Consider the following 57,671-nt stretch of genomic DNA (forward strand, 5'->3'; position numbering starts at 1 on the left):
CCTCGATAGCTCAGTCGGTAGAGCAATCGGCTGTTAACCGATCGGTCGTAGGTTCGAGTCCTACTCGAGGAGCCATTTTTATTGGCCCGTTGGTCAAGCGGTTAAGACACCGCCCTTTCACGGCGGTATCCCGGGTTCGATTCCCGGACGGGTCACCACATGGACGATTAGCTCAGCTGGGAGAGCGCCTGCCTTACAAGCAGGATGTCGGCAGTTCGATCCTGTCATCGTCCACCAAAGCAAACGGTTATCTTCGGATGACCGTTTTTTAGTATGTAAAAAGTACATATGGGTATAAAAATACATATGGTCATGTAGATAAATAAAGGAGTACAACTATTATAGTTGTACTCCTTTTGTTGTAATGTTTATATAGTTTTATGTAAAAAAATATATAGTTGCTATGGTTGTACTTTCAAAATATATAGTTAGTTCTTGTTATATCTAAAAAATATAAATTTTATTATAGGCACATCTGGAAACTACATATTTAACGTGGTGCATACATGATGATATATACACCTACGAGGCATACAAGGCCGCCGATGATATCGTACATATCTGGTCGTAAGCCGTCCACAAGCCAGCCCCATAGAATAGAGAGGGCAATGAATACGCCGCCGTATGCTGCGTATACTTTGCCGAAGCTTGCTTCTGGCTGGAAGGTGGGGATGATGCCGTATAAGAATAAAATAAAAGCACCTGCGATTAGGTAAATAGGTCCTTTGTCGTCACGCATATAGAGCCATACGAGATATCCGCCACCGATTTCCGCAAGTCCTGCTAGTATAAAGAATAGAATAGATAAGAGCATAATAACCTCACTGTATTCTTGCTGTATTAATTGAAATCTATTCTCTATTGTACAACTTAGGACAAGAGAGGGCAATTGTTTTGTATAGATAGGTCATTTGTTGTTTATAGTAAAACCCCGTATACCAAAAGGTATACGGGGTCTATTCGTTATTATAAACGTGGTGGTGATTCGCTGTGCACATAATCCATGAAGGTATGCATGGTTTCTGTTTTAGAATTATTCTTCTTAAATGCGAAGCACACTTGTAGTTTGAATGGTTTTTCTAAAGGTACAAAGCCATCATTGATGTTTAAAGACGTTAAAATTTGGCGTGCTACGATGCAACCAGATTTATTCTTTTGACAGTAGTCGATCATTGTATATGGATTGGATAGACGGCTACCGCGGATGTGTAGGTTTTGTTGACCGTTCCCAACATAGTTTTTTAATGTGCGATACATAAAGTATTTAGGTGGATACATGAGCAGTGGTTGTTGCTGGATAGCTTTTAAACTGGCTGTTTCCATACCGTTCACTAAGTTTGGTGCATAGTATACAAATTCGTCTTCTCTAAGCGCGGTGGATTCGTATGCGGACATATCCTTATTATTAGGTAAATAGAGTAATGCAATATCGATGCGGTTTTCTCGTAAGTCGAGCATCAATTCTTCTTCTTCCATATCGTAAATACTAACAGAGAATTCAGGATGGTTTTGGAAGAAGTGGGAAACGTAACCGTTTAGACGGATATCCCCAAGACTACGTAATACACCAATGTTTAGAATTGGGCGTTCAACCTTGCTAGCCAAACGAATAGATTGGATAGCGCGTTCCAATGTGTCGAGAACTTGTTCTGCTTCTGGTAGGAATAACTCACCTTCTGGTGTTAAACGGCTACCTCTTGTAGAACGGGAGATTAATTTCACACCAACTAAACGCTCTAATTTTTTCATTTGAGCGCTGAAAGCTGATTGTGTAATATTCATAGATTGTGCAGCTAATGTAAAGCTTCCTGTTTTATTATAGGTAATAAAACTTTGTAGCTCTTGCATTGTAGGTAACTCTTTCATGTTATTCCCCCAACTTAGACATAAGACTCCAATGATACCTATTACCTTACTTATTCATATTGTAGCATACTATAATTGATTTTTCATCTAAATCTATAAAATATGATGAAACATGCACAACCGATATAGTACGTTGTATTATCGTAAAAAAGTGTAATTAAAAATTGTGATTATGCACTTATTTCAATGACTTTCACAAGTATCGATAATTGACATAACTAGATGAAAATGATATTATACTTGGGTACCATTATGTATAGGTACAGGTTTATTTTAATCTTATGAGGTGATAATCACATGGCAACGAGAAGAGAGGCTCGATTCAAACTTTGTCGTCGCTTTGGTGTGAACGTATTCGGTCACGCAAAAGCCTTGAATCGCGTCAAAAAAGACCAACGTCAGAAGAAAATGTCTGAGTATGGCACACAATTATTAGAAAAACAAAAAGTTAAAGCTTACTACAACTTGCTAGAACGCCAGTTCGTACGCTATTATGATAAAGCGAAAAAAATGCAAGGTGTTACAGGTCAAAACATGTTGATCCTTTTGGAACAACGTCTTGATAACCTTGTATATCGCATCGGCTTCGGTAACTCCATTCGTCAAGCTCGTCAAATGGTAAACCATGGCCACATCTTGGTAAACGGTCGTCGCGTAGACATTCCTTCCTTCTCCTGCAAACCAGGCGATGTAATCGAATTGCGCGAAGCATCTCGTGATAACGAATTGTTCAAAACTAACTTCCAAGAACTTCGTTCTTTCGAACTTCCTTACATTGAAAAAGACTTGGAAGGCTTCAAAGCTACATTCACTCGTCTTCCTCAACGTGAAGAACTTCCTATCGAAGTTAACGAAACACTTATCGTCGAATTGTACTCCAAATAATTTGGCGTCATTTCCCGCAGTGCTTTGCACTGCGGGTTTTTGTATGTTGTGGGTATTGTTTATAAAAGTAGAGCTATCATAAAAAATTAAATTTTAGAGTTTAATCGAGTATAACCTATTATAATAGCAGTGCTTATAATTATCCCCAGTCCACATATAAAAAATATATCATGTAGCGGTAATATATTTGCTAAGTTTGTAAATATAGTTATTGATAATATTGATCCAATAGAGAAGCCTGTACTTACAGAACCGCTAGCTAATGTTAACTCTTCCTGTGAAAAAATAGATTGTATATATGCATGAACTAAAACAACGGCTGTAAATAATAATATTTCAGATATACTATATAGAATATAAAGTTGTTCTATTGTTTCTATATAGCCTATGCAAAAAATACTTCCTCCATATAGTATAAAAAGAGGGAACAAAACTTTTTTAAAACTCGTTGCTAAGTTAATAGTAAAATATTTAGCAAGAAGTCCAAAAATAATGAATGATGCCAATCTAGAGATTGTTTGTGTATATCCATACTGACTATCAGTTAAATGTAAGATATCTTTAATAAATATTAATAGTAGAATTGGAATACACATATAAAATATTCTAGCTAATATACCCAAATAAACTATAAAATTAATTTTTTTATTTAGGAATAATAATTTATATCCTTTTATTAAAAGTTGAATGCGGTCATATATGCTTTGTCTAATAGTTTTTTGGGAGATAGTTGAGTGTGATTGTATTCTCACATTTCTATTTAATCGATAAAGTAGGTAGGCTGAAATAATATAAGTAATTGCATCAATAACAAACACCATCGTTAAAGAGTAATTAATTATAACGCTAAATAATAAGGAACCACTTATCAATGCAAAACGATTAATAGACCGGAGCAGTGCATTAAATTTGACTAGATCATTTGTTATATTAGGTATAAAAGAAAGTCTAGCGATTCCTAAAATTTTATTATTAAAACCTATAAGAAAAGCTATGATATATACTAAATAAAGGTTATCTATGAAAACAAAAATTAATAATATAAAACCCGAAACTATTTCAGGAACTACCATAGACCACATTAAGCCTTTTTCTTTTACCAGTATCCCTAAAAATGGGCCTAATAACATTCCAACTAATAATGTTGCTATCGTAACTGCCCCTGTATTAAAGGGACTGTGGGTGGTATTAAATATATATGTTATAAAGCCTAGTGTTGTTGCTGTGCTTCCCATTGTCGAAAAAAATAGAGCACTATTTAAGAAAAATGAGTTCTTATTTTCTAGATTCATATTATCATCTCCTAGATTATAGAAGTACAGATATAATATGTATTGTTTTACAAAATCTAAACTAAACTTTTATCAATTTCTGATATTATATATTCATAATTCTATATAAATATATAAATTTCCTGCACAATATAAAGTAATATGTAATATAAGTAGGTTTCTGCTAATGAAAGATAATAAAGGGAACTATTCATTTTTATTATTTAGAGGAGATACTAATGGATTTTATACGTGTTGAGTTAGAAGAAAAATATTTTGCAGATGTTGAGCCTTGGGAAGAGTATATAGCTTTTAGTGTATATATCAAAAGTGGAGACTTTTCTGGTTGAGGTACATTTGTTTATACTGTAAATGAATTTAGAGAATTAATCAGTCAACTCAAATTAATATATATAACATTAGATGGAGACATTCGTATTGCTTATGATGATTCGGATGATTATGTCCATATTATATGTAAATCATATGGACAGATAAAAGTAGAAGCTCAATTAGGAGGCAGTTGGCGTGATAATTGGGTTAAACTTCTTCTTAATACTGATCAGACCGTATTGAATAAGGTAATACAGCAATGTAATTCTATATTAAAAAATTAATTTGATGACAGCATATAACCACTAAATTTTAATTGACACAAACCCATAAAATCTGTATACTATTTTGAGTAAGCTTTAGTCGTGTTTCCATTAGCCCCGGAAGCAAAGGACAAGCTGATTTTGGTAGAATTATGACGTTATTAGGAGGATATGCAGCATGAAAACTACATATATGGCCAATCCGAACACAATCGAACGGAAATGGTATGTTGTTGACGCTGAAGGTAAAACTTTAGGACGCCTTGCTGCCGAAGTTGCAAAAGTTCTTCGGGGCAAAAATAAACCAACTTTCACACCACACGTAGACACTGGTGACCATGTGATCGTTGTAAACGCTGAAAAAATTCGCGTAACTGGTAAAAAATTGGAACAAAAGGAATACTTCCGTCACTCTGGTTACCCAGGTGGTTCCCGTTTCACTAAATTGTCCATGATGCTTGAAAAACAACCTGAACGTGTTGTTGAAATGGCAGTTCGTGGTATGCTTCCAAAAAATAAATTGGGTGCACAACAATACCGCAAATTAAACGTATACGCTGGTCCTGAGCATCCACATGCAGCTCAAAAACCAGAAGTGTTAGAAATTTCCGTACGATAATCTAGAGGGAGGAATATATAATGGCAGTAGCACAATATTACGGCACTGGTCGTAGAAAATCTTCCGTTGCTAGAGTTCGTCTGGTACCGGGAACAGGTAAAATCACTGTTAATAAACGTGAACTTAATGATTATTTCGGTCGCCAAACTTTGGAATTGATCGTAAAACAACCTTTGAATTTGACTAACACAGTTGAACAATATGATGTTATCGCAACTGTAGCTGGTGGCGGTCCTTCCGGTCAAGCTGGTGCAATTCGTCACGGTATTTCCCGTGCGTTATTGGACGTAGATGGTGAACTTCGTCAATCTTTGAAAAAAGCTGGCTTCTTGACTCGTGACCCACGTATGAAAGAACGTAAAAAATACGGTCTTAAAAAAGCCCGCAAAGCAAGCCAATTCTCCAAACGTTAATATTTGGAATACAGGGTATTACACCTGCAGACAATGTCTGCAGGTGTTTTTGCATTATTAGATAATTTTTAATACTCAAGTCAGTTTAATTTTCATTCTTTCATTTACATCTATATTTAATTCTCCTATAATAGATATATAATAATCGAATTTTTTCGAAAATAGATTTTTATATAGGAGAAATCATATGATTTATAATACAATTCAGTACGTAGTGGACAACGGTATTGGTACGTTGACCTTTAATCGGCCAACCGTAGCCAATGGTTTTAATATCGAGATGTGCAAGGAGATCCTTGAGGTCTTAGATAAAGCTCATAATGATGAAAGCGTGCGTGCATTGCTCATTAATGCAGAGGGTAAGGTATTCTCTGCGGGTGGCGATTTAACAGAGATGGAGCGCGCTGTAAACGAAGGGGATACTGAGTCTTTATTTGAAATTGTTGAGCTGGTAGCTGAGATTTCTATGGCTATGAAGAAATTACCAAAACCTGTTATCATGAGCCTTCAAGGTGCTGCAGCAGGTGCTGCCTTCAATATGGCTTTGGCAGCGGACTTTGTTGTGGCTGCTAATAACGTACGCTTTATTCAAGCCTTCGTAAATGTAGGTCTTGCTCCTGATGCGGGCGGGTTATTCTTGTTAACTCGCTCTATTGGTATGAATCGTGCTATGCATATTGTCATGACCGGTGAAGCCGTATCTGCTGAAAAGGGTAAGGAACTTGGCTTTGTGTATAAGGTTTGTGAATTAGAAGATTTAGAGACTGCTACAAGACGCCTCGTTGAGAAATTGGCAAAAGGGCCTGCACAATCTTACCGCGTTATGAAGGAAATGATGTGGAATAGCTTCTTAGCGGGTTGGGAAGAGTACAAGAAGTTTGAAGTAGAAAACCAATGTGCATTAGGTCTTTCAGAGGACTTCAAAGAAGGAGTCCGTGCTTTCACAGAGCGTCGCCGTCCTAAATTTGGTCAACAATAATATTGATTTATGAATATACGGAATGGAATTTCCTGTAATTCATAGGTAAATACAAATATAATTAGAACCGATGTGGCTCCAACTATTGAGTTACATCGGTTTTGCTTTCATTACACAGAAAAAGTGTATATAATAGAACTATTGAAATAGTTTTAGGAGGTCATTATTACATGGCTCAAGATACAATTAAATGTTATGACAGCCCTAGCGATGTAGTTCAAGCATTGGCAGAGGATTTTATTGCTTTCACCAACGAGGAAATCAATCGCACTGAAACGTGTGTTGTTGGTATTACGGGCGGGACTGTTATTAATGGTTTATTAGAATTGCTTAATTCCCCAGAATATATAGAGCGCCTCAATTGGGAACGCATATTCTTTGTGTGGACTGATGAGCGATTCTTACCGCAATCTCATGAGGATAATTACTTCAATCGCGTGAAACCTTATTTGTTGTGTAAGGCGAAAGGGGCGGCTCATTTCTTGCCAATCAATACAGATTCTAAAACTGTAATAGAAGCGGCAGCGGAATACGAGAAAGAGGTTAAGAATGTTCTCAAGGCTTGTAAAAAAAGTGGCCTAGATTTGGCATTGCTCGATCTTGGCGAAGATGGTCATACAGCCGGTCTATTTGCAGGTTCTCATGCATTGCGTGTCACAGATCAAGACGTGGTAGCTGTTGAGGATGGAAAGGTGTGGGAACGTATTTCTATGACCTTTTCGTTCTTAGCAAAATCTGATGCGGTTTGGTTTACCGTAACTGGTGAAAGTAAGCGAACTGCTTTGACAAAGGTATTGTATCAACGCGAAGATTACGAGGATTTACCTTGGGAAAAACGCATTGGTCGTGTATTGCCTGGAGCGGTGCTTTCACAAGAAGCTATGACCTGGTATGTGGACAAGGCAGCCTATGATGATGTACACTAAAGAGTATAAGTAGTAGTAAAAATAAAGGAGATACATATGGGGTCTATAGGAACACCTGAATTAATAGTTATATTAGTGATTGCTCTAGTTATCTTCGGACCTGGTAAATTGCCTGAAGTCGGTAAAGCTATTGGTAAAGGCATCAATGAGTTTAAAGATGCTATTTCGGGGCCTAAAAAGGCTGTTGATGAAACGAAAGAAGCCGTTAAGAAAGCGACTACTATCGATGTGACAGCAGGGGCTAAGAACGACGATAAACATAAAGAAGCTAAGGATTAATAGGAGGTAACACTATGTGCAAAGATTGTGGTTGTGGCGAAGATAATGGCGTTGTAACAAAGGTATTTACTGTACCGGGGATGATGTGCAACAACTGTAAAGAAACAGTTGAAGGTGCATCTCTAGGTTTGCCTGGCGTATTAAGTGCAGAAGTAGATTTGCCAGAAAAGACAGCTACCGTTTCTTTTGATCCAACAAAAGTATCTGTAGAAGTTATTACAAAAGCCATTGAACGAACTGGCTTTGAAGTGACAGGCGTTGCAGACGGTGTACAAAAACATAGTCATGGATTACTAGGCACTTTGAAACGTCTCTTCAAATAATCGAACCGATGGAGCTGTATTGAAACCTTGTTTCGATGCAGCCCTTTTTTGTTTAAAGAGGTAATACGATGATACGTAAGTTTGATGCTAAAAATTTTAAGTGGGATGGTATTGAAACCTTGGTATATAAACAAGATGGTAGTCCTTTTAAAGATGTAACACGTCAAGTATTATATGATGGTGCTTATGATATTCCGTGTCAATTCCGCTATTTTGAATGTTTGCCAGGGGGATATTCTACCTTGGAGTATCACGATCATACGCATATGGTTATGATATTTCGCGGCAAGGGGCAAGTCTTATTGGGCGATGAAATCCACGATGTAGAAACTGGTGATTTTATCGAAATTCCAGGCAAAACAATTCATCAGTTCCGTGCTAATAAGGGCGATTATATTGGTTTTCTTTGCTTGGTAAATCAAGATCGAGATAAGGTAAAATTATTATCCCCTGAAGAGATGGAAATGTTACGAGCAAATCCTAAAATCAAAGAATTCTTGGAAAGTTGTTAAGCCTGATGGAGGTTCTATGAATACTTTTACACGAGCGGCCCTTACCGTTTTAGTGGGCCTCGTTATTTGGTTTTTACCTCATACAGAGGCAATCAAGCCTGAAGGTTGGCATTTATTAGCTATCTTTACGGCTACTATTGTGGGCTTTATCTTACGTCCCTGGCCAACGGGTATTATGGCGCTTTTTGGTATTGTTGTAGCCGTAGCCACTAATTCCATCACTATGGTACAGGCTCTAGGTGGCTATGCAGAGGCGAATGTGTGGCTTATCGTAGCGGCCGTATTCTTTTCACGAGGTATTATTAATTCTGGCCTTGGTAAGCGTATTGCGTACACCTTGATTTGCTCTTTTGGCACAAGCTCATTAAAGCTTGCCTATGCGTTGGCTTGTACGGACTTGATTATTTCTCCAGCTACACCATCTAATACGGCGCGTGGAGGTGGTATTGTATTCCCCATTGTACAAAATATTTCCTTAGCTTTTGGTTCTGAACCTTATGGTAATACGGCCCGCCGCATTGGGGCGTACTTGATGACGACGGCACATACTATTAACACTATTACTGTGACGATCTTCTTGACCGCATGTAGCGGTAATTTGCTTATTACGTCTTTAGGTGCTAAACTGTTTGGCTATGATATATCTTGGTGGGAATGGTTCCAAGCAGGTGTCATTCCTGGTGTGATTTGTATGATTTTGATGCCTTGGTTTATCTATAAAATCTATCCACCAGAAATCAAGGAAACACCAGAGGCTGCTGTAATGGCTCAAAAAGAACTAGATGCTCTTGGACCTATTACGAAGGCTGAAATTTCTGTTGCTATTATCTTTGTACTTTGCATCTTGCTTTGGGCTACAGCAATTTGGACTAAGCTTCATCCTACAGTAGTAGCGATGATGGGGGTTCTGGCGTGTGTTGTGACTGGCTCTCTTACTTGGGAGGATATTTTGGGTGAACGTACCGGTTGGGATATCCTTATCTGGATGGGTACGCTTGTGGGCATGGCTGGGCTGCTTGGTAAACTCGGTGTAGTAGCTGTGTTTGCAGACTTTGTAAGTCAACATTTAGCTGGCTTTGACTGGTTCTGGGCATCCTTTATCATTTCCGCTACCTTTGTGTACTCTCAGTATTTCTTTGCCAGTGGTACGGCGCGTATTACAGCTTTATTCTCCGCCTTTGCAGCCATTTTAGTGGCGATGGGGGCTCCTATTCCGTTTACGATATTGCTCTTTGGTTTGATGAACAGTCCTGGCTGTACATTGACTCATTATAGTTCAGGTGTAACACCAATCTTCTTCGGTGCTGGCTATGTGCCACAAGGTACATGGTGGCGCGTAGGTCTTGCCATTTCCGTGGTGAGCTTCCTCATTCATTTCTGGGGCGGCACTTTTGGCATGTGGCTCTTTGGTATTTTATAATATATTCAATCCCTCACTACGGTGAGGGATTTTTCTTGTTATATCTATATTTTTTATACCTTACTAGGTTTGCTATAGTTTTTGGGTATGGTGAACTTCATAAAAAAACTATGATGAATCTATAGAATTTATTGTGAATTATCTTGCGCGGGATAATATAACGTGTTATTATTATTCCGTGATTATTATTACAGAATATTTTAGGAGGAAACATGTTAGGTTTAGTCATTAGCTTATTGATTATTGCGCTAGTCGTGATTATTAATGACATTCGAATTATGAACAACAACTTAACACGTTTTTGTCTTAGAAGTTCCGCGAATGGTTTAATATACAATCAATAAGATTTGACTATATGGTTTGTTTCTTATGTGTATATTTTCCAAGGGGTACATAGGATTATTTATGTATATAGGAATTCTGTAAACAAAAGGAATATCATTTGTAAACTTTTAAGACGATTCATTGGAATCGTCTTTTTTTATGCGTCGTGAAAGCTGTCCAAGTGGATGCTTTCAAAAGTGAGGAGATTAACATGAGTTGTAGAAGTGACAATTTGAAAACAGGCGTAGCACGTGCACCACACAGATCTTTATTAAAAGCTCTGGGTTTTGTTGATGAAGAAATGGGTAGACCAGTCATCGGTATTGCCAACTCTTTCAATGAAATCATCCCTGGTCACGTAGGCCTGAAAAATATTGTACAAGCCGTAAAAGACGGTATTCGCAACGCAGGTGGTGTGCCAATCGAGTTCAATACTATCGGTATTTGCGATGGTTTGGCAATGAACCATATCGGCATGAAATACTCCTTAGTTACACGTAATATCATTGCAGATTCTATCGAAGCTACTGCTATGGCTACACCATTCGATGCGATGGTATTCATTCCAAATTGCGATAAGGTAGTGCCAGGCATGTTGATTGCAGCTGCTCGCCTTAATATCCCATCTGTATTCGTATCTGGTGGGGCCATGCTCGCTGGTGTACATAAAGGTAAAAAAATTGGTTTGTCCGACGTATTCGAAGCCGTAGGCAAACATCAAACTGGTGAAATGGATGATGCTGAGTTAGCTGATATCGAAAATACGGCATGTCCTACATGTGGTTCTTGCTCTGGTATGTATACGGCAAATACAATGAACTGCTTAACAGAAGCTCTCGGTATGGGCCTTCCTGGCAATGGTACAATCCCAGCGGTATATTCTGAACGTTTGCGTTTAGCTAAGTTAGCTGGTATGCAAGCGGTAGAGATATTAAAAGCAAACCTTCGCCCTAAAGATATTATGACTCGTGAAGCCTTTGAAAATGCGGTAGCTCTTGATATGGCTTTGGGCGGTTCCTCTAATACGGCGCTTCATTTACCGGCTATTGCTCACGAAGCAGGTGTACCATTATCCTTAGACGATTTTGATCGCATCGCTCAAAATACACCTCAATTATCTAAATTATCTCCATCTGGCGTATACTTCATTGAAGACTTGTACGCTGCAGGTGGTGTATCTGCCGTGTTGAAACGTTTAGCAGAAAATGGTCGCCTTCATACAGATTGCAAAACTGTTGCTCTTAAAACACAAGGTGAAATTGCAGCGGCAGCTCATGTTGTGGATGAAGATGTTATTCACCCATGGGATAATCCAGTACATGAAACTGGTGGTATCGCGGTTCTTAAAGGTAACCTTGCTGTAGATGGTTCCGTTGTAAAAGCCGGTGCCGTAGATGCAGATATGCTTGTTCACTCTGGTCCAGCAAAGGTATTCAACAGTGAAGAAGAAGCGGTTGAAGCTATTACAGGCGGTAAAATCGTGAAAGGTGATGTTGTAGTTATCCGTTACGAAGGCCCTAAAGGCGGTCCTGGTATGCGTGAAATGTTGACTCCAACATCTATGATTGCCGGTATGGGTCTAGATAAAGATGTAGCATTGTTGACAGATGGACGCTTCTCCGGTGCTACTCGTGGTGCATCCATCGGACATGTATCTCCAGAAGCAGCTGCAGGCGGTACCATTGCTATCGTTGAAAATGGTGATATTATCAACATCGATATTCCAAACGGTAAATTGGAACTAGCTGTATCTGATGATGAAATCACTCGTCGTAAAGCTGCATTGAAACCGTTCAAATCCAATGTAACTGGATATCTTAAAAAATACGCTCTTCACGTATCCTCTGCTGCACAAGGTGCTATCGAAGTATTTGAAGACTAATACTAGACTTTCATTTAATACTAACTAGAGGAGATAGTGTACATGCACAAATTATATGATTTTATGGAGGCTCGAGAGCGATTAAGCACAATCACGGTGAAAACGAAATTGCTTCACAGCGATGTGTTTTCTGACGAGTGCGAAAATGATGTATATATCAAGCCAGAAAACTTGCAAATAACAGGCTCTTTTAAGGTTCGTGGAGCTTATAATAAAATTGCAAAGCTGACAGAAGAGGAAAAGGCGCGCGGTGTTATCGCTGCGTCTGCTGGTAATCATGCACAAGGCGTGGCCCTTGCCGCGAAACGCCTTGGCATTAAAGCGACTATTGTTATGCCGAAACACACGCCTCTTATAAAGGTTAATGCAACAAAACAGTACGGCGCAGATGTCGTATTACATGGTGAAATCTATGATGAAGCTTGCCAAAAAGCGATGGAACTCCAACAAGAACATGGTTATGTGTTCGTCCATCCCTTCGATGATGAAGATGTAATTGAAGGGCAAGGGACAATTGCTCTCGAGGTTCTCGATGAACTTCCTGATGCAGATGTATTGCTTGTTCCTGTTGGGGGCGGTGGTATCGTATCTGGTATTGCGGCAGCGGCAAAATTAAAAAATCCGCGCGTTAAGATTATCGGTGTAGAGCCTGAAGGTGCCGCAAGTGCAATCGCTGCATTAAAGGCTGATCATCCGGTACCACTCGATGAAGTAGCGACGATTGCAGATGGTACGGCAGTACGCCAAATTGGTGAAACTACATTAGAATATATCAAGCAATATGTAGATGACATTATTACTGTTTCAGACTACGAATTGATGGAAGCATTCCTGTTGCTTGTTGAAAAACATAAATTAGTAGCAGAAAATTCCGGTATTTTACCATTGGCAGGTCTTAGAAAATTGAACTGCACAGGTAAAAAGGTTGTAGCCATTGTCAGTGGAGGTAATATCGACGTACTTACCATTTCCTCTATGATTAATAAAGGTCTTGTCGTACGTGGTCGTATCTTTACTTTCTCCGTTAACCTTCCTGATAAACCAGGCCAGTTAGTGGCTGTATCTCAAATGTTAGCCGATGCAGATGCAAATGTTATTAAACTTGACCATAATCAGTTCAAAAACCTTGACCGTTTCCATGAAGTGGAATTGCAAGTAACGGTAGAAACAAATGGTGAAGAGCACATCCAACACATTATTGATACTTTCAAACATAATGGCTACATTATTAAACGTTTAAATTCCAGCGAAATATTGTCTGAATAGCTGGGTGAAAGGGTTCCTATGAGCGCAGAAACAATCAATGGGGCACGCATTGTCCTTGAAACATTGCATCGCCTTGGTGTAACCGATATGTTCGGCTATCCAGGTGGCGCGGTAATTCCAATTTATGATGAAATATATAGCTTCCCTGAAATTAAACATTACTTCGTCCGTCATGAACAAGGTGCTGCACATGCGGCAGATGGCTATGCTCGCGTATCTGGTCGCGTAGGTGTATGTCTTGCTACCTCTGGCCCTGGCGCAACGAATCTTGTAACAGGTATTATGACTGCGTACATGGATTCCGTACCTATGGTGGCCATTACAGGTCAGGTTGGTCGCCCTTTTATCGGTAAGGACTCCTTTCAAGAGGCGGATATCCAAGGCATTACGATGCCTATAACCAAGCATAACTATCTTGTTCAAGATATTCATGATTTGCCTCGCATCATTAAAGAGGCGTACTTTATTGCTGGCACAGGTCGTCCAGGCCCTGTACTCATCGATATTCCTAAGGATATTCAAACCGAAAAAATATCCATGGCGGAATACAACAAATTGTACGAAGTACCTATTCATCTTGAAGGCTATGATCCAACCTATAAAGGTCATCAAGGTCAAATCAAAAAAGCAGCTACTCTCATCAAAAATGCAAAGCGCCCACTTATCATTGCTGGGGCAGGCGTATTGAAGTCTGGTGCTATGGATGAGCTTAAAGAATTAGCTGAAAAGGCTCAAATTCCGGTGACGAATACATTAGTTGGTCTTGGTGGCTTCCCAGGAGATCACGAATTGGCTCTTGGCATGGTTGGTATGCATGGTTCTGTAGCCGCTAATAATAGTACAGATGAGGCAGATCTCGTGATTGCTGCAGGGATTCGTTTCCATGACCGCATTACAGGCCATCCAGATTTCTTCTGTAAAAAAGCTAAAATCATCCATATTGATATCGATCCAGCTGAAATTGATAAGAATGTTACAATCAACGTGCCTATCGTAGGGGATTTAAAACAGGTATTAACGGAGCTTAATGCTCTTGTAGAACCTACAACTCATGAAGCGTGGCTTGAGCAAATCCGAGAATGGCAAGCGGAATACCCTATGGTAATCCCTGAGTCTAAAAATGGTGTATTGCATGCACAATATGTGTTATCTGAGCTTAATAAGATTGCCAAGGAAGATGCCATAATCGTAAGTGACGTCGGTCAACATCAAATGTGGGCGGCTCAATTCTTAACTCATAAAAAACCTCATACTATCGTTACCTCTGGCGGTGCGGGTACCATGGGGTATGGTTTGCCGGCGGCTATTGGGGCTCAAGTAGGGGCGCCTAAGAAGCAAGTTATCCTTGTTGTCGGTGATGGCGGGTTCCAAATGACTTGTGAAGAGCTCATGATGGTTCGCCAATATAATTTGCCAATCAAGATTGTTATTATTAACAACGGCTATCTTGGTATGGTTCGTCAATGGCAAGAAATCTTCAATGATAGACGCTACTCCTATGTAGATTTGGAAGTGAGTCCGAACTTCGTGAAACTCGCAGATGCATTTGACTTGAAAGCAGCGCGTCTAGATAATGTTGAAACTTTCAACAAAGAATTTAAATCATACATTACATCGGATGAAAGCATTGTCTTGGACTGTCGCGTTGAACGAGAGGATAATGTATTGCCAATGATCCCAGCAGGCGGCACGATAAGCGGTATGATGGGTAAGAAAGGGGTGCTATAATGGCGAAAGAACATCAAGTCTTAATCATTGCAAAAAATGCACCAGGTATTGGTACACGTATTTTGGCACTCTTTAACCGTCGTGGCTTTAACGTTACAAAAATGACATCTGGCATTACAAATCAGCCAGGTTATGCACGTATTACTATTACTGTAGAGGCCGATGATCGAATTCTCGATCAAGTACAAAAACAAATCTACAAGCTCATCGATGTTGTTAAGGTTAAAGTGTTTGAAGATCATGATGTGGTATGCCGTGAGTTAATGCTTATTAAGGTAAAAGCATCTGCTTCTACAAGATCACAAATTGTACAGATTGCCGATGTATATCGTGGTAATGTGTTAGATATTTCTCCTACATCTATGATCATTGAAGTCATTGGCAGTGTAGAAAAATTACGTGGCTTCATTCAAATTATGGAAACCTATGGTATTCTTGAAATTGCCAAAACAGGTATCACCGCTATGAGTCGCGGAGAAAAAATGTAGGAGCTGATAACGTGGGGCGTGAATTACTCCATTATGAAAATGTCTGCTTTCGCCGTGATGGTAGACCTATTTTAGATAATGTAAATTGGCATATAGAGAACGGTGAACATTGGGCCTTATTAGGGCTTAATGGGGCTGGTAAATCAACGCTACTCAGCATGATACCTGCTTATCAAATTCCCACAACGGGTACTTTACGTGTGTTTGGCAAGGAATTTGGTAAATATGCGTGGCCCAAAATCAAGGCTAGACTAGGATTTGTTAGCTCTGCGCTTGGACAATTTCAGTCAACCTTAGATAAACAAGTCGTTGAAGATATCGTTATTTCTGGTGCATTTAGTAGCATTGGTATATACCAAGAGGTAGCACCTGAGGTGCGCCAACGAGGTATGCAATTATTATCTGAATTTGGACTAGACTATTTGGAAGGTCATCGTTTTCGCACCTTATCTGCTGGCGAACAGCGCCGGGTATTGTTAGCGAGGTCTATTATGGCAAATCCAGAATTATTGATTTTGGATGAGCCTTGCTCTGGTTTGGACTTACCAGCGAGGGAGCAGTTTTTACGCACCGTATCCACTTTGGTAGCTGAGCAGCAGACACCGATTATCTATGTGTCACATCAAATTGAAGAGATACTACCATTTATTACTCATGTAGCTATCTTGCGAGAGGGTAAGATGATTCATGCAGGTCCTAAATATAAGGTACTAACTGATGATATTTTATCTGATGTCTTTGGACTTTCCGTACAAGTTGTATGGAAAGATGATCGTCCATGGGTGATGGTTCGGTAGTTATCAAATTTTTTTATCAGAGGCTTAAAACTTGGCTTACTGATACTAAATTAATGTACGCCACATCTTGCAAAAATTTGTTAGATTGTGTACAGTATATATAATCTATATTCTATTGAATATGTTTGGAGGTTGTCTAATATGGCAGGTAAAATTTTAGGTACTACAGTTTATTATGATGCAGATTGTAATTTAAGCAAATTGGAAGGCAAAAAAATTACAGTTTTAGGTTACGGCTCTCAAGGTCATGCTCATGCATTGAACTTGAAAGAAAATGGTATGGACGTAACAATTGGTCTTCGCGGTGGTTCTTCTAGCTGGAAAGCGGCTGAAGAAGCAGGTCTTACAGTAAAAGAAACTGCAGAAGCCGTTAAAGGCGCTGATATCGTTATGGTATTGATTCCAGACGAATTGCAAGCAGACGTATATGCACAAGATATTGCTCCAAACTTGAAACAAGGTGCGTACTTGGCATTTGCTCATGGCTTTAACATTCACTTTGGTAAAATCGTACCTCGTGAAGACATCAATGTATTCATGGTAGCTCCTAAAGGTCCTGGTCATTTAGTACGTCGTACATACCAAGAAGGTTCTGGCGTTCCTTGCTTATACGCTGTAGAAAAAGATCCATCTGGTGATACTGAAGAAGTTGCATTAGCATGGGCTTCTGGTATCGGTGGTGGCCGTTCCGGTATCTTGGAAACTAACTTCAAATCTGAAACTGAAACTGACCTCTTCGGTGAACAAGCTGTATTGTGCGGCGGTGTTACTGAATTGATCAAAACTGGTTTCGAAGTATTAACAGAAGCTGGTTATGAACCTGTAAACGCTTACTTTGAATGCTTGCATGAAATGAAATTGATCGTAGACCTTATCTACGAAGGTGGCTTCCAAAAAATGCGCCACTCCATCTCCAACACTGCTGAATACGGCGATTACCATGCAGGTCCTCGCGTAATCACTGCAGATACTAAAAAAGCTATGGAACAAATCTTGGCGGATATTCAATCTGGTAAATTTGCTGATGAATTCTTAGCAGATTCCAAAAATGGTCAAAAATTCCTTAAAGAACATCGCGAAGCAGCTGCTAATCATCCAATTGAACCAGTTGGCGCAGAACTTCGCAACTTGATGAGCTGGTTAAAATAAGAGTATTACTTAGGTAATCTTTTGTGAGATTATATGCTTATTAAAAGCGACCCCGTAAGGGGTCGCTATTTTTTATCTTTTCTTACATTATTTTGGGCCATCTTGACGATTACATCGAAAATATTGGAATCAAATATGGTATAATAAAAAGTAATATTTGAAAGGAGTGTGGCATGGATTTTTACACATTAGCCTATGTTGAAAGTCAGGCTGTAATAGGTCAAACTTGGGGCTTTATTATAATTGTAGCTGTTCTATTAGCATTGCTCATTTTGGGAGTACAAGTATTGCGAAATGGTTTTACTAGTCGCTATCGTGACTTGATGATTATATTGTCTTTAATCGTAGTGTTCTTCTTAGGGCTTGAATACCAAGAGTATAATCGAATGAAAACCTATTCTGAGGACTCCTCTCGTATGGCTCAATTTTTACATTCTTTTAGTTCAGATCGTTCCGTACCGAGTGACCAATTGGCGGTTAACTCCTTAAAGATTCGTAATGGTATGATTTTAAAAGTAAGTGACGCTTACTATGAGGTTCAATTTAATCCAGAATTTTCAACCTATACGATTACACGTGTTTATAAGGTAAGCCCTATAGATCGAATTCACGATAAAGAGGATGCATTACAATAAGGAGGACCACATATGACAGAAGCTATGGCCGTCTATGGGATGGTCTTTGCAAAACTCGCCATCGGTCTCTTGGCGATTATTCTACAAATCAATTTAATGGGTAAGGGCAATTTAGCCCCAACCTCTGCTTTAGACCAATTGCAAAACTACGTACTTGGTGGTATTATCGGTGCCATTATTTACAATGATCAAATTGGCATTTTACAGTTTATGTTAGTTCTTATTTTATGGACTATCCTCGTAATGACTCTTAAGTTTTTAAAAGGGAATCTTCGTATTTTTAAAGCAATTCTTGATGGTCATCCAGTTATAGTAATCGAAAAAGGTCATATTCTAACAGAAGAATGTATGCGTTATGGTATACAAGCGGCTGAACTTAAATTAAAACTTCGTGCTGCCGGTGTTCAATATGTTACGGATGTTAAGCGTGCCGTATTGGAGCAAAACGGTCAGCTCAACGTGGTTCAATTCGGTGAAGATAATATTCGATTTGACCTTATCGATGATGGTCAAATTAATCAGTTTACCCTCGATGTAATTGAAAAAGATAGAGATTGGCTTGAACAAGAAATCCAAGCTCAAGGATACTCTGTTAAGGACATATATATTGCAGAATATAAAGATGAAAAAGTTGTTGTATATCCTTATGAAAGAAAACATCGCCCACAAATTGTAAGCACTCTTAAAAGTAAGACCGCTCATACTAAGGATAAATTGAAATCTAAATTGTAATATCTATTGGTTTTTTATTATAGGCGAAATTAGTATTATGTAATTTTATAGATGTACAAATGATATGTAAAGTGTTATTAAGCCCACTATTCGTAGTGGGCTTATATAGAAAGGAAATTAGTGAATCGTAAAGATTTAATTGATCGATTACAAGAATTATATAAAGATGAAGACAGTCGGGTAACAGTAAATCCTCATGCAGGGCAAAAAGTAGCTATCGTTTATCCGAATACATACTTTGTGGGCATGAGTAATCTTGGACTTCATATCATTTATGAGGAAATCAATTTACGAAATGATAGCGTCTGCGAACGAATCTTCTTGCCTGAGAAAAAGGAATTAGAAGCTTACGATAAGACTAAGACTCCGCTTATGAGCGTTGAAACACAAAGGCCTATGCATCAATTTGATGTAGTTGCTTTTGATGTCACCTTCGAAATGGATTATTTCCATATTCCTTTGATGTTGCGCCATGGCCGTGTACCTATCATGGGAAAAGACCGTACCGAATTTGACCCTATCGTTATTGCAGGGGGCCCTTGTGCGACCTTTAACCCTGAGCCTTTTGCCGACTTTATCGATGCTTTTATCATCGGTGAAGGGGAAGGTATCGTCAGTCGCGTACTAGATATCATTCGAGATGGAAAAATGGAAGGCTTGGATCGTCACGCTATTTTACGTCAATTAGCGGATGTATCGGGTGTTTACGTACCATCCCTGTATGTGCCGATTTACAATGAAGATGGTGAATTTAAAGGCTATGATATTGCTGAGGGCGTGCCTAAAACGATCAAACGTCACTTTGAAATGCTCACTAGCGGTGGTGAAACGGTAGTAGCTACGAACTATACTGAATTTGGTGCTATGTATATCATCGAAGTAGCCCGTGGTTGTGGTCGGCACTGTCGCTTCTGTATGGCTGGATATTGCTTCCGCGTACCGCGTGTACGTCCTTTGGACATTTTGAAAGAAGGCGTAGAGCGCGCAGAAAAGCTAGGCAAAAAGGTGGGACTCATGGGTGCTGCTATTTCGGATTATCCCGAGGTAGATGAGCTAGTTAATTATATTCGCTCTAAAGATATGCGTTACTCTTGTGCATCCTTGCGTGCTGACTCGTTAACACAAGCCGTGGTGGATGGACTAGCGGATAGTGGACAAAAGACGATTACCATTGCCCCAGAAACGGGTAGTGAACGGTTGCGTCGCGTCATTAACAAGGGTATCAGTGAAGAGCATTTACAAAATGCAGCTACCTTATCTGCAAAGTCAGGTATTCAGCACATGCGCTTATATATAATGATTGGGCTGCCAACGGAAACCGATGAAGATATTGAGGCTATTGTAGGTCTTGCGGAAAGGACGCAGGCTCATATGGAAAAAGTTGGCTGTAAAGGTCGTTTGACGCTCAGTATCAATCCCTTTATTCCGAAGCCTTTTACACCGTTCCAATGGATGGCCATGGATAATCAAAAAGCGGTGGAGAAAAAGTTACAATATATAAAGAAAGCATTGCAAAAGAATCGCCGTATTGAGGTTCTCGTAGAGTCTCCTAAAGAGGCGTACATTCAAGGAGTTCTCGCTCGTGGAGATCGTCGCTTAGGCGCTGTCATTGCAGCATGTGCAGCCGATCGGGGCAGTAAATCTTTTAAGTCCGAAATGAAGGCTGCTGGCCTGGATATGGATAATATGAATTATCGTGAACGCAGTTTTGATGAATTCTTGCCATGGAGCCATTTAGATATGGGCATGCAGGAGGGCTATCTTGAAATGGAATGGAAACGATCTATCGATGAAGCATATACCCCTCCATGTGCAGCAGGTTGTAAACGCTGTGGCGTTTGTAAATAGGAGGAACAGATGAATCAATCTGTAAAACGTATAGATGTGAAAGGCCCTCATGGAACATGGTCTTATGAGGCGCCAAGCTGGGTTGATCGATTTCCCATTGTTATGGGCGATACCTATCGTCATGGTGGTGTATCTAAAGTTCCTTATGAATCATTAAACCTAGCGTTTCATGTAGGGGATGAAGCTCAAAGCGTACGAGAAAATCGAGCTATTGTTGCGAAATATTTAGGTGTTGAACCAAATCGTATTTCTTGTGGCAATCAAGTCCATGGTTTAAAGGCTGTAGAAATCACAGAAGACCTTGTTGGGGCAGGTGCTTTTGGAGAAGATACGGCCATCGATGATTGTGATGCGGTATTTACAAATCTACCGCATGTGCCATTATTTCTGTTCACAGCAGACTGCGTTGGCGTAGGTATTTACGATGCTAAACATCATGCGATTGCTACGGCGCATGCAGGTTGGCGTGGTGCCATTGGCCGCTTACCAGTACTTACTATTGAGGCCATGAAAGAGGCTTATGGGACCGAGTTCAAAGATTGCTATATATATCTTGGGCCTAGTATTGGCCCAGAGTCCTTTGAAGTAGATATAGAACTAGGTAAACGCTTTGAATTAGCATGGAGAGATATGACAGACAGAGATGCATCTGATGTTGTCAATTATCCTGGTGATAAATTAGATAAGGCTTATATCAATTTATGGAACTTTATTGGTGAGGATCTCGTTGTAAATGGAGTTCCTTCAGAGCATATCACGATTGGTGGTACCGATAGTGTAAGTGAAGTAGACTGTTATTCCTATCGTCGAGAGGCAGGCCTAACAGGTCGCATGGCCTTATTTGCGATGTTACAAGACCGATAAAATTCGGATTTCACAGGAATCATAATAAAGTATGATATTTTATATATATATACATGCTTGGATTTGTGGAAGGGATAAGCCTTAAATCATGTACATTTGACCTTAAATACTATATAATAAAATAGTCTATACAAATATATTTGATGATTATGATATATAGATTGAAGGGGGCATTCACGTGATTGAAGAATCCCTACACGCTATACAGCAGCGCATGGCCGATGCTATGGCGCGTGTTGGTCGCGTAGATACAGCATTATTAGTGGCGGTTACAAAGAACCACCCTGTGTCGGCTGTGGAAGAGGTCGCACGGCTCGGTGTCACTCATGTAGGAGAAAATCGAGTACAAGAGGCCAAAGAAAAACAGCTAACCTATAAGGGGCCACAATTAACATGGCATTTGATTGGTCATTTACAGGTCAATAAGGTGCGCCAAGCGGTTCCTATGTTTGATTTAATTCATTCTGTGGATAGCCGTAAATTATTAGATGAAATCGAAAAGGTTGCTGCAAAGCACGATAAAATACAAGATGTATTACTGCAAGTCAATGTGGCCCGCGAAGCTTCTAAAACGGGAATGACCATCGAAGAGTTTCCAGAAATACGAGATTATGCAAAAACATTGCCTCATGTACGCGTAAGGGGCTTGATGTGTATGGCGCCATTTTTCGATGATCCACAGGAAGCTCGTCCAATCTTTCGCGTAGCGAATGCCTTGTTTGAGGATATGAAACGCTACTTTGAAGAAGGGCAGATTCAATATTTATCTATGGGGATGACTCATGACTTTGAGGTCGCTTTGGAAGAAGGGGCTAACATCGTTCGTGTAGGCACAGCAATTTTTGGGGAACGTGTATATTATTAAGGTTCGGGTTACCTGATAATCGGAAGCGTTAATTGTATTAGGAGGAAATCCAAATGGCATTGGGAGATTATTTAGACAAAGCAAAAAACTTATTCTTAGGCAGAACTGATGATGACTATGAATATGATGATTACGAATACGAAGATGAAGAGGAATACGAAGCTGAACCTACCCCAGTAGCAACAGCGGCTCCCGTGTCCGGCGCATCTGAATTTCATCCACGCAAGGTAGGAGGCCAATCTACGATGACACAACGTCCAACAGCTATGAAAGTAGTTGTAATTGAACCAAAAGTATTTGAAGACTCTGAAAATATTACACATCAATTGCGCGACATGCGTCCTGTATTGATTAATTTTGAAAATACAGACCCTCATGAAGCAGCTCGTATTGTAGATTTCGTATCTGGTGCGACCTATGCATTGGATGGCAAATTGGAAAAAGTAGGTAAAGACATTTTCATGTGTGTACCTGTAAATATTTCGATTGATTATAATGACAATGAAAGCAACACAACTGAGCAAAACGAATACTCTTGGGAAAATAAATAATCTCTCTATAAATGGTGGTGATAACTATGTTAGGTAAAACCCTATGTATAGGCGTTGGCTCAATGGGGGGCGCTCTATTGCGCGGTGCATTACAGCATGGTATTTTGAAAGCATGTGATACACACATTCTAGTGCGTCGCGAAGAACAATGTAAGGCTCTTGCAGAGGAGCTTGGTGTAGTAGGTTTTACTACATTGCCTAATGTAAACGAGTACAACACTATTCTATTGGCTGTAAAACCACAAGTGTTACCATCTGTATTAGAGTCGTTGAAAGAAGTGCCTTATGGGACTGTTATGATTTCCGTTGCCGCTGGTATAACCTTAGATACTCTTGACGCGGCGATTCCACAAGCTAACTGGTTTAGAGCTATGCCAAATACACCGGCTTCTATCGGTGCTGGCATGACGGCACTCGCCGGGGATGATGTGAATACGGACCTAGGTCGTGCTGTACAAGCCTTGTTTGCGGCTGTAGGCGAGGTAGCAGTAGTGAGTGAAGCCGATTTAGATCGCTTAGGGGCGTTATCCGGTGCGGGCCCTGGCTATATGTTTGTCATCCTTGATGCTTTAGCTGATGCGGGCGTTCGCATTGGTTTACCACGTCAATTGGCGATAAAGGCGGCGGCTCAAACAATGTACGGCGCTGGTAAGATGGCTCTTGAAAGTGGCAATCATCCAGCGGTACTACGAGATCAAGTGACAAGCCCTGGTGGCACTACCATTGCGGGTATTGGTGCTATGGAAAAAGGTGGACTTCGCAGTGCTCTCCAAGATGGCGTAGTAGCATGTCTTGCTCGGTCGAATGAGTTGGGGAAATAATTTTGGCAGATACTAGTAAATTAATACGATATTTCGAGGCCAGTGGCAGTGGCGAGGAAGCTCGTCGCATGCTAGATTTGGCTGAGCAGGTTGTAAAAGGTCGTCCCTATCGTGTGGCGGACTTTACGAGCCCTGCAGGCCTTGTTATTGCAGATGCTATCAAGGCTAATTACCCACAGTTAACAGTTAAAACTGATGGTGGCTATGAAGGGGCGGAACGCATTCGTATCGCTTTCGTAGACAGCGACTTTAACGGTACTGTGGACATGGGCATTCGCGCCCTTAAGGTAAATTGGGACCCACGGTTCCGATTGCTTACCCATCGCGATGTGCTGGGCTCCTTGATGGGCCTTGGCATTGATCGCTCCAAATTTGGGGACGTTATCGTCCAGCAAGGGGGCGCTCAGATTATGGTGGATGAAAGCGTGGCTGATTTCGTAATTCAAAACTTTACGAAAATTGCTATGGTTTCTGTATCTGTAGAGGCTATTGAGTTATCAGATATTGCACCAAAAGAAGAAAAAATTAAAGAAGTCCGCACTACAGTCGCTTCCTTGCGCTTAGATGCGGTAGCAAGTTCTGGATTTAGTGTATCTCGCACTAAATTGGTGAGTGCTATCAATGCGGGCTTATTACAAGTAAACTGGCAACCAGCTAAGGGGGCATCCCAAGAGGTTAAAGAAGGAGATGTCATTTCCATGCGTGGTCGTGGCCGAATGAAGGTAGAAGCTATTACAGGTACCTCTCGTAAAGGGCGTATCGGCGTATATCTGAAACGATTTATGTAGGCAGTTGAAAATCGGCTTGACCATCAAGCCGATTTTTTTGTATATAGTAGGACAGCCATGGTATCCATAACATTTCAACCTACAACTGAAGATATAATCCTATTCGTAGGCGGCGGAGAAGTAGCGGAACGACGGATGCAGCTTTTTATTGAGGAGCCTTGCCAAATTGTCGTTATCGCTCCTGCTGTAACGGATACGATTAGCCAATGGACAAAGGAAAATCGCATCACTTGGTGTGATCGGGCTTTCACAATGGACGACGAAGAGCATATTATTTCGAGTAGTTTGCTGTTTATCTGCACAGATAATCATGAACTAAACGATACCTTGTATGAGCTAGGAAAAAAACATCGTGTGTGGACCAACCGCAGTGATGATCAGAGCGCGTGTAGATTTACTGTGCCGTCATCCCTTGAACTCGGCGATCTTCATATTGCTATTAGTGCCAATAATGTAGGACCTCGTATCAATCGTCTCGTACGACAAGATATGATGAATCGTTATGGTCAGTTGCAAAAGGCTATGCCTAGACTTAAAATATTTAGAGAAGAAGTAAAGTTACTACTTCCTACGCCAGAGGCTCGACAGAAATTTTGGCGAGACAATCTGACGGTAGAAACATTTGAAGCCATTCTCAAGGGAGATTGGATGATTATAGAGGAGAAACTAAACCATGCAATTAGTGGTATTAGGTCTAAATCATAGAAGTGCCGCTGTAGAGGTGCGTGAACGTTTCTCGTTTGATAAAGACGAGGTAGTTTCCGCACTAAACCGCCTCTATGAATTTGACTGTATCTCAGAATGCGTTATATTATCCACCTGTAATAGAACGGAAATTTATGCTGCTTTAGAAGGTGTAGAATTTCCAAAGGATTACATGTTGGCAGTATTAAAAGATTTAAAAGGCGCAGATCATATCGATGCAGATGCGTTCTTCTTCTACGAAGAACGGGACTGTATTGAGCATCTATTCCGTGTGTCTGCTAGCCTTGATTCCCTTGTGTTGGGGGAAGGCCAAATCTTGAGCCAATTAAAAGGGGCTTATATTCAGGCTTATAGCGCAGGCTGTACGGGAACAATTTTTAATATTTTATTCCAACGAGCTATTAGCGTTGGTAAAAAGGTGCGTACTAATACGGGCATTGCTAATACGCCTGTATCTGTTAGTTACACGGCGGTCAATCTTGCGGAGGACAGTTTAGATAAGCCATTATCCGAAGCTACAGTACTTATTTTGGGTGCTGGTAGGATGAGTGAATTGACAGCTACTCATTTACAAGCGAAGGGTGTAAAAACGATTTTCGTATCTAATAGAACCTTTGCTAAGGCTGAAATGTTAGCGGAACGCTTTAATGGTAAAGCTGTTAAGCTCGATAACTTTGTAGAGTATGCTAAGGATGCAGATATCCTAATTACATCTACAGGGGCGCCGCATTATATTATTACTGAAAAAGAAGCCAAGAAAATTACGGCTCTTCGCAAGGGTGAACCAATCGTTATGATTGATATTGCGGTACCTCGTGATATCGACCCTGCTGTGGCAGACTTGGACGGTATTTATCTATTTAATATTGATTCTCTTGAAAGTGTAGTAGAAGAAAACAAGGCACAACGAGAAGAGGAAGCTCGTCGTGCAGAACCTATTATTCACGATGCTATTGAAGAGTTATTGGATAAATTAAGCTATTTAACAGTGCGTCCGATGATGGCATTGCTTACAGAAAAAGCGGAGCGTATTCGCCGTCGTGAATTACATCGCGCATTAGCTAAATTGCCAGATATTTCCGATAAGGAACGCCGTGTTATGGACTCGATGAGTCGCATGATCATTCGCAAAATGTTGCGTGAACCGATGATTCACTTCAACGAAATTGCTGGTACAGAGGAAGAAGGCTTGTACTGGGACTTATTCAAAGATATGTTTAATCTTGAGAAAGAAGGCTAATGCCATGAGAGATCATATTCGAATCGGCACGCGAAAAAGTGCCCTTGCCCTATGGCAGGCTGAACATATTAGTGCAGAATTACAACGTCTGTACCCCAATATTACGGTAGAGCTAGTTCACTTTAATACAAAGGGTGACCGTATCCTAGAGAAACCACTGGCTCAAGTTGGTGGTAAAGGTTTATTTACTGCTGAATTAGAAGAGGCTATGCATGCAGGCAACATCGACATCGCCGTACATAGCTTAAAGGATATGCCTACAGAGTTGCCAGAAGGCCTCACTCTTGGGGCTATTTCTGCTCGTGAAGTGCCGTATGATGCACTAGTGAGTCCCGTGTATAAAACACTAGACAAATTGCCACAAGGGGCTCGCGTTGGCACTAGTAGTTTACGCCGGCAAGCACAGCTATTACATGTCCGACCTGACCTAAAGGTAGAGGTTATTCGCGGTAATGTGCAGACTCGTTTGAGCAAAATTGAAACGGAAAAGCTAGACGGTGTTATCTTGGCTCAAGCAGGCCTTAAGCGATTGGGGTTAGAAGACCAAATTACACAAGTCTTCAAGGCCGATGAAATGATTCCTGCCGTTGGACAAGGGGCACTCGCTATCGAGTGTCGTGCCGACGATACGGAAATGCTTGACATGTTGGATCCTATCAACGATGAAGCAACGCGTTATGCCGTTGAAGGGGAGCGCAGTTTCTTGCGTCAATTAAATGGTGGTTGTCAAGTGCCAATGGGCGTACATGGCACCATCAATAAAGGTCAATTGACTTTAAAGGCTATGATTGCATCCCTCGATGGAAAAACTGTGTACGAAGGGGAAATCTCTGGTCCCGCTAAAAAGGGCGAGATCCTTGGTAAAAATCTTGCAAAAGCCTTATATGAAGAAGGGGGCAAACGTATTGTGGATGCTCTCATAGAGGAAGGAATCATAAAATGACAGGTATGGTATATCTAATTGGTGCGGGCCCTGGCGATGTTAAACTCATCACTGTAAAAGGCCGTGAATGCATCGAAAAAGCAGATGTAATTGTATATGACTATTTAGCGGATGCCCATCTGTTAGAATGGGCACGTCCAGATGCTGAACTGATTTACGCTGGTAAGCAATGTAAAGATCACACAATGCATCAATGGGAAATCAATGAGCTATTAGTCCAAAAAGGTAAAGAAGGCAAAATCGTAGCACGATTAAAAGGCGGTGATCCGCTCGTATTTGGTCGTGGTGGTGAAGAAGCGATGGCTCTTGGCGAAGCCGGTGTGCCATTTGAGTTCGTGCCAGGTGTAACATCTCCTATCGCAGCGCCTGCCTATGCAGGGATTCCTGTAACACAACGCGCTATGGCCACATCCTTTGCGGTGGTAACAGGTCATGAGGATCCTACAAAAGCAGTATCCGGTATCCATTGGGAAGGCCTTGCTACGGCGGTAGATACACTTTGCTTTGTAATGGGTGTCGGTAATTTGCCTGTCATTGCCGAAAAGTTGATGGCTCATGGCCGGGCAGCCTCTACACCAGTAGCACTTGTTCGGTGGGGAACAAAAACAGTACAAGAGGTATTAGTTTCTACCCTTGAACATGTCGTTGAAGATGTAGCAAAGGCTCAATTAAAAGCGCCAGCTATCATTGTAGTAGGTGATGTAGTAAACCTTCGTGAAAAATTACAATGGTTCGATAATAAACCTTTATTCGGGAAAACTGTTGTGGTCACACGCGCTCGCTCCCAAGCAAGTGCATTCCGCGAAAAATTAGCGGCTCAAGGCGCTAATGTAGTGGAAGCCGCGGCAATTAAAACATCTCCATTGGAATTGTTTGAGGAAGATAAACGTATCATTAATAATACAAAACAATACCAATGCATCGTATTCACATCTGCTGAAGGGGTTCGCTACTTCTTCGATGCTCTATATAAAGAAGGCAAAGATACACGTGCTTTAGGTAATTCTAAAGTGGCGGCTATCGGCTGTGCTACAGCTCGTGAACTTCAAAAATATGGCATCGTACCGGATATCATTCCTGTAGACTACAAGGCTGAATCTGCTGTAGAGGCTCTTGAAGAAGAACTCAATGCAGGGGATTCTGTACTGTTGATTCAACCAAAGGTAGCACGGGATGTAATTCCACGCTGCTTGCGTCATCGTAATATGGATGTAGATATTTTGCGTTTGTATGAAACGACACAAGATACATCTCAACAAGAAACATTAGTAACAGCGTTAACAGAAGGCACAGTAGATTATATTACCTTTACAAGTTCTTCTACTGTAACAAATACAATCCAATTATTGGGCGATGATGCATTGAAACTATTAGGCAATACTAAGATTGCTTGCATTGGACCTATCACAGCTGCTACGGCTATGAGTGCAGGTCTTAAACCTGCTGTCATCAGCGATGTATATACAACAGATGGCTTAGTAAATGCTATTGTAAAGGACATTTAGGAGGATTACATGTACGATTTAACATACCGTCCTCGCCGCTTGCGTATCAATCCAGAAATGCGTGATTTGGTACGCGAAACGACACTCGACGTAACTGATTTGATTTATCCATTATTTATCGTGCCTGGTGAAGGTATTAAAAAAGAAATCGACACATTGCCAGGTCAATATCACTTGTCTGTTGACGAGGCTGTGAAAGTAGCTCAAGAGACTTATGATCTTGGTGTGCGTGGTGTAGAAATCTTTGGTATTCCTACATATAAAGATGAGCAAGGTTCCTCTGCTTGGGATATGTCCCAACCAGTACAACAAGCCATTAAAGCCATCCGCGAAGCCGTACCAAATCTTTTGGTTATTTCTGACGTATGCTTGTGCCAATATACCTCTACCGGTCACTGTGGTATGATCGATGACCATGAAATCTTGAACGACGAAACATTACCATTGCTTTGTAAAGTTGCGGTAAGCCAAGCAGAAGCTGGTGCACATATGGTGGCTCCATCCGATATGATGGACGGTCGCGTAGGTGCCATCCGTGAAGCCCTTGATGCGGCAGGTTATACCAATGTATCTATCATGAGCTATGCGGCAAAATACGCATCTGCTTACTATGGTCCGTTCCGCGGAGCTGTTAATTCTGCGCCAAAATTTGGTGACCGCAAATCTTATCAAATGGACCCGGCTAATCGTTTAGAAGCTTTCAGAGAAATTGAACTCGACATCGCTGAAGGTGCAGATATTATCATGATTAAACCGGCCTTGTCCTACTTGGACATCGTTCGTGAAACGCGTGACCGTTATGAATTGCCAGTTGCAGTATACAATGTATCTGGTGAATATGCGATGGTTAAATCTGCTGCTGCAGCTGGTCTCATCGACGAAGAACGTCTCGTTATGGAAACAATGCTGTCTATGAAGCGTGCTGGTGCTAAAATCATCATTACGTACCATGCCTTAGATATTGCTAAATGGTTACAACAATAAGGAGGAACTATGTTCCAACTCGGTAAATCTGAAAAGGCCTTTAACGAGGCTAAACGTTATATGCCAGGCGGCGTAAATAGCCCTGTTCGCTCCTACCGCAGCGTAGGATCTAACCCTCCGTTTATCAGCAGTGCCAGCGGCAGCCGTATTTATGATATCGATAACAACGAATATATCGACTATGTGTTGAGCTGGGGACCTATGATCTTGGGCCATGCGAACCCTGAAGTCATCGCGAGCCTGCAAGAGGCTATTCCTCGTGGTACTAGCTACGGTGCACCTACACTATTAGAAACAGAATTGGCTAAAAAGATACAAGCCTTCATGCCGTCTATGGAGGTTATCCGCCTCGTTAACTCTGGTACAGAGGCTACGATGAGTGCCTTGCGCGTAGCTCGGGGCTATACTGGTCGCGATCGTATCGTAAAATTTGTAGGCTGTTACCATGGTCATAGTGATGCGCTCCTGGTGAAAGCTGGCTCTGGCCTTGCTACCTTTGGCGTGCCGGATAGTCCTGGAGTTCCTCAAGGCGTAGCAGAGAATACCATAACATTGCCGTACAATGATTCTGAAGCGGTTCGTAAATTATTCGACGAGATCGGCGATACTATTGCGGCGATCATAGTTGAACCTGTAGCTGGTAACATGGGCTGCGTACCTCCAGCACCAGGTTTCCTCGAAACCTTGCGCGAAGTGACTAAGGCTCACGGCGCTGTGTTGATCTTTGACGAAGTTATGTGTGGCTTCCGTGCTAGCAGTGGGGGTGCCCAAAAGCGTTACAAGATTAAACCGGACCTTACATGCCTTGGTAAAATCGTTGGCGGTGGCATGCCACTTGCCGTGTTTGGTGGCTCTCGTGAGATTATGAACCAAATTGCACCAGCTGGTCCTATCTACCAAGCTGGTACATTGAGTGGTAACCCAATTGCCGTTACCTCTGGTTTGGCAACGCTTTCCATTCTGCAACGTGATCCAACGGTATTTAAACAAGTAGAAGATACGACGATTGCCCTTTGTGAAGGCTTTGAAAGATTGGCGGCACAATACAATGTGCCTGTTGTAGTACAGCGTGTAGGCTCTATGTTTACCATCTTCTTCACTGACAAACCAGTTAAGAACTTTGATGATGCAGCAGCTTGCAACGAAGAACAATTTAAAATGTTCTTCCACCATAACTTGAGCCATGGTATTTACTATGCGCCAAGCCCTTATGAAAGTAATTTCGTATCTATTTGTCATAAGAGCAGTGAAGTAGAACGCACATTAGCAGTTGCTGATGAAGCTTTCAAAAAAATCAGTGATACATTATTATAAAAGTATATAGTTTGTAGTTGTTTATGTATCGATACAGGTGATGAACATGCAGTTTTACAAGAACTTAAAGCGTGCTCGCGTGCGCATGGGCAAAAGCCAAATCGAAGTAGCAAAGGCCGTAGGTATCAGTAATGCGGCGCTTTCAAATTACGAAACAGGGTATCGCGAACCAGATTTAGATACACTCTGTGCCCTGTCTCGCTATTATGGATTGACCTTGGATGAGCTGTTGGATGTAAATGGAGAAGAACACGAGCCCATCTATGATCTCAGTCCTGTACTAAAAAATAAATACATCGCCTATAAAGGTGATGTATTTGAGTTAAAAGACTCGCAAAAACGTGCGCTCTTGCGCGAGCTCGATAATCTATTTACTAAATTTGAGAAATCAAAAGTAGAAGATAAGGACAGCAAGCCAAAGACGTACAAACATGGGAACCCTCATATCAATCGGGCTGGACTAGCTAGCAGTGCTGGTAGCTTAGCGGCACGACGGAATATAAAGTAGTGCTATACTACATTGTAGACCGAGTGGGACATGTTTATTTGAACAATTTAATTAAATTAATTATAAAAAGTACCATCTATTTGGGGAGCTAAACGACACATAAGTCGTCCCTTGATAGATGGTACTTTTTTGCCGCAACATAACAAAATATTCGTTGGTGGTATACGCTAGTTTAACATATAATTGAATTATAGAAGGGGAATAAATATTTATTGATTAGATATGATATTTGATATTATTAAAAGATGTTGGTGTTTTGTATGAAGCTATTTGATTATATAGCTTAGGTAGTTTGGTATGAAAAAAATTTGTTCTTTAATACTGATTGTTATAGCAATTATTAGTACCACTATTTATCAGTATTATTATCACGATGGTTCTCCTAATAATATAGTTATTATGGATGAGTCTCATGAGCTAGTAGATACTTTAATTAATGAATCGATTTCTAATCGTATTTTAGCTGTATATTTTGATGAGCCTTACTATTATTATTTAGGCTATGATGGAATCGGTCGATATGATATTAGAAATCACATGTTAGATGTTCTAGAATTTGAAATTTACGGTGATGAGACTGGCAAGCATAAAATTAATTATTCAAGATCTAAGATGATTGTTAATAAGAAATCTAAGTTAGAAGATTTTTCAAAAGAGACTTTAGATAACTTTGAAAAAATGCTGATGAACTCAGAACGTGGTGCTAAATATTATAATAAACGATGGTATCATTCAGGCTATGAAGCCACATTTCTCGACTTAGATAAGCATCTAATTATTACAAATGACGTAAGAGGAATAAAAGAGACTCCTACTAAAATCTTAATATTTAATGTTAGTGGTTTTATTATCATTGATAAAGAAACAAATAATATACAAGTATATTTTGATGAAAGTATTGCTGGTAAAAAGGTTAGAGACTCTTTAATTACTATGTTGAAATATAACTATGGCGATTATCTAACCATATTAAATAGTCTTGATGAAATTGGGAAAGACGAACGGACCATCTTGTTACAATTAAGAGATAATTATGTTAATAAAAAGTAGTAATATATTATATTTATATTCATAATATTGTGTAGTAAAAATTGAGAGTACTTTAACGAGTTGATTTGATGGAGTTGTTAGTTTTGAAAAAGATAGGAATGTAAATATTCTATTTAGTATGTATTATCTTAATTATAAGGAGATTTAGTAGATCGATGGAGTTCTTTGATTCTTTTTTGAATTTATATGATACAAATTATGAGGTTAAAGGTACAATTCAGGCTATAGGATTTTTAATTGCATTTATTTGTATTCCTGAGTTGATTGGTAATCATGATAGTATAGAATCTTTTACTTCAGCTAAGCCTATAGTGAGATGTGTAGTAAGGATTATTTTGAGTATCTTCTTATTTTTTGCAATATTTACTTTGTTGGGTTTGCTGATGGATAATGGACTATTATAATTCACTAAGTAAAACGGGTTAATGATGAACGTATAGATTTTAAGCTAGAATAAATTAGTGGATAGAGGTATAAATATGATCTATTTTAAAAGTAAAAAAAGCTTAGATACATTTTTAATGGTCTTTATATTGGGTGCTGTTAAGGCATATAGACGAAATTATATTGACTTGATCATTTTAGAATATTACATATTTAGTATGTTAATTCGATTAATGTGTAGAAAAGCACATCTGTCCGATAAACTGTTAAATATAATTGGTGATGGGATGAGTTTAGAGGATGTTGATGAGTGGATGGCTCGTAGAATCCCTATACCAGCATTAAATGATACGTTAGATGATATTGAATGCAGTAGTTGGATTGCTTTAATAGAACGGGAGTTAGAGGGTAATACTTTATCTGAAGTGTTAAAGATTTCTACACATGATGAAAAGAAGTTCGGTATCTATTTCTTTACCGATTATGTAGAGGAGATATTTTGGGCGTTGTTTTTGTTAGGATTGTATGAAGTCTTACAAAAACCTGAATTCATTTCTGAATCAATCTTAAGTTGTATTAAACAGACCTATTTGTCTGAAATATATACGTGTGAACGTATTCAGAATGAAGATCTTCAAGCATGTATTTCCAATTTACAGGAGATAGCGGATACTAATATATCCGGGCAATTAAGTAAAGATTTAATTACTATGAAAGCAAAATTAGCATCATTACAGATATTATTACCATTTTATGATGTGAGTTTTGACAAGTTAAAAACAGGCATTGATTTAAAAGCTACTAAAGGGATGTTTTGGCAGATTAAAGTTTCAGGGGAGTTTATAGACTTAGGATTATAGATTCTAGAAGATTTTTAAGTTGTATATATACTTATGATTATTATTTAAGAAAACTAAGCTAGAAGACTTTTCAAAAGAGGCTTTATATAACGTTAGAAAAATGCTAATGAACTCAGACCATGATGCTAAATACTAACAATAATCGCTGGTATTATTTAGGTTATGACCTAACATTTCTTGATTTAGATAAACATCGAATCATTACTAATGATGATGTAAGAGGAATAGAAGATTTTCTGACGAAATTCCTAATAATTAATGTGAGGATATATGGATATATATATTAATAAAATAAGAGATATACTTATTGATTGTATGCCAATACATTGGTATAAGTGTTATTTGTTTTTTGAATGTACAGAATTAGGTATGAGTTCGGCTTGTTATTATGTAAAAACCCCGGCTGGTTCAATCATTAGTTATGGAGATTTGCTATATAATTGCAGTGATGAAAAAGTAAAATCTATAAAAGCTGGAACTAGTGAGATTTTAACGTATGTACGTTTACTTCATGAAGCCTCTACAGAACAATGGACGTGGGGAACAATGTATATTTCACGCGATGATTATGAGCCACATTGTGAATTTCATAATGACCCTGTAACTGACGATTGCTGGCTCCAAAATAGATATAAGTGAGTATATAAAAACTTTGGTGTTTTGGAAAATGAAGATGAATTTGATCCGGATGTATATAAAGAAATGCTAAAAGGTCCACGAGGTGTTTTATTATTGGAAGATATGGAATCTCGTGTATTAGCAAAAAATTATACTGCCATTGATAAGGCATTTAAGTTAAAGCATAAAAGCTTAGAATCGGAACTTGAAAAACATTATAATAAAGTAGCCAAAAGTATATACAAGTTAACGCCTCTAAATTGGCATCGTGCTAAATTACACTTTGATATGAATGTTAATAATTCCTCTGTAGAGCTTTTGGTTTATAAAACTGAGGATGATTCATATATTACAAAGTATGTAGAAAATAATGATGAAGAGCCGGCTATTATTTCGGAAGTTATGTATAATTTAAAGAATGAAATTTTATCAATGATTGAGACTTTTAAATTCTATAATCAAAATCCGTTCTCTGGATTAATATTTATATTAACAGCTAATGGTGAAGTATCTTTAGAATTATCTTACTCAGATTAGTAGGTTAGTATTACATACTATTATAATGACACCTATACCACCAACAAGGGCTTGGTATAGGTGTCATTTTTATATTACAAAATGATAAAAAATCATTATTACTTAAAATCTAAGTAGTTCTATTAAAATCACCAGATTTCTAAGTTTTTATGAGTGTTTTATGATAAAATAAAAGATATGAATATCTCAACAACTAGATTTATTATTTATAATAGAGATATTATTGAGTATAAGATGACGTGAGTTTATGGAGAAATATTACTAATATACAAATATGAATAAAATAATTGTTTTTATTAAAGGTCTACTGCAGTTATCCACGATATTGGTAGGTATATTTGGTCTATTTCTCTTTATAGGTGGGGGTTGGTTATATCATGATTTACAGTATCGGTATGTAGTTGATAGCAGATACAATACAATTTTTGATAAGGCCAACAGTGTATATCTCATTAATAAAGGTATTTCGATGGATATTATTAATGATAAAATTTATGCGATGAATGATGATGTCTATGTTATTATTAATCAAGAGAGCAATACAATTATTGTATATTATTTAAATCCAGAAGATGTTGAAATTATAAATAATTTTACAAGATTACAACAATGGTATTACGGTGATAATATGATATTACAACCGATTGAAAGTTTAGGTCCATCTGAAACATTTGATATATATAAGAAATTGTCAGAAGCGCCTGGAAGGTTTCAATCACAAGGTAGCCGAATTTCTTTTTAATAGCAGTATAATTTTAGATTCCAAGTTCTAATAACGTAGTTAGGACTTGGAATCTTTTATTATTTTTTGATCAGTTTAAGCGGTAGTCATTAAATATAAAACTTCTTAATTAAAGAGGAGTATTATGTTACTTATATTAAATAAGTCCTATTAAAATTACCGGAATTTTATGATTTTATGAGTGTCTTATGATAAAATAGATGCTGCATTTGGTAATGCTAAAGCTGCATTCGGAAAATTAAAGATTGGTGTTAGAATGACAAAAATTTCTGAAGATAAAGTTCATGTGGTTGGGCAAGCAAAAGATTTATATAATTTTGAATGGCTTCCTGATTACGATAATAAAATCGGATCTATTCCTCCGGCAGAGCTTTCTACTGCGTATATAGATAAACTATGGTCTATGGTAATGAGTGCATCAAAGGAGAGTGCATTAATTGCTGCAGCTAATATTGCATATTTAGAACAGAGAGCTAGAATTATAAAGCCTTTTAAATATGGAATTCAAATTGATACTGTTATTTAAGCTGAAGTGAGAGCATAGTAGAGATGAAATATATATTAATTATTTTGGTAAGTATTTTGAGTTTAGCAGTATGCTCAATAATCTATATTGGTGAATCTAATTCATATAAATATGAACCTCGTTATTTTTTGGGATATTCCAAGGGTGAAAATTATATATTGGATAATAAAACTGGGTCCACATTAGAATATAATGGATACTCTTACGAATCACAATTAAACTATCTATATAGTTATGGAAAAACAGGTTTTCTAAAAATTGATTTAAATTTAGATCAAATATACTATTTATTTGATGAGGAAACCGATGAAAATTATAAAAAATATACTTTAAACAACTATTTGATAGAGAAAAAAGAGCTAGAAAAAGAACAGAAACCAATTCACATACATATTTTATCTAGTAAGGCAGACCTAACTTCTGAGGAACAGGATATTTATAATCGGTTGAAAGATAAGAAGATGAGATATCCTAATCGTTCTATTATTGTTAAAGTAAAATAATATGCTTAATATTTTGGTGATTTGGATGCTTCGTAAGACAAGCTTGTGATGTATTTATTAAGACTTTTCTATACTAATAAATAATTTGATATTACAGATTATTTTAATGACACCTATACCACCCATAAGGGCTTGGTATAGGTGTCATTTTTATATTACAAAATAGTAAAAAATCAGAATTACTTAAAATCTAAGTCATTCTATTAAAATCACCAGAATTTTACGATTTTATGAGTGTTTTATGATAAAATAAAAGGTATGAATACTTCAACAACTAGGTCTATTACCTATAATGGTGACACAATTGAATATGAGTTAACCATCAAGCGTGTGAAGAACATGAACATGCGCATTACAAAGGATGGTGTGATCCATGTGTCGGCGAATGGGTATGTGCCGGATTATAGGGTGGACAAGTTTGTCATCGAGAATATGTCCTTCATTGAGCGGGCTCGTTACAAGATTGATGCATTGAATGCCAAGCGCGTCGATGCGTTGCAGTATGTGAATGGTGAAAGTTTATCCATCCTCGGCATTCCAGTTACGTTGCGCTTAGTTGAGCAGGATGGAAAGCCTCACATAGGCTTTGACGGGAAAGCCATTCTTACCATGGTTGTACCTCAGGGTACGACCTTTGACGCTAAACATAAATTAATGCAAAGTTATTGGCGTAATTTAGGGGAGAAGGTCTTTGTCCATTGGGCAAAGGTCGTGTATCAGCGCTTTCACAAGCAAGGTATTGATGTGCCTATGCCAATCATAAAACAGCAGCGTATGAAGAGCCGTTGGGGTTCTTGTACGCCTGCAAAGCAGCTCGTCAAGATGAACACCCATTTGTTAGAGGGACCACAGGCGTATATTGAGTACGTTATGGTTCATGAGTTTGCTCATTTTAAATATTTAGACCATTCCAAGAACTTTCACAATCTAGTGGCACAGTTTTTGCCAGATTGGAAGGTCCGCAAGAAGTCATTGAACGTGTATTTTGCTCATCGCCCTTAAAGGAGGTGTACCATGCAGCCATTTGTACATTTACATAGTCATACAGAATTTAGTTTGCTGGACGGCATCAGTCGTTTGCCTGACATGGTACGTCGTGCGAAGGAGTTAAATCAGCCGGCCCTTGCCATTACAGACCACGGCAATATGTACGCCGCCATTTATTTCTATAAAGAGTGTATGGCCCAAGGCATTAAGCCTATCATTGGTTGTGAAGTATATGTAACGGAAAATAGCCGATTCGATCGTCCAGAAGGTCGCAGCCGTGAAAGACTAAAACATCTTATCTTGTTGGCTGAGACCATGGAAGGGTATCGTAATCTCGTTAAAATCGTATCTAAAGCATCTACAGAAGGTATGTTGTATCGTCCTCGTGCAGATCGTGATTTATTGCGCCAATACAGCAAGGGTATAATTGCCCTTAGTGCTTGTATTCAAGGAGAAATCCCTCAGTATATCTTGCAAGATAATATGGAGGGCGCGAAGCGTTCCATCGAATGGTATATTGAGACGTACGGGAAAGACAATTTCTTCTTGGAAATCCAAAATCACGGGTTACCAGAAGAAGCAAAGGCACAAGAGGAGCTCATTAAGCTCAGCAAGGAATACGGTCTTGGCATCGTAGCGTCTAATGACTTCCACTATGTCTTAAAAGAGGATGCAGACGCTCAGGATATTAAGGTTTGTATTTCTACAGGCCGCCGCCGTGCCGAAGTGGACCGCTTAAAGTTCCCTAATGATGAGTTCTATTTGAAATCCGGGGATGAGATGGCGCAGTTGTTCTCTCATATTCCTGGGGCCATTGAAAACACATTAAAAATTGCAGAGCGCTGTAACGTAGAATTCAACTTCGACGAACATCACTTGCCTCACTTTGATGTGCCCGAAGGGGAAACGTCTAAAACGTATTTACGTAAGGTTTGTGAACGAGAAATTCCACGCCTTTATGGTGAAACGTCTGAAGAGTTACAAAAGCGTCTCGACTACGAGTTAGATGTTATCGGTACGATGGGGTTTGAGGATTACTTCCTCATCGTGTGGGATTATGTGCGGTATGCCCGTGAGCACGATATCTTAGTAGGACCAGGCCGTGGTTCTGCGGCAGGTTCTGTAGTAGCGTACCTTTTAGGTATTACAGGTCTTGATCCATTAAAATACGATTTGCTTTTTGAACGGTTCTTAAATCCAGAGCGGGTAAGCATGCCTGATATCGATATTGACTTCTGCTATGAAAAACGTGGTCAAGCCATTGAATATGTGACGAGAAAATACGGTCAAGCTCGCGTATCTCAGATTATTACCTTTGGTACAGAGGCAGCTCGTGCCGTTATTCGTGACGTAGGTCGCGTGCTCGACTTACCTCTGGCTGAAGTGAACCGCATCGCTAAGATGATTCCCAACGAACTGGGGATTACCTTAGATAAGGCTCTACAAGGAAAAGAGTTAAAAGCTTTATACGAAACCGATCCAAATGTAAAAGAGTTATTCGACTTTGGTAAAAAGCTAGAAGGGATAGCGCGAAATTCGTCCACGCACGCGGCGGGCGTCGTAATTTCTGCAGATCCTCTCGATGACCATGTACCTGTACAAAATGCCAACGATGAAGGCTTTGTAACGCAGTATGATAAGGATAATATCGAGGAATTGGGCCTCCTAAAAATGGACTTCTTGGGCCTCCGTACTTTGACGGTTATGGGGGATGCTTTAAAACTCATCAAGGCGAACCGTGGTATTGACCTAGACTTAGACGCCATTCCGCTCGATGATGCGGCGGCTTGTGAGCTTCTCACCAAGGGTGACACATCTGGTGTATTCCAACTTGAGTCGGAAGGTATCACTAAGCTCGTTATGGACCTTAAGCCTGAGCATTTTGAAGACTTAATTCCATTGGTAGCCTTGTATCGTCCAGGCCCATTAGGCTCTGGGATGGTGGCGGACTTTATCGACCGCCGTCATGGTAAAAAAGAGGTTACTTATTTACATCCTATTTTGGAACCTATCTTGAAAGATACCTTTGGTGTAATCTTATACCAAGAACAGGTTATGCAGATTGCGTCCGCCATGGGGGGCTTCTCCCTTGGTCAAGCGGATTTGATGCGCCGTGCCATGGGTAAGAAAAAGGAATCTGTTCTAAAGGCGCAACGGGAGTCCTTTATTCAAGGCTCCGTAGCAAACGGTATTACTGAATCCGTTGCGAATGAAGTATTCGACTTGCTCGTATACTTCGCTGGCTACGGCTTTAATAAATCACATAGTGCGGCTTATGCGTATATCGCGTACCAGACAGCGTACTTGAAAGCGCACTATTTCCCGGAATTTATGGCGGCTACCATGACGAGCTTCATGCAGAATATGCAAAAGTTAACGTATTACATTAACTCTTGCAAGAAGCATAACGTTAAGGTTCTAGGTCCAGATATTAACTATTCTGAACGCAGTTTTGCCGTACAAGACGACGCCATTCGCTTTGGCCTTGGCGGTATTAAGAACGTAGGGGACAATGCTATTGATCGCTTGATTCGCGAGCGCAATGAGCATGGTCTGTATACGGATATCGTGGACTTCTGCAAACGGGTGGATAATAGGGTTGTTAATAAACGACTTCTTGAAAGTCTCATTCGCTGCGGCGCCATGGATGGCTTCAAGGAAAATCGTAACCAATTGTTGCACATGTATGAAAGCGCACAAGCCGTTGGTGCTAAAGAGCAAAAAGATGCTGCTATGGGTACCATGAACCTCTTTGGCGATATGGAAGAATCTGTCGATTTCATTCCTGTTCCCAATGTGGAGGATTTATCGGAAGACGATAAGTTAAAGGATGAAAAAGAATATACCGGCTTTTACATTACGGGGCATCCATTGCAAGGATATGCGAAAGAATTGGAAGGTCTCTTTGAACTGGGTGCTCTCGTAGAAAATCCAGAGCAATACGATGGCCAAACCATTACCTTTGGTGGCCTCATCGAAAATAAATCGGATCGCATGACAAAGCGCAATGAGGTTATGTCCATTCTTCGCATCGAAGATTATTCTGGTGCGGCTAATGTAGTGGCATTCCCTAAGGTCTTTAGTCAAAGTCAGCAATTCCTTGCGGTCGATATGATTGTTAAGGTAAAAGGCCGGGTTGATGCGGATGAAAAGGGTGTGCAAATCATTGCAGACCGTATTACGCCATTAAAGGTAAACTATGGGCAGGCAAAACAGGTGGCAATCCACATTTATAGCCAATATGATACACCAGAAAATAGCGAAGCCTTAAAACGCGTATTGACTAGCACCGCTGGCTCTGTGCCAACGTCGTTATATTTACACCGTCAACGAAAACGCATTAATTTACCACCAAATATGTGCTTTGACCCTAGTGATGAATCTATCAGGGCTATTGAATCTATTCTAGGCGAGGGCTCCGTAGAGGTACAGTAAACATATAATGTTAACACAAGTATGTGCGACATATAATGAGCATATATAGGTGTAACATGTAATAAGCATATACTTGATACATAAGTATATAAATGGTGTAGAGAAACATATGTTGCGTGAGGTATAGATAGCTTTCACCAACATTGATATAATAAGAAATGAAAGATCCAATCTTGGAGGTGCTTTCATAGGAGGAAAGATGAAACGTACAAAGATCGTATGTACTGTAGGTCCGGGAACGGATAAATTTGGTATCTTAGAAGATATGATGCGGGCGGGCATGAACGTAGCTCGTTTTAACTTCTCCCACGGATCCCATGAAGAGCAAGCAGAACGCATGCAAATGGTGCGCGATGCGGCGATGATTGTGAATAAACCAATCGCATTAATGCTCGATACAAAAGGTCCAGAGGTACGTCTTGGTCTATTTAAAGAGGGCAAGGTATTTCTCGAAGCCGGTCAACAATTTACGTTGACTACAGATGATGTGGAAGGTACAAAAGAGCTTAGCTCCGTGAACTACAAAGGTCTTACAGGCGATGTGTCCGTAGGGGATAAAGTCCTCTTGGCTGATGGGCTTGTAACACTTGTTATCGATGCTATCGAAGGTAATAATATCGTTACAACTGTTCAAAACAGCGGGGAAATCGGTAACCGCAAGCGTGTAGCCGTACCAGGTATAGCACTAAGCTTGCCACCCGTATCTGAACAGGATGAAGCAGACTTGCGCTTTGGTTGTCAACAAGGGGTAGACTTTGTGGCCGCATCCTTCATGCAACGCGGCAAAGACATTGTGGCTATTCGTCGCATTCTTGAGTCTGAGAAAAAAGACATAAAGATTATCGCGAAAATTGAAAATGCAGAAGGCGTTAAAAATATCGATGAAATCTTGGAAGTTGCGGATGGACTCATGGTTGCTCGTGGCGATCTCGGTGTAGAAATTCCTGCAGAAGAGGTGCCAGTACTTCAAAAGATGATGATTGAAAAATGTAATGACTTGGGGAAACCCGTTATTACGGCGACACAAATGCTCGAGTCTATGATTCAAAACCCACGTCCTACACGTGCGGAAGCAAGTGACGTAGCCAACGCCATTTTGGATGGTACTGATGCGATTATGTTGTCTGGCGAAACAGCCAATGGTTCCTATCCTGTAGAAGCTGTTGCAACCATGACTCGCATTGCAGAGGTAACGGAGAAGGCTGCAATTTATGATAGCTATAGCCGCGCTCGTGAGGATGAAGAAATGACTACCACAAGCGCCGTATGTTTGGCTAGCGTGCGCGTAGCTCAAAACCTCGGGGCCACAGCTATTTTGACATGTACTGAATCTGGTCACACCGCACTTAGTGTGGCTCGTCATCGTCCAGATTGTAAAATTATCGCTGTTACACCTCATGAGGAAACTATCCGTCGCATGCAATTATGCTGGGGTGTAGAGGCTATCAAGGGACATGAAATCATCAACTCCGATGAAATGGTTAAACAAGCTATTACCGGTGCTCTTGGCACTGGCGCCATCGAGTCTGGTGACCTCGTAGTTGTTACCGCTGGGGTACCATCTGGTGCAACAGGTACGACCAATATGATTCGCGTTCATATTGCAGGTCGAGTGCTCCTGTCTGGTAATGGTATTTTACGCAAATCCGTTACAGGTAATGTGTACATTGCGGCTAATCATAAGGGCAATTATGAAAGCTTCAAAGATGGCGATATCCTAGTGGTAGGTACAATGGAGCCTGAATTGATGGCCATTGCTAAACGTGCTGGCGGTATCATCGCAGTGGAAGATGGTTATACATCGGACAGTGCTATCGCGGGCATTACGTATGGTATTCCTGTTATCTTAGGCGCTAAAAATGCCCACGAAGTGCTCCTCGAAGGTCAAGAAGTGACTATCGATGGCGAACGTGGTAAGGTGTTTGCGGGCATTGCAAATGCTCGATAATCTCTATGAGTGATAATTAAATAAGGAGGGATAGTATGAATCCATATAATGTAACAGGACCTACTGCAGCTGAGGTTGCACAGGTTGAAAGTATCGTATCCCAACGATTAAAAGGCTCTTTCTTGTGGATGGTTGTAGGCTTACTTACAACTATTGGTGTTGGCTTTGCTGCATTAGTGAATCCAAATTGGTTACGCTTTGCGTACCAAAATTTTAATATTATCTTATTAGTAGAGCTAGGTGTGGTATTCCTTTTTAGTGCTCGTGCATATTCTGCTAATGTAATGACGTTACGAGGTATGTTCTTCCTCTATAGTGCTTTGAATGGTCTCACATTGACTTTGGTATCGTTGCGATACAATGTGTTTGATGTTGTTATTCCGGCGTTAATAGGTACGCTTGCTTTCTTCGTTGGCTTTGCCGTGGTAGGGGCTATAACTAAACGTAATTTATCATCCCTTACACCATATGTGATGGCGGCATTGTTCGGCATGATCATCGTATCCTTGGTGATGATGGGGGCCCGCTTCTTTAACTGGACTGTACTCAGTGGCTTTAGTGATACTGTTAGTTTAGTTCTAGGTTATGTAGGTGTTGTAGTATTCTCTATCTTTACAGCTATCGATGTGAACCGCATTAAAAATAATGTGACACAAGTGGCGCTCATGGAGGATGAAACAATTTTAGACCGCATTGAAATCACTGGTGCTTTGAGCCTTTATTTAGATTTCATTAACTTATTCTTATCCTTATTACGCATCTTTGGTAATAAGCGATAACAAAGGAGTTTATATGGACGATAGAGAATGGCAAACCTTTGTTACTGTTGTGGATGAAGGCAATATTACAAGGGCTGCTGAAAAATTATTTTTATCGCAACCAGCGTTGAGCTATCGGTTGCGCCATATGGAAAAAGCCTTGAGCCATTCTCTGTTGTTGCGGACTGCTGAAGGGATTGCCCTCACGGCACAAGGCGAAATTTTCTATGATTACTGCAAGCGAATGATGCAAGAACAAGAGGCCTTGGAGAATGCTATGAATTCCGCTTCTGGCAAGATTCAAGGGACATTGAAAATCGCGTCATCTATTAACTTTGCAGACTATGAATTACCAGCCTTATTGAGATCTTTCCGAGAACAATATCCAGATGTTCACATTCAAGTGAAGACTGCTTTCAGCCATCAAGTGGTAAAGATGTTTAATACCGGTGACTGTATGGTCGCCTTTGCTCGTGGTGGTTATGATGTGTCTGGCAAGTCTGAATTGTTACTAGCAGAACCATATTGTTTAGTATATAAAGAATTAGTGCCACCTGAATCCTTGGTAAAAGTACCATTCATTAAATATCAAACAGATGCATCGGTGGCAAATATTATCGAAACTTGGTGTGCAGAACATTTTGATGAGCCTCCAAGTGTGGCGATGGATGTAAACTCTATGAGTACTTGTCGCCATTTTGTTCGTGCTGGCCTTGGTTGGTCTATCTTGACCTATATGGGACTTGGATCCTGTAAGGATAAAGATATCTATGTGAGTCCATTGCGTAGCAAAGATGGTGAATACATCACCCGTGATACGAATATGGTGTACACAAAAGATGCGGAAAATCTGGTTGTAGTAAAAACATTTATCGAATATGTTCGTAATTACTACAAAGAACATACCGTAGTGGATGACAGTATATTTAGAGAATATAAAGCATAGGATGCATTATAATAGAGTATATCTATGAGATTTTCTAACTGTTCATCCATGCTGTTTTAGTATTGGACTTTTTCGATATAATAACTCATAATATAGATTAAGATTAATATAGTACCATGTAAGTGCATGTATATCCTTTTGAGGAGGTATACATGCATTTTTTTCATTTGGGACTATAATTCTATGCTTAAAATGCATAAAAAGTATGATTAGTAGATATAAAAGTTTTTATAACCCCTATAAAGGTAATCTATTTTTCATATTACTTTTAAACATTTATAATGAGGGTAGACTTAATCAATGTAATCGACGTCGCGAGCGGTTATGTTGTTAAAGACTAGATGATTTTATGTATGCCTAAGTTAGTTAAGAAAGGGAAAGACACACATGAAAGACAAATTATGGCGCATTGGCCTTATGGTTGCCATCGTCGCATTTATGTGGTTCGGTGGCACACCTGAAGGCCTCAAACCAGAAGTATGGAAATTACTTGGTATTTATTTAGCTACTATCGTGGGCTTGGTATTAAAACCATTCCCAGTTCCTATTACAGTATTATTAGGTGTTGCTACATCTTCTGTTTTATTGAACAATACAAAAGACGTATTGGTTGGTTACAGTAATACAGCATTGTGGTTGATCTTCGCAGCCTTCGCTTTATCCGTTGCATTCGGTAAAACTGGCCTTGGTCACCGCATTGCGTACTACTTGGTTCGCGCTTTTGGTAGTACAACACTTCGTCTTGGTTATGTAACTGCATTCCTTGATATGATCTTATCTCCTGCAACACCATCCAACACAGCTCGTGCGGCAGGTATCGTATATCCAATCAACTTGTCCATCGCTGAAGCAGTTGGTTCTTACCCAGGTGAGACTGCTAAAAAAGCAGGTGCTTACCTCTTACAGAATGGTTACTTTGCAACTAAAGTAACATCCTTCTTCTTTGCGACAGCAATGGCGCCAAACTTATTGGCTTTAGACTTCATTACTAAATTGACTGGTGTAACTTTAAACTGGGCTCAATGGGCATTAGCTATGTTCGTACCTGGTTTCATCATGTTAATGCTTATCCCACTTATTGGCTACATGTATGAACGTCCAAGTGTAAAAGACATCGACAACAAGAAAATTGCTGCTGACGGTTTGGCGGAATTAGGACCTATGAAAGCGTCCGAAAAAGGTCTTATCGCTATCGCACTTCTTGCAATCGTAGGCTGGATTCTTCCTACTTTTGATGTTACTCTTAATGCAACAGCAGTTGCTATCGTAGCAATGCTTGCTACATTCGTATTTGGTATTATTACTTGGGATGATTTGCTCAAAACTAAAGCTGCTTGGAACACATTGATTTGGTTTGGTGGTATCTTGGGCTTATCCTCTGCATTGACTAAAGGTAAATTCTTCGAATGGTTGGCTAAATACTTAGAAACTCACATGAACTTCGGTTTAGATCCATTCATGATGCTTATCCTTATCTCCATTGTTTCCGTTGCAGTTCGTTACTTCTTCGCATCTGGTACTGCATACATCTCCGCGATGCTTCCAGTATTCTTGATTTTAGGTGTTAACGCAGGCGTGGATCCTACATTACTTGCTTTCATCTTGATCGGCACAAACTCCTATGGTGGTTCCGTAACTCACTACGGTGCTGCTCCTGGTCCAATCATCTTCTCCGCTGGTTACAACAACGTAAAAGATTGGTGGACAGTTGGTTTGATTTCCGCTTTAGTATGTTTAGTATTGAACTACGTAATCGGTATCCCTTGGTGGAAAATCACTGGTTTCATGTAATATGAAGCTTTCACTATGGAGTGTTAGAATTTAATTGTTAGTATTCAATGTCTGTACTGGGCTCTCGCGACGAGCCTGTACAGACTTGAACTTTATATATGTTTCACAACGAAAGGATGCAACATGGCACAATTAGTAAAAGCTGCGCAAGCTGGCTTCGACGAAAAAAATGATGCATTAGTAACGGTTGAACCGATTGCTAGCGGTATCGAAATTGAATTAACATCCAAAGTTATCCGCCAATACGGCGACCAAATTAAATCCGTTATCTTGAACACAGTGAAAGAAGCTGGTTATGATGGCGTAAAAGTAATCGTACAAGATAAAAATGCTTGGGATTACACAATTAAAGCTCGCGTATTAGGTGCATTGGAAAGGGGGAGCAAAGCATAATGGCTAACGATAAAACATTCCCAGAAGTTAAAACTAACCCATTAACAGAGGCTGCTAAAAAACGCTTGTCTCGTTCCATGATGTTCGTACCGGGTAATACACCTAAAATGATTAACAGTGCAGATATTCACGGTGCTGACTCCATCATGATCGATATCGAAGATTCCGTGCCAATTACAGAAAAAGACACAGCTCGTCTTTTAACTGCAGAAGCATTGAAATCCCGTAAATTCCGTGCAGAAACAGTTGTTCGTATCAACCATCCTACACAAACTCCTTATGGCTATGACGATCTTGATGTTATCGTTCCAGCTAAACCTGATATGATTCGTTTACCTAAAACTGAAGATGTTTCTGAAGTTGAAATCGTAGCGAAGAAGATTGAAGAATTGGAAAAAGCTAACGGTTGGCCGGAAGGTACAATCAACATTATCGTGGCTATTGAATCCGTCCGCGGCTTATATAATGTTCGTGAAATCTGCCATGGTCCTCGCGTAGTTGCTATCGCTCTTGGCGCTGAAGACTATCGTGCAGACCTTCGCACAGGTAAACATAAACCAGCTGTTGAATTGTTGTTCGCTCGTCAAACAATCCTTCATGCGGCGCGTGAAGCAGGTATCCGCGTAATCGATACTGTATTCTCCGACGTGAAAGACCCACAAGGCTTCCGCGAAGAAGTTGAATTCATTAAAGCTTTGGGCTATGATGGCAAATCTTGTATCCACCCAAGCCAAATCAAAATTATCCACGAAGTATTCACTCCTGACGAAAAAGAAATCGCTCATTCCGTTAAGGTATTGAACAGCTATGCAGATGCATTGCGCAACAATAAAGGCGTAATCTCCGTAGATGGTAAAATGATCGATGGTCCTATCGTAGTTCGTGCACAACGCGTAGTTGATAAAGCACGTGCAGCAGGCATTAAAGTTGAATTAGAGGAAGGAGCAGAATACGATGTTAAATAAAGTAGGTCGCGATATCCCAACAAATATCCCAGCACTAGAAGGTCGCGAAGTATATCAAGGTGAATTCGCCATTGAACCTAAAGTTCATCGTGCAGGTAAACCTGTACACATGAGCCATGTTGGCACTAATAAAGTACTTGCTTCCATCGATGAAGCAATCGAAAAAGCTGGCGTAAAAGATGGCATGACTTTGTCCTTCCATCATCACTTGCGCAATGGCGACTATGTAATGAAAATGGTTATGGAACGCGTACAAGCAAAAGGTATCAAAGATATTACTATCGCGTCTTCCTCCTTGTCCCCATGCCATGAATTCTTGGTAGAAATGATTCAAGACGGCACTGTAACAGCTATTGAAACATCTGGCTTGCGCGATCGTCTTGGTAAATTCTTGACACAAAACCCAGGCGTATTGAAACGCCCTGTAGTGATTCGTTCTCATGGTGGTCGTGCTCGTGCTATCGAATCTGGCGAAGTTCATATCGACGTAGCTTTTATGGGTGCTCCTACAGCTGATCCACGCGGTAATGCTACTGGTCGTATGGGTAAATCCGCATGTGGTGCACTTGGCTATGCTAAAGTTGACTCCCACTATGCAGACACAACTGTTATCATCACTGATAACTTGGTTGATTATGTACACAACTATGCAATTCCTCAAACTGATGTAGATTATGTTGTTGAGGTTGAAAGCATTGGTGATCCAGAAGGTATCGCTTCTGGTGCGGTAGGTTTCACTAAAAACCCTATCCAAATTAAAATTGCTGAACTAGCTGGTGAATTCCTTGACCAAGCTGGCATTATCAAAGACGGTTTCGTATTCCAATTGGGCGCTGGTGGTGCTCCATTGACTGTAGCGAAATTCATCGCTGAAAAACTTCGTAAACGCGGTGAAGTAGGTGGTTTCGCTATTGGTGGCGCTACTGGTATCTTGACTGGTATGCTTGAAGAAGGCTTGATTCGTGCTATTTACGATACTCAAACATTCGATACTACTGCAGCTGCATCTTTGGATAAAAACCCTGCACACATCGAGATGTCCGCTTCCATGTACGCTAACCCATGGACTGACTGCACTACAAACTACCTAGACGTAGTATTCCTTGGTGCTACTGAAATCGACCTTGATTTCAACGTAAACGTAATGACTGACTCTAACGGTGTATTGATGGGCGCTTCTGGCGGTCACTCCGATACAGCAGCAGGTGCTAAATGTACAGTTATTACTTGTCCATTGATCCGTGGCCGGTTGCCAATGATCCGTGACAAAGTTGCAACTGTAATTACACCAGGCTCCTCCGTTGACGTTCTCGTTACTGAATACGGTATCGCCATCAACCCAGCTCGTACTGATTTGATTGAACGCTTCAAAGATAGCAACTTGCCTATCTACACAATTGAAGAATTACAACAATTAGCATTTGACTTAGTAGGTAAACCAGTAGACATTCCTGTGTCTGACAAAGACGAAGACATCGTGGCAATCGTAGAATACCGCGATGGTTCTATCCTTGACGTGGTTCGTAAACCTCTATAATTGACTAGGGCTTGGAGTCCGGTAGAGTCCGTTTGGATTCCGCTGTCAACTCACGATCCCATGCTAGTAAGTTAATACAAAGACCCGCTATATGAGTCCGAGGACCATGGAGCGGGTCTTTTTGAATTTATGCGTTGTTTTATTATTAAATTTAAAGATAGAAATAAAGTCTAATGTGGCAAATATGGTACATGATTATAGTTATACTTTTACTATAAGAAGATTGGAGATCTTTGGGAGGTAGTTTTTATGTATCGTTGTATTTCCAATTTAGAGATTGATCTAGATGGGTTAGGTGTGTTTTATGGTGAAATAGATGAATATGAAATGCTAAATATGTACCAAATAATATCAGCTTGGTTACAGGATGATTTAGATGGGCCTAATCCAGAAAACACGGTGTTCGGTGTATCAGAGTATGCCTCAGAATGGATGTTAGTATTGCCTGGGGATATCTCTTATCGGAATTTATTTGATATGGGGAGTTGTAAGGTCGGTAATCGTTATGAAAGTATTGATTATTTATATGCAAAATTTCTACAAACATTAGAGAATAGTAAACAGCTTGAACCTGAATATGAATCCCTATGTTTAAATCATATAAACGTGATGTCACAGTATATAGAAATTACTCTAACCTGTAGTCAAAATATAGACTTTATATTATTTATAAAACGGTGGTTACGTAATTGTAGTACTTATAAACATCTGATATACTATAAGGTAAAGGATGCATTTTATCTTACGCTTTAACTATAGGAGAGAGCATATGAGCCAAGTTTTTAAACAAGATTTAACAGATACTTCAGTCCGACCAGGTGGTATCTTTTTCGTTGAGTTATTAATGCCGAAGCAGTGTGATATGCCTGACCGGGATACAATGATAGAGATATTCACGAAGCATCTAGGTCCTGTTGATTGTTTTGATCACCGCCGTGAGTCTGCTAGTTTCGCCCCTCAGAATTATAAGGTCCATTACGAGGATACTGATGCAGATATTTCACCGACATTAATGGTGACTGATTGCGAAAAAATTGATAAGCCTGTATTAGATGATTTTGAACGTAGTCAGGTGTGGGATTGTCCTAATGTGGATGAGTTGTTAGCAGAGTGCCAATACAGGGTGTTTGCTACGGATATGTTAGCCTCTGGTTTAGAGGCCAAAGAACGTGCAGATATGCTTGTAAAATATGTAGATGCATTGCTAGAATTATATCCGTCTTGTAAAGCCGTTGTATTTGGACCGTCTCATAAGTTTTTAAGTCGTGAATCGATAGAAAATCATTCAGATAAAGCAGTAACTCGGTTTATTTATTATGCTGTAAATGTGCGCTATTTTAGCATTCAAGGTACCGAAGACATGATAGTTGATTCTCTAGGTATGAGTACCTTATTTTTGCCTGATGTTCAGTATCACTTTCACGGTATGAATCCTGATGAGGTAGTGAATCATGCATATAGTGTGTTGTATTATATTTTTGAGCACGACAATCCTATCGGTGATGGGGAAACGATTGCCGGCTTAGAAAATGGAGATATGAGTCCAGACATCCAATGGAAGGTTCAATACGAGGATTCTTTAATCCAGCCCGTTCGAGAGGTTCTAGACATTAATATGGGTGAATACGCATCTGGAACTCGGTAGTTGTTAATCAATGAAAGGTGTGAGCATTATGAGTGATCAACGTGTTTTTGATATGGAACTTGTGAAAGTTGAAAGTTTGGAGAACGCTGTTAAGACGCCATTTTATCAAACTGATTCCACAGGTGGTTCAGTATGGGTTATTAAACCTGGTCAAATCTTACCAAAACATTATCATCATCACTCTGATGATATATGGGTTATATTGCAAGGCAAGGGTGTATTTTATCCAACGCCTAATACAGAGGTGCCTTTTACAAAGGGGCAAGTTATAGTATCTAAAAAGGGTGAATGTCATGGTGCAAAAAATACTGGAACGGAAGATATTGTCTTTGTGAGTATCGTTGCTCCAGTGCCTGCTGATTATGATCCTGTTAAGACTAATTAATATGAAAGCACTTTATAGTATTTTCTTCTCTTGTGATAGAGATATATTCATACTATAAAGTGCTTTTTTATTTTATACAGTCATTTCTAGCGAATATACCTTTTCTATTTTATATGTCATTATTTTGGTTTTACTATTCCTATTTGTTATTTCTATACTCTATAAAATTCCATTGACAGAGGACGTTTGTTCTTTTAAGATGGTAAAGTATGTAATATTTTAATAAGTAGAAAGGAATTATATGAACTCATCTACACTAGAGCCTCAAAGTGGGGATATCAATTTCAGAGATTTTACGAAACGTCGTATGCTTCACGTAGTCTTACCATTGTTTATTGTTTCTATTATTGCCTTCCTGGATCGCGTTAACATTGCTTATGCAGGCTTGACTATGAAGGAGAATTTACCATGGTTGACGCCAGAAGTATTTGGTATGGGGGCAGGCATTTTCTTTATTGGTTATGTTTTGTTTGAAGTGCCTGCATCTTTAATTGCAGCTCGTTGTAATGCTATGCATTGGGTGGCGCGTATCATGTTTAGTTGGGGGCTCGTATGTATTCTTATGACGACGATGACCACTGAGTTGGAATTTTATGTTTATCGATTTTTACTTGGTCTATGTGAGGCTTCTTTATATCCTGTAATTTATTCATTACTCATTCCAAATTGGTTCTTGCCAAAGGAGCGAGCGAAGGCAATCTCCTTGATGTTGACATCTTTATTGTTCTCTAACATCATTGGTGGGCCATTGGCAGGTATTTTATTGGATACAACGTTCTTTGGTCTACATGGTTGGCGTACACTCTTTATCGTTGAAGCTATTCCTGCTGTGATCTTTGCGTTCATTTTCGCATTCTGGATGAAAGAGCGTCCTGAACATGCATCTTGGGTAACTGATGTAGAAAAGGTATATATTAAAGCCGAGCTTGAAAAAGAAGAACAACAAAAGCAAGCCGCAAAGAAATATACTATTTGGCAAGCGTTAAAAGACCCAAAAGTATTGCGTTTAGCGTTAATCTATTTCTTGTGGGTTATTGGTTTCTGGGGCTTTAGTTTTTGGATGCCTCAAGTTCTTAAAAGCTTATCTGGATGGCCACCAAGCGTGGTAGCGTGGTCTATTGCTATTCCAATGACAGCAGCCTTACTTGTACAAATATACTGTGGTTACTCTTCTGAAAAGCGCAATGAAAAACGTTGGCACGTTGCTACTACATTGTTCATTGGTACTATTGGTTTCTTAGCAACACCACACAGTCCATCTCCAGAAGTTAGCTTATTCTTTATATGCTTAACTGCAGTAGGTGTTTACGGTGGTATGGGTGTATGGTGGACCATGCCAACAACCTTCTTATCTGGCGCTGCTGCAGCGGGGGCGATGGGACTCATTAACTCTTCAGGTAATATGGGGGGCTGGGTAGGTCCTTATATGCTTGGATTCATCAATGGTCACACTGGTAGCTTTGCTTATGGTTACTATGTAATGGGGGCTTGTATGTTCCTTGCTGGTCTATTAATTTTGACACTTCCAAAATCTATGGAGCATAAAGAGGATTAAGTAGAGCTATATTATAGATAACTAGATTATAGACAACTTAATAGAAAAATATTTAACGAATGCTTCAATGGTGTGATTTTGGATACTATTCAATTTTATGTTACAATTTACAAAATAGTATTATTTAAATTTGAGGAGACAGAATATTGAAAGAGTGTAGACCTAAGTTTGATAAAATTACATCATTTGATGAATTTAAAAAATATTATTGGTATCGTGATGAACTTTCACAAATATGTAAATCATTAGGATTAGAATATAGGGGAACAAAACAAGAACTCAATCATATTATTGAGCAGTACTTTAAAGGCGATTTAATTAAAAAATCATCAATAAAAAATAGAAGAAGGCAAGTGGAAACTATTACTTTAGATACACCATTACTTGAATGTAATTTTTCCTTTAATACGAAGTTTAGAGAATATTTCTCTGATTTAATAGGTGTTTCACGATTTAAATTTAATGCTGATATGGCTACTGCCTGGAGAAAAGTAAAAAGTGAAAAAAATACAAGCTTTACAATTGGAGATTTGCTGAAAGTATATTATGGTGAATCAGATTATGCAAAGTATGATAATTCGGTTTGTCAATGGAATCAATTTTATAAGGATTTTTGTGCAGATGAATGTAGTTGCAATTATTCGAATAAATTAAAAGTAGCATCTATTATTTGGAAAGAGGTTAGAGATTCAAAAAATGAAAAAATTTATTCAAAGGAGCTTTTAAGTGAATATGCATATAAATTAGAAGGGTATCGCAAGTAGAAGCAACTTGTCATTGCGGAGACGTATTATGGGAAAGTTAGCAATTAAATCTATAATAAAATAATGAAAAAAGCACCTTATATCCTATAAGAAGAGTCATTTGTGATGACTTTTGTAGGTATGTAAGGTGCTTTTATTTATTCCTGATTTCTTTATTGATTTTGTTTTGTTACATCAGGCACTTTCCCAGGATTCATATCGAGGTTTAGATCTGTGGATTTGAATGGGCGTGGGTTTGCCTCTGGTGGTTGTACTTTGAGCTCTGGATGCAACCATTGCAGTTGTTTTAGTTCCCAGTCGTACTTGGCACCGTCATTTTGTAGTTGACGAATATCTTTTAGGATTTCGTCTAGTTGATCACTATGCTTATTAGCCATCCCTTCAAGAATGTAAAGACGACCTGCTACACTGTCGATGGTAGAGCCATCGTGGTCTTCATCGACACGCCATTGTAATTCAGAGATTTGTATTTGCTGGAATATGATAACGATAACCAGCACAATGATAACGCCCCACATGGGAGCTTCTTTAGCTTTCAAAAGGGCTCGCAATTTAGATGCGAGCCCAGATGGTTTGTTCATTATTGACGATCCTCGAGTTGTAATCCAGGTAATGGTAATTTGGAGTTTACAAAGTCTAACCACAAGCGAGAAGCGTGGGAGAGGTAATGACCTTTTTTCCAAATTACATAAAGGGTATGAATAATTTCAGGTACGAGAGGTCTTACGACAACCTTAGAACCAACCTCCGTATTTTCACCTACCTCAGGGCAGAGACGAGATGGTAATAATGCGATAGCAAGGTTTGCACTAACCGTTTGTAACATGAGATCACGTTGGCTCGTTTCAAACACGATATGCGGTTGGAAGCCGGTGTGTTTACAAGCTTTGATGATTTCATCATGTAAGTTGAAATCGTCTTTATGCAATACAAAGGATTCATCAGCTAGCATTTCTAGGCGAATTTCTTTTTCTTTTGCTAAAGGGCTAGATTTTGGAATGATAACGGACAGTGGGTCACTCGTAAGGTAGAAAGATTCAAATTCTTTAGGGTTTGGTTTAGTACAGATGATGCCAATATCAATTAAACCTTCCTGAACGCTGATCTCAACCTTTTTAGAACCTTGTTCGTAGAGTTCCAATTCGATTTGTGGATATACTTTTTTAAATTCACCTAATAACTGGGCAAAAATGGGAGCATCAGTAATTGGTGGAATACCAATTCTGATGGAACCTTGCTCCAAACGAAACTCGTTTTCAAAATCAGTTTTTAGATGTTCAAACATAAACACAACGCGTTTAGCGTGGGTTAAGAAGATGGTACCCCCATCAGTAAGTTCTACAGATTTAGCATTACGCATGAAGAGAACAACACCAAGTTCGTCTTCTAAAGCTTTAATTGTACGGCTGATTGCAGATTGGGAGATGTGTAAATTCCTTGCAGCCTTACTAAAGCTTTTTTGATCAGCTACTTCAACGAAGTATTTCAAATGATGAAAATCCATAATTAACCCCCTAAAAATAAAACTTGGTTATAGGACGTGACCTAACTAAATGAGAATAGTTATTACTGTAATGCAATTAGCTATTACTTTATGTAAAGCATGGATAGCAATATTGGCAAAGCGACAGTCACTGTATGTGTTGCGTTGATAGGGCCCAGCACGTTATAATTAGCATATAGGGCTATATCAAGTTATGATATTAGGAATTATGGTTGTGCCCATCACAAAAAAGTATGCTCACACATAATGCCATATTATATATAACATATATATTATTGCATTATTTTTTCATGTGCGCAAGTTTGTAATGGTTGTTATTCCTAAACATAATGATAGATTAAGCAAGTGTTCTATTTTTGCTAAATGCTTAAGGAGGCAATAATCACATGAGTCGTAAATTTAAAACTATGGACGGCAACCAAGCAGCTGCTCACGTTTCTTATGGTTTTACAGAAGTTGCTGCGATTTATCCAATCACTCCATCTTCTCCAATGCCAGAACACATTGATGAATGGGCTGCATCTGGTCGAAAAAACATCTTCGGCAACACTGTTCAAGTTGTAGAAATGCAATCTGAAGCAGGTGCTGCTGCTGCAACCCACGGTTCTTTACAAGCTGGTGCATTAACAACAACTTTCACATCTTCCCAAGGTTTGTTATTGATGCTTCCTAACTTATATAAAGTAGCAGGTGAATTACTTCCAGGTGTATTCCAAGTAGCTGCTCGTGCATTGGCTGCACATGCTTTGGCTATCTTTGGTGACCACCAAGACGTAATGGCTGCTCGTGCAGCTGGCTGTGCTATGTTAGCTGAATCCTCTGTACAAGAAGTAATGGACTTGTCCGCTGTAGCTCACTTGACAGCTATTAAAACTCGCGTACCTTTCATCAACTTCTTTGACGGTTTCCGTACATCCCACGAAATTCAAAAAATTCAAATCTGGGACTATGAAGATTTAAAACCATTGGTTGACATGGATGCTGTTAAAGCTTTCCGTAAAAATGCTTTAAATCCAGATGCTCCTGTAACTCGTGGTACTGCAGAAAACCCTGACGTTTACTTCCAACATCGTGAAGCATCCAACAAATTCTACTTGAACGTTCCTGACGTTGTAGAACACTACATGAACGAAGTTAACAAATTGGCAGGTACTAACTACCAATTGTTCAACTACCATGGTGCTCCTGATGCTACTGACGTTGTTGTAACTATGGGTTCTTCCGCTCAAGTTGTAGAATCCACTGTGGATTACCTCAACAAATTGGGTCGCAAAGTTGGTTTTATCAACGTTCATTTGTTCCGCCCATTCGCAACAGATCGTTTGTTGAAAGCTCTTCCTAAAACTGTAGAACGCATTGCAGTTCTTGACCGTACTAAAGAACCAGGTGCTTTGGCTGAACCATTGTTCTTAGACGTACAAGCAGCTGTAGTTGACGGTGGCCGTAATGTAAAAGTTATCGCTGGTCGTTATGGTTTGAGCTCCAAAGACGTTATCCCTGCAGACATCGTTGCTGTATTCGATAATTTAGCTGCTGAAAATGGTAAGAAATTCTTCACATTGGGTATCAATGATGATGTTACATTCTTGTCCTTAGATCGTGCTGAAGGCGTAGAAGTTGAAACTCCTGGTTTGACTGAATGTAAATTCTGGGGCTTTGGTTCTGACGGTACAGTTGGTGCGAATAAATCCGCTATCAAAATCATTGGTGACCACACTGATATGTATGCTCAAGCATACTTTGACTACGACTCCAAAAAATCTGGTGGCGTAACAATGTCTCACCTTCGTTTTGGTAAAAACCCAATCAACT

The 57,671-nt window shown here is 39.6% G+C and carries 58 protein-coding genes, 2 tRNA genes and 1 pseudogene (1 of these 61 running past the window's edge); 56 read left to right on the plus strand and 5 right to left on the minus strand.

Annotated elements, in window-relative coordinates; genetic code table 11:
* Nucleotides 1-83 precede the first annotated feature (83 nt).
* Together E7L28_RS07315 and E7L28_RS07320 are read left to right on the plus strand one after the other, a co-directional pair.
* Nucleotides 84-158, plus strand: a tRNA-Glu gene (locus tag E7L28_RS07315).
* Between the two features lie 3 nt (nucleotides 159-161).
* Nucleotides 162-237 (plus strand) — tRNA-Val (locus E7L28_RS07320).
* 253 nt (nucleotides 238-490) lie between these two features.
* Here the strand turns inward: E7L28_RS07320 and E7L28_RS07325 are convergent.
* Nucleotides 491-814, minus strand: a complete 324-nt coding sequence (locus tag E7L28_RS07325; RefSeq protein ID WP_004695177.1) for a YnfA family protein — start codon at nucleotides 812-814, stop codon at nucleotides 491-493.
* Between the two features lie 152 nt (nucleotides 815-966).
* Nucleotides 967-1,866: a LysR family transcriptional regulator gene (locus tag E7L28_RS07330; RefSeq protein WP_004696868.1), complete on the minus strand. Its 900-nt coding sequence runs from the start codon at nucleotides 1,864-1,866 to the stop codon at nucleotides 967-969.
* Nucleotides 1,867-2,163: 297 nt separating this feature from the next.
* On the opposite strand from E7L28_RS07330, the gene rpsD reads away from it, so the two are divergent.
* Nucleotides 2,164-2,751 (plus strand): 30S ribosomal protein S4, encoded by a 588-nt coding sequence (gene rpsD, locus E7L28_RS07335; protein ID WP_004696900.1) that lies wholly within the window; start codon nucleotides 2,164-2,166, stop codon nucleotides 2,749-2,751.
* Nucleotides 2,752-2,837: 86 nt separating this feature from the next.
* Here the strand turns inward: rpsD and E7L28_RS07340 are convergent, their stop codons facing one another.
* Nucleotides 2,838-4,043, minus strand: coding sequence for an MFS transporter (locus E7L28_RS07340; RefSeq protein ID WP_316691799.1), 1,206 nt, complete (start codon nucleotides 4,041-4,043; stop codon nucleotides 2,838-2,840).
* A 218-nt stretch (nucleotides 4,044-4,261) separates the two neighbouring features.
* Between E7L28_RS07340 and E7L28_RS09845 the strand changes: the two are divergent.
* The 52 genes and pseudogenes from E7L28_RS09845 (at nucleotide 4,262) to E7L28_RS07595 (ending at nucleotide 54,355) form a co-directional block, all read left to right on the plus strand.
* Nucleotides 4,262-4,639, plus strand: a pseudogene (locus E7L28_RS09845) (WapI family immunity protein).
* 157 nt (nucleotides 4,640-4,796) lie between these two features.
* Complete coding sequence (gene rplM / locus E7L28_RS07345; RefSeq protein ID WP_004695186.1) at nucleotides 4,797-5,237, plus strand: 50S ribosomal protein L13; 441 nt, start codon at nucleotides 4,797-4,799, stop codon at nucleotides 5,235-5,237.
* Nucleotides 5,238-5,257: 20 nt separating this feature from the next.
* The gene (gene rpsI, locus E7L28_RS07350) at nucleotides 5,258-5,650 is read left to right on the plus strand and encodes a 30S ribosomal protein S9 (RefSeq protein WP_004695188.1); all 393 of its coding nucleotides are present in this window, start codon (nucleotides 5,258-5,260) and stop codon (nucleotides 5,648-5,650) included.
* 187 nt (nucleotides 5,651-5,837) lie between these two features.
* A complete protein-coding gene (fabM, locus tag E7L28_RS07355; protein WP_004695189.1) occupies nucleotides 5,838-6,629 on the plus strand; it encodes a trans-2-decenoyl-ACP isomerase in 792 nt (263 codons plus the stop codon).
* 170 nt (nucleotides 6,630-6,799) lie between these two features.
* On the plus strand, nucleotides 6,800-7,555 hold the full coding sequence (pgl, locus tag E7L28_RS07360) for a 6-phosphogluconolactonase (protein WP_077707619.1): 756 nt from the start codon (nucleotides 6,800-6,802) through the stop codon (nucleotides 7,553-7,555).
* 36 nt (nucleotides 7,556-7,591) lie between these two features.
* Nucleotides 7,592-7,834 carry a Sec-independent protein translocase subunit TatA/TatB gene (locus tag E7L28_RS07365; protein ID WP_008602548.1) on the plus strand — a complete coding sequence of 81 codons (243 nt, stop codon included), beginning with the start codon at nucleotides 7,592-7,594 and terminating at the stop codon, nucleotides 7,832-7,834.
* A gap of 14 nt (nucleotides 7,835-7,848) precedes the next feature.
* Nucleotides 7,849-8,157, plus strand: a complete 309-nt coding sequence (locus E7L28_RS07370; RefSeq protein ID WP_008602550.1) for a heavy-metal-associated domain-containing protein — start codon at nucleotides 7,849-7,851, stop codon at nucleotides 8,155-8,157.
* 68 nt (nucleotides 8,158-8,225) lie between these two features.
* Entirely contained in the window at nucleotides 8,226-8,669 is a 444-nt protein-coding gene (locus tag E7L28_RS07375) for a cupin domain-containing protein (protein WP_008602552.1), read from the plus strand.
* Between the two features lie 16 nt (nucleotides 8,670-8,685).
* The gene (locus E7L28_RS07380) at nucleotides 8,686-10,089 is read left to right on the plus strand and encodes a DASS family sodium-coupled anion symporter (RefSeq protein ID WP_316058543.1); all 1,404 of its coding nucleotides are present in this window, start codon (nucleotides 8,686-8,688) and stop codon (nucleotides 10,087-10,089) included.
* A gap of 535 nt (nucleotides 10,090-10,624) precedes the next feature.
* Nucleotides 10,625-12,295 (plus strand): dihydroxy-acid dehydratase, encoded by a 1,671-nt coding sequence (gene ilvD / locus E7L28_RS07385; protein WP_008602556.1) that lies wholly within the window; start codon nucleotides 10,625-10,627, stop codon nucleotides 12,293-12,295.
* Between the two features lie 42 nt (nucleotides 12,296-12,337).
* A complete protein-coding gene (gene ilvA / locus E7L28_RS07390) occupies nucleotides 12,338-13,561 on the plus strand; it encodes a threonine ammonia-lyase (protein ID WP_227037385.1) in 1,224 nt (407 codons plus the stop codon).
* Between the two features lie 18 nt (nucleotides 13,562-13,579).
* The gene (ilvB, locus tag E7L28_RS07395; protein WP_155086563.1) at nucleotides 13,580-15,289 is read left to right on the plus strand and encodes a biosynthetic-type acetolactate synthase large subunit; all 1,710 of its coding nucleotides are present in this window, start codon (nucleotides 13,580-13,582) and stop codon (nucleotides 15,287-15,289) included.
* Nucleotides 15,289-15,777 (plus strand): acetolactate synthase small subunit, encoded by a 489-nt coding sequence (gene ilvN / locus E7L28_RS07400; protein ID WP_004695208.1) that lies wholly within the window; start codon nucleotides 15,289-15,291, stop codon nucleotides 15,775-15,777. The genes ilvB and ilvN overlap by 1 nt, the downstream gene beginning before the upstream one ends.
* 11 nt (nucleotides 15,778-15,788) lie before the next feature.
* Entirely contained in the window at nucleotides 15,789-16,574 is a 786-nt protein-coding gene (locus E7L28_RS07405; protein WP_287550468.1) for an ABC transporter ATP-binding protein, read from the plus strand.
* A 141-nt stretch (nucleotides 16,575-16,715) separates the two neighbouring features.
* The gene (ilvC, locus tag E7L28_RS07410; RefSeq protein WP_004695212.1) at nucleotides 16,716-17,723 is read left to right on the plus strand and encodes a ketol-acid reductoisomerase; all 1,008 of its coding nucleotides are present in this window, start codon (nucleotides 16,716-16,718) and stop codon (nucleotides 17,721-17,723) included.
* A gap of 173 nt (nucleotides 17,724-17,896) precedes the next feature.
* Complete coding sequence (locus tag E7L28_RS07415) at nucleotides 17,897-18,358, plus strand: DUF3290 family protein (protein ID WP_008602566.1); 462 nt, start codon at nucleotides 17,897-17,899, stop codon at nucleotides 18,356-18,358.
* A 12-nt stretch (nucleotides 18,359-18,370) separates the two neighbouring features.
* Nucleotides 18,371-19,090, plus strand: coding sequence for a DUF421 domain-containing protein (locus E7L28_RS07420; RefSeq protein WP_021148486.1), 720 nt, complete (start codon nucleotides 18,371-18,373; stop codon nucleotides 19,088-19,090).
* A 120-nt stretch (nucleotides 19,091-19,210) separates the two neighbouring features.
* Complete coding sequence (locus tag E7L28_RS07425; RefSeq protein ID WP_287550467.1) at nucleotides 19,211-20,938, plus strand: TIGR03960 family B12-binding radical SAM protein; 1,728 nt, start codon at nucleotides 19,211-19,213, stop codon at nucleotides 20,936-20,938.
* A 9-nt stretch (nucleotides 20,939-20,947) separates the two neighbouring features.
* A complete protein-coding gene (locus tag E7L28_RS07430) occupies nucleotides 20,948-21,802 on the plus strand; it encodes a purine nucleoside phosphorylase YfiH/LACC1 family protein (RefSeq protein WP_316604159.1) in 855 nt (284 codons plus the stop codon).
* Nucleotides 21,803-21,980: 178 nt separating this feature from the next.
* Nucleotides 21,981-22,667, plus strand: a complete 687-nt coding sequence (locus E7L28_RS07435) for a YggS family pyridoxal phosphate-dependent enzyme (protein ID WP_316604160.1) — start codon at nucleotides 21,981-21,983, stop codon at nucleotides 22,665-22,667.
* A gap of 53 nt (nucleotides 22,668-22,720) precedes the next feature.
* A complete protein-coding gene (locus tag E7L28_RS07440) occupies nucleotides 22,721-23,218 on the plus strand; it encodes a cell division protein SepF (protein WP_004695224.1) in 498 nt (165 codons plus the stop codon).
* 26 nt (nucleotides 23,219-23,244) lie between these two features.
* The gene (gene proC / locus E7L28_RS07445) at nucleotides 23,245-24,039 is read left to right on the plus strand and encodes a pyrroline-5-carboxylate reductase (protein WP_316604161.1); all 795 of its coding nucleotides are present in this window, start codon (nucleotides 23,245-23,247) and stop codon (nucleotides 24,037-24,039) included.
* Between the two features lie 2 nt (nucleotides 24,040-24,041).
* Entirely contained in the window at nucleotides 24,042-24,827 is a 786-nt protein-coding gene (locus E7L28_RS07450; RefSeq protein ID WP_004695229.1) for a YlmH family RNA-binding protein, read from the plus strand.
* A gap of 57 nt (nucleotides 24,828-24,884) precedes the next feature.
* Nucleotides 24,885-25,532, plus strand: coding sequence for a precorrin-2 dehydrogenase/sirohydrochlorin ferrochelatase family protein (locus tag E7L28_RS07455; protein WP_316604162.1), 648 nt, complete (start codon nucleotides 24,885-24,887; stop codon nucleotides 25,530-25,532).
* Nucleotides 25,501-26,772, plus strand: coding sequence for a glutamyl-tRNA reductase (gene hemA / locus E7L28_RS07460; protein WP_316711569.1), 1,272 nt, complete (start codon nucleotides 25,501-25,503; stop codon nucleotides 26,770-26,772). The genes E7L28_RS07455 and hemA overlap by 32 nt, the downstream gene beginning before the upstream one ends.
* Nucleotides 26,773-26,776: 4 nt before the next feature.
* Nucleotides 26,777-27,715 carry a hydroxymethylbilane synthase gene (hemC, locus tag E7L28_RS07465; RefSeq protein ID WP_316604163.1) on the plus strand — a complete coding sequence of 313 codons (939 nt, stop codon included), beginning with the start codon at nucleotides 26,777-26,779 and terminating at the stop codon, nucleotides 27,713-27,715.
* The gene (gene cobA, locus E7L28_RS07470) at nucleotides 27,712-29,220 is read left to right on the plus strand and encodes a uroporphyrinogen-III C-methyltransferase (RefSeq protein WP_316604164.1); all 1,509 of its coding nucleotides are present in this window, start codon (nucleotides 27,712-27,714) and stop codon (nucleotides 29,218-29,220) included. The genes hemC and cobA overlap by 4 nt, the downstream gene beginning before the upstream one ends.
* A 9-nt stretch (nucleotides 29,221-29,229) precedes the next feature.
* Nucleotides 29,230-30,204 (plus strand): porphobilinogen synthase, encoded by a 975-nt coding sequence (hemB, locus tag E7L28_RS07475; protein ID WP_156697429.1) that lies wholly within the window; start codon nucleotides 29,230-29,232, stop codon nucleotides 30,202-30,204.
* A gap of 9 nt (nucleotides 30,205-30,213) precedes the next feature.
* Nucleotides 30,214-31,518 (plus strand): glutamate-1-semialdehyde 2,1-aminomutase, encoded by a 1,305-nt coding sequence (gene hemL / locus E7L28_RS07480; RefSeq protein WP_156697430.1) that lies wholly within the window; start codon nucleotides 30,214-30,216, stop codon nucleotides 31,516-31,518.
* A gap of 46 nt (nucleotides 31,519-31,564) precedes the next feature.
* Entirely contained in the window at nucleotides 31,565-32,026 is a 462-nt protein-coding gene (locus E7L28_RS07485) for a helix-turn-helix domain-containing protein (protein WP_024060103.1), read from the plus strand.
* 297 nt (nucleotides 32,027-32,323) lie between these two features.
* Nucleotides 32,324-33,076: a hypothetical protein gene (locus E7L28_RS07490; RefSeq protein ID WP_316604166.1), complete on the plus strand. Its 753-nt coding sequence runs from the start codon at nucleotides 32,324-32,326 to the stop codon at nucleotides 33,074-33,076.
* Nucleotides 33,077-33,231: 155 nt separating this feature from the next.
* Nucleotides 33,232-33,480, plus strand: a complete 249-nt coding sequence (locus E7L28_RS07495) for a hypothetical protein (RefSeq protein ID WP_012864733.1) — start codon at nucleotides 33,232-33,234, stop codon at nucleotides 33,478-33,480.
* Between the two features lie 75 nt (nucleotides 33,481-33,555).
* Nucleotides 33,556-34,320, plus strand: a complete 765-nt coding sequence (locus tag E7L28_RS07500; RefSeq protein WP_316711570.1) for a DUF3969 domain-containing protein — start codon at nucleotides 33,556-33,558, stop codon at nucleotides 34,318-34,320.
* A 270-nt stretch (nucleotides 34,321-34,590) separates the two neighbouring features.
* The gene (locus E7L28_RS07505) at nucleotides 34,591-34,959 is read left to right on the plus strand and encodes a hypothetical protein (protein ID WP_316604167.1); all 369 of its coding nucleotides are present in this window, start codon (nucleotides 34,591-34,593) and stop codon (nucleotides 34,957-34,959) included.
* Nucleotides 34,960-34,980: 21 nt separating this feature from the next.
* Nucleotides 34,981-35,475: an immunity protein YezG family protein gene (locus tag E7L28_RS07510; protein WP_316604168.1), complete on the plus strand. Its 495-nt coding sequence runs from the start codon at nucleotides 34,981-34,983 to the stop codon at nucleotides 35,473-35,475.
* A 469-nt stretch (nucleotides 35,476-35,944) separates the two neighbouring features.
* A complete protein-coding gene (locus E7L28_RS07515; protein WP_187658824.1) occupies nucleotides 35,945-36,217 on the plus strand; it encodes a hypothetical protein in 273 nt (90 codons plus the stop codon).
* Between the two features lie 181 nt (nucleotides 36,218-36,398).
* A complete protein-coding gene (locus E7L28_RS07520) occupies nucleotides 36,399-36,743 on the plus strand; it encodes a hypothetical protein (protein WP_229039603.1) in 345 nt (114 codons plus the stop codon).
* A 23-nt stretch (nucleotides 36,744-36,766) separates the two neighbouring features.
* Nucleotides 36,767-37,246 (plus strand): hypothetical protein, encoded by a 480-nt coding sequence (locus E7L28_RS07525; protein ID WP_195394850.1) that lies wholly within the window; start codon nucleotides 36,767-36,769, stop codon nucleotides 37,244-37,246.
* A 234-nt stretch (nucleotides 37,247-37,480) separates the two neighbouring features.
* Nucleotides 37,481-38,248 carry a M48 family metallopeptidase gene (locus tag E7L28_RS07530; RefSeq protein ID WP_316711571.1) on the plus strand — a complete coding sequence of 256 codons (768 nt, stop codon included), beginning with the start codon at nucleotides 37,481-37,483 and terminating at the stop codon, nucleotides 38,246-38,248.
* Nucleotides 38,249-38,260: 12 nt separating this feature from the next.
* Nucleotides 38,261-41,668 (plus strand): DNA polymerase III subunit alpha, encoded by a 3,408-nt coding sequence (locus E7L28_RS07535; protein WP_316711572.1) that lies wholly within the window; start codon nucleotides 38,261-38,263, stop codon nucleotides 41,666-41,668.
* Nucleotides 41,669-41,867: 199 nt separating this feature from the next.
* The gene (gene pyk / locus E7L28_RS07540; protein WP_123138532.1) at nucleotides 41,868-43,616 is read left to right on the plus strand and encodes a pyruvate kinase; all 1,749 of its coding nucleotides are present in this window, start codon (nucleotides 41,868-41,870) and stop codon (nucleotides 43,614-43,616) included.
* A 35-nt stretch (nucleotides 43,617-43,651) separates the two neighbouring features.
* Nucleotides 43,652-44,395, plus strand: coding sequence for a Bax inhibitor-1/YccA family protein (locus E7L28_RS07545; RefSeq protein WP_101928435.1), 744 nt, complete (start codon nucleotides 43,652-43,654; stop codon nucleotides 44,393-44,395).
* 13 nt (nucleotides 44,396-44,408) lie between these two features.
* On the plus strand, nucleotides 44,409-45,320 hold the full coding sequence (locus tag E7L28_RS07550) for a LysR family transcriptional regulator (RefSeq protein WP_105086979.1): 912 nt from the start codon (nucleotides 44,409-44,411) through the stop codon (nucleotides 45,318-45,320).
* A 387-nt stretch (nucleotides 45,321-45,707) separates the two neighbouring features.
* The gene (locus tag E7L28_RS07555; RefSeq protein ID WP_316711573.1) at nucleotides 45,708-47,111 is read left to right on the plus strand and encodes a DASS family sodium-coupled anion symporter; all 1,404 of its coding nucleotides are present in this window, start codon (nucleotides 45,708-45,710) and stop codon (nucleotides 47,109-47,111) included.
* A gap of 123 nt (nucleotides 47,112-47,234) precedes the next feature.
* Nucleotides 47,235-47,504: a citrate lyase acyl carrier protein gene (gene citD, locus E7L28_RS07560; protein ID WP_004696923.1), complete on the plus strand. Its 270-nt coding sequence runs from the start codon at nucleotides 47,235-47,237 to the stop codon at nucleotides 47,502-47,504.
* Entirely contained in the window at nucleotides 47,504-48,469 is a 966-nt protein-coding gene (locus E7L28_RS07565; RefSeq protein ID WP_316711574.1) for an HpcH/HpaI aldolase/citrate lyase family protein, read from the plus strand. The genes citD and E7L28_RS07565 overlap by 1 nt, the downstream gene beginning before the upstream one ends.
* Complete coding sequence (gene citF, locus E7L28_RS07570) at nucleotides 48,459-50,006, plus strand: citrate lyase subunit alpha (protein WP_156697435.1); 1,548 nt, start codon at nucleotides 48,459-48,461, stop codon at nucleotides 50,004-50,006. The genes E7L28_RS07565 and citF overlap by 11 nt, the downstream gene beginning before the upstream one ends.
* Before the next feature lie 249 nt (nucleotides 50,007-50,255).
* Nucleotides 50,256-50,759, plus strand: coding sequence for a hypothetical protein (locus E7L28_RS07575; protein ID WP_156697436.1), 504 nt, complete (start codon nucleotides 50,256-50,258; stop codon nucleotides 50,757-50,759).
* 16 nt (nucleotides 50,760-50,775) lie between these two features.
* Complete coding sequence (locus E7L28_RS07580) at nucleotides 50,776-51,651, plus strand: DUF4261 domain-containing protein (protein ID WP_156697437.1); 876 nt, start codon at nucleotides 50,776-50,778, stop codon at nucleotides 51,649-51,651.
* 28 nt (nucleotides 51,652-51,679) lie between these two features.
* Nucleotides 51,680-52,036 (plus strand): cupin domain-containing protein, encoded by a 357-nt coding sequence (locus E7L28_RS07585; RefSeq protein ID WP_156697438.1) that lies wholly within the window; start codon nucleotides 51,680-51,682, stop codon nucleotides 52,034-52,036.
* A gap of 241 nt (nucleotides 52,037-52,277) precedes the next feature.
* Nucleotides 52,278-53,591 carry an MFS transporter gene (locus tag E7L28_RS07590; protein ID WP_120055971.1) on the plus strand — a complete coding sequence of 438 codons (1,314 nt, stop codon included), beginning with the start codon at nucleotides 52,278-52,280 and terminating at the stop codon, nucleotides 53,589-53,591.
* Between the two features lie 146 nt (nucleotides 53,592-53,737).
* Nucleotides 53,738-54,355, plus strand: coding sequence for an SAP domain-containing protein (locus E7L28_RS07595; protein WP_287508167.1), 618 nt, complete (start codon nucleotides 53,738-53,740; stop codon nucleotides 54,353-54,355).
* Nucleotides 54,356-54,507: 152 nt separating this feature from the next.
* Here the strand turns inward: E7L28_RS07595 and E7L28_RS07600 are convergent, their stop codons facing one another.
* Together E7L28_RS07600 and E7L28_RS07605 are read right to left on the minus strand one after the other, a co-directional pair.
* The gene (locus E7L28_RS07600) at nucleotides 54,508-54,936 is read right to left on the minus strand and encodes a hypothetical protein (RefSeq protein ID WP_038125714.1); all 429 of its coding nucleotides are present in this window, start codon (nucleotides 54,934-54,936) and stop codon (nucleotides 54,508-54,510) included.
* Entirely contained in the window at nucleotides 54,936-55,859 is a 924-nt protein-coding gene (locus tag E7L28_RS07605; protein WP_008602616.1) for a LysR family transcriptional regulator, read from the minus strand. The genes E7L28_RS07600 and E7L28_RS07605 overlap by 1 nt, the downstream gene beginning before the upstream one ends.
* A gap of 386 nt (nucleotides 55,860-56,245) precedes the next feature.
* Here E7L28_RS07605 and nifJ point away from each other — a divergent pair, with 386 nt between their 5' ends.
* A protein-coding gene (gene nifJ / locus E7L28_RS07610; protein ID WP_123138527.1) for a pyruvate:ferredoxin (flavodoxin) oxidoreductase crosses the window boundary here: on the plus strand, nucleotides 56,246-57,671 show its beginning. Its footprint extends 2,111 nt past the window's final position; the window shows 1,426 of its 3,537 coding nt (coding positions 1-1,426); its start codon is at nucleotides 56,246-56,248; its stop codon lies off the right edge, out of view.

It is taken from the genome of Veillonella parvula (assembly GCF_032575955.1).
Taxonomy (GTDB): domain Bacteria; phylum Bacillota; class Negativicutes; order Veillonellales; family Veillonellaceae; genus Veillonella; species Veillonella parvula_J.

Coding starts and splice junctions, on each gene's coding strand:
- E7L28_RS07375 (WP_008602552.1), top strand. CDS start 8,226: ATGATACGTAAGTTTGATGCTAAAAATTTTAAGTGGGATGGTATTGAA.
- fabM (WP_004695189.1), top strand. CDS start 5,838: ATGATTTATAATACAATTCAGTACGTAGTGGACAACGGTATTGGTACG.
- hemC (WP_316604163.1), top strand. CDS start 26,777: ATGAGAGATCATATTCGAATCGGCACGCGAAAAAGTGCCCTTGCCCTA.
- E7L28_RS07455 (WP_316604162.1), top strand. CDS start 24,885: ATGGTATCCATAACATTTCAACCTACAACTGAAGATATAATCCTATTC.
- hemL (WP_156697430.1), top strand. CDS start 30,214: ATGTTCCAACTCGGTAAATCTGAAAAGGCCTTTAACGAGGCTAAACGT.
- E7L28_RS07525 (WP_195394850.1), top strand. CDS start 36,767: ATGAAATATATATTAATTATTTTGGTAAGTATTTTGAGTTTAGCAGTA.
- ilvB (WP_155086563.1), top strand. CDS start 13,580: ATGAGCGCAGAAACAATCAATGGGGCACGCATTGTCCTTGAAACATTG.
- E7L28_RS07550 (WP_105086979.1), top strand. CDS start 44,409: ATGGACGATAGAGAATGGCAAACCTTTGTTACTGTTGTGGATGAAGGC.
- E7L28_RS07440 (WP_004695224.1), top strand. CDS start 22,721: ATGGCATTGGGAGATTATTTAGACAAAGCAAAAAACTTATTCTTAGGC.
- E7L28_RS07330 (WP_004696868.1), bottom strand. CDS start 1,866: ATGAAAGAGTTACCTACAATGCAAGAGCTACAAAGTTTTATTACCTAT.
- E7L28_RS07380 (WP_316058543.1), top strand. CDS start 8,686: ATGAATACTTTTACACGAGCGGCCCTTACCGTTTTAGTGGGCCTCGTT.
- ilvC (WP_004695212.1), top strand. CDS start 16,716: ATGGCAGGTAAAATTTTAGGTACTACAGTTTATTATGATGCAGATTGT.
- ilvN (WP_004695208.1), top strand. CDS start 15,289: ATGGCGAAAGAACATCAAGTCTTAATCATTGCAAAAAATGCACCAGGT.
- E7L28_RS07415 (WP_008602566.1), top strand. CDS start 17,897: ATGGATTTTTACACATTAGCCTATGTTGAAAGTCAGGCTGTAATAGGT.
- E7L28_RS07500 (WP_316711570.1), top strand. CDS start 33,556: ATGATCTATTTTAAAAGTAAAAAAAGCTTAGATACATTTTTAATGGTC.
- rplM (WP_004695186.1), top strand. CDS start 4,797: ATGAAAACTACATATATGGCCAATCCGAACACAATCGAACGGAAATGG.
- E7L28_RS07605 (WP_008602616.1), bottom strand. CDS start 55,859: ATGGATTTTCATCATTTGAAATACTTCGTTGAAGTAGCTGATCAAAAA.
- cobA (WP_316604164.1), top strand. CDS start 27,712: ATGACAGGTATGGTATATCTAATTGGTGCGGGCCCTGGCGATGTTAAA.
- E7L28_RS07505 (WP_316604167.1), top strand. CDS start 34,591: ATGGATATATATATTAATAAAATAAGAGATATACTTATTGATTGTATG.
- E7L28_RS07555 (WP_316711573.1), top strand. CDS start 45,708: ATGAAAGACAAATTATGGCGCATTGGCCTTATGGTTGCCATCGTCGCA.
- E7L28_RS07580 (WP_156697437.1), top strand. CDS start 50,776: ATGAGCCAAGTTTTTAAACAAGATTTAACAGATACTTCAGTCCGACCA.
- E7L28_RS07325 (WP_004695177.1), bottom strand. CDS start 814: ATGCTCTTATCTATTCTATTCTTTATACTAGCAGGACTTGCGGAAATC.
- pgl (WP_077707619.1), top strand. CDS start 6,800: ATGGCTCAAGATACAATTAAATGTTATGACAGCCCTAGCGATGTAGTT.
- E7L28_RS07485 (WP_024060103.1), top strand. CDS start 31,565: ATGCAGTTTTACAAGAACTTAAAGCGTGCTCGCGTGCGCATGGGCAAA.
- proC (WP_316604161.1), top strand. CDS start 23,245: ATGTTAGGTAAAACCCTATGTATAGGCGTTGGCTCAATGGGGGGCGCT.
- citF (WP_156697435.1), top strand. CDS start 48,459: ATGTTAAATAAAGTAGGTCGCGATATCCCAACAAATATCCCAGCACTA.
- ilvA (WP_227037385.1), top strand. CDS start 12,338: ATGCACAAATTATATGATTTTATGGAGGCTCGAGAGCGATTAAGCACA.
- E7L28_RS07565 (WP_316711574.1), top strand. CDS start 47,504: ATGGCTAACGATAAAACATTCCCAGAAGTTAAAACTAACCCATTAACA.
- E7L28_RS07515 (WP_187658824.1), top strand. CDS start 35,945: ATGGATATTATTAATGATAAAATTTATGCGATGAATGATGATGTCTAT.
- rpsI (WP_004695188.1), top strand. CDS start 5,258: ATGGCAGTAGCACAATATTACGGCACTGGTCGTAGAAAATCTTCCGTT.
- E7L28_RS07430 (WP_316604159.1), top strand. CDS start 20,948: ATGAATCAATCTGTAAAACGTATAGATGTGAAAGGCCCTCATGGAACA.
- ilvD (WP_008602556.1), top strand. CDS start 10,625: ATGAGTTGTAGAAGTGACAATTTGAAAACAGGCGTAGCACGTGCACCA.
- E7L28_RS07600 (WP_038125714.1), bottom strand. CDS start 54,936: ATGAACAAACCATCTGGGCTCGCATCTAAATTGCGAGCCCTTTTGAAA.
- hemB (WP_156697429.1), top strand. CDS start 29,230: ATGTACGATTTAACATACCGTCCTCGCCGCTTGCGTATCAATCCAGAA.
- rpsD (WP_004696900.1), top strand. CDS start 2,164: ATGGCAACGAGAAGAGAGGCTCGATTCAAACTTTGTCGTCGCTTTGGT.
- hemA (WP_316711569.1), top strand. CDS start 25,501: ATGCAATTAGTGGTATTAGGTCTAAATCATAGAAGTGCCGCTGTAGAG.
- E7L28_RS07545 (WP_101928435.1), top strand. CDS start 43,652: ATGAATCCATATAATGTAACAGGACCTACTGCAGCTGAGGTTGCACAG.
- E7L28_RS07490 (WP_316604166.1), top strand. CDS start 32,324: ATGAAAAAAATTTGTTCTTTAATACTGATTGTTATAGCAATTATTAGT.
- E7L28_RS07590 (WP_120055971.1), top strand. CDS start 52,278: ATGAACTCATCTACACTAGAGCCTCAAAGTGGGGATATCAATTTCAGA.
- E7L28_RS07370 (WP_008602550.1), top strand. CDS start 7,849: ATGTGCAAAGATTGTGGTTGTGGCGAAGATAATGGCGTTGTAACAAAG.
- E7L28_RS07575 (WP_156697436.1), top strand. CDS start 50,256: ATGTATCGTTGTATTTCCAATTTAGAGATTGATCTAGATGGGTTAGGT.
- E7L28_RS07340 (WP_316691799.1), bottom strand. CDS start 4,043: ATGAATCTAGAAAATAAGAACTCATTTTTCTTAAATAGTGCTCTATTT.
- E7L28_RS07585 (WP_156697438.1), top strand. CDS start 51,680: ATGAGTGATCAACGTGTTTTTGATATGGAACTTGTGAAAGTTGAAAGT.
- E7L28_RS07420 (WP_021148486.1), top strand. CDS start 18,371: ATGACAGAAGCTATGGCCGTCTATGGGATGGTCTTTGCAAAACTCGCC.
- E7L28_RS07365 (WP_008602548.1), top strand. CDS start 7,592: ATGGGGTCTATAGGAACACCTGAATTAATAGTTATATTAGTGATTGCT.
- E7L28_RS07535 (WP_316711572.1), top strand. CDS start 38,261: ATGCAGCCATTTGTACATTTACATAGTCATACAGAATTTAGTTTGCTG.
- citD (WP_004696923.1), top strand. CDS start 47,235: ATGGCACAATTAGTAAAAGCTGCGCAAGCTGGCTTCGACGAAAAAAAT.
- pyk (WP_123138532.1), top strand. CDS start 41,868: ATGAAACGTACAAAGATCGTATGTACTGTAGGTCCGGGAACGGATAAA.
- E7L28_RS07495 (WP_012864733.1), top strand. CDS start 33,232: ATGGAGTTCTTTGATTCTTTTTTGAATTTATATGATACAAATTATGAG.